General features: G+C 68.7%; 54 protein-coding genes. 25 read left to right on the forward strand and 29 right to left on the reverse strand.

Going from position 1 to position 55,943, the window contains the following annotated elements:
- Positions 1 to 17 precede the first annotated feature (17 nt).
- The 7 genes from SREC43747_RS0108460 to SREC43747_RS0108485 all read right to left on the reverse strand — a co-directional run bounded on the left by SREC43747_RS0108460 (position 18) and on the right by SREC43747_RS0108485 (position 5,009).
- Positions 18 to 629: a DUF3558 domain-containing protein gene (locus SREC43747_RS0108460; RefSeq protein WP_081722487.1), complete on the reverse strand. Its 612-nt coding sequence runs from the start codon at positions 627 to 629 to the stop codon at positions 18 to 20.
- A gap of 60 nt (positions 630 to 689) precedes the next feature.
- Complete coding sequence (locus tag SREC43747_RS20545; RefSeq protein WP_081722488.1) at positions 690 to 1,292, reverse strand: DUF3558 domain-containing protein; 603 nt, start codon at positions 1,290 to 1,292, stop codon at positions 690 to 692.
- An 84-nt stretch (positions 1,293 to 1,376) separates the two neighbouring features.
- Positions 1,377 to 2,615 (reverse strand): PPE domain-containing protein, encoded by a 1,239-nt coding sequence (locus SREC43747_RS20225; protein ID WP_152528360.1) that lies wholly within the window; start codon positions 2,613 to 2,615, stop codon positions 1,377 to 1,379.
- A 33-nt stretch (positions 2,616 to 2,648) separates the two neighbouring features.
- Positions 2,649 to 3,230 carry a DUF3558 domain-containing protein gene (locus SREC43747_RS20550; RefSeq protein WP_236623095.1) on the reverse strand — a complete coding sequence of 194 codons (582 nt, stop codon included), beginning with the start codon at positions 3,228 to 3,230 and terminating at the stop codon, positions 2,649 to 2,651.
- Between the two features lie 27 nt (positions 3,231 to 3,257).
- Positions 3,258 to 3,632, reverse strand: coding sequence for a hypothetical protein (locus tag SREC43747_RS0108475; protein ID WP_152528361.1), 375 nt, complete (start codon positions 3,630 to 3,632; stop codon positions 3,258 to 3,260).
- 204 nt (positions 3,633 to 3,836) lie between these two features.
- A complete protein-coding gene (locus tag SREC43747_RS0108480) occupies positions 3,837 to 4,640 on the reverse strand; it encodes an ESX secretion-associated protein EspG (protein ID WP_029720750.1) in 804 nt (267 codons plus the stop codon).
- Positions 4,641 to 4,721: 81 nt separating this feature from the next.
- The gene (locus tag SREC43747_RS0108485; RefSeq protein ID WP_029720751.1) at positions 4,722 to 5,009 is read right to left on the reverse strand and encodes a DUF2530 domain-containing protein; all 288 of its coding nucleotides are present in this window, start codon (positions 5,007 to 5,009) and stop codon (positions 4,722 to 4,724) included.
- A gap of 83 nt (positions 5,010 to 5,092) precedes the next feature.
- Between SREC43747_RS0108485 and SREC43747_RS0108490 the strand changes: the two genes are divergently transcribed.
- The 3 genes from SREC43747_RS0108490 (at position 5,093) to SREC43747_RS0108500 (ending at position 8,426) form a co-directional block, all read left to right on the forward strand.
- On the forward strand, positions 5,093 to 6,559 hold the full coding sequence (locus SREC43747_RS0108490; protein ID WP_029720752.1) for an NCS2 family permease: 1,467 nt from the start codon (positions 5,093 to 5,095) through the stop codon (positions 6,557 to 6,559).
- A gap of 127 nt (positions 6,560 to 6,686) precedes the next feature.
- Positions 6,687 to 7,112 carry a MarR family winged helix-turn-helix transcriptional regulator gene (locus SREC43747_RS0108495; RefSeq protein ID WP_029720753.1) on the forward strand — a complete coding sequence of 142 codons (426 nt, stop codon included), beginning with the start codon at positions 6,687 to 6,689 and terminating at the stop codon, positions 7,110 to 7,112.
- 21 nt (positions 7,113 to 7,133) lie between these two features.
- Entirely contained in the window at positions 7,134 to 8,426 is a 1,293-nt protein-coding gene (locus SREC43747_RS0108500; protein ID WP_029720754.1) for an MFS transporter, read from the forward strand.
- A gap of 122 nt (positions 8,427 to 8,548) precedes the next feature.
- On the opposite strand, the gene SREC43747_RS0108505 is transcribed toward SREC43747_RS0108500, so the two are convergent.
- Positions 8,549 to 9,163 (reverse strand): superoxide dismutase, encoded by a 615-nt coding sequence (locus SREC43747_RS0108505; RefSeq protein ID WP_029720755.1) that lies wholly within the window; start codon positions 9,161 to 9,163, stop codon positions 8,549 to 8,551.
- Positions 9,164 to 9,430: 267 nt separating this feature from the next.
- A complete protein-coding gene (locus SREC43747_RS0108510) occupies positions 9,431 to 10,930 on the reverse strand; it encodes a glutamate-cysteine ligase family protein (RefSeq protein WP_029720756.1) in 1,500 nt (499 codons plus the stop codon).
- 783 nt (positions 10,931 to 11,713) lie between these two features.
- On the opposite strand from SREC43747_RS0108510, the gene SREC43747_RS0108520 reads away from it, so the two are divergent.
- Together SREC43747_RS0108520 and SREC43747_RS0108525 are read left to right on the forward strand one after the other, a co-directional pair.
- Positions 11,714 to 12,517 carry a TrmH family RNA methyltransferase gene (locus tag SREC43747_RS0108520; RefSeq protein ID WP_029720758.1) on the forward strand — a complete coding sequence of 268 codons (804 nt, stop codon included), beginning with the start codon at positions 11,714 to 11,716 and terminating at the stop codon, positions 12,515 to 12,517.
- A gap of 3 nt (positions 12,518 to 12,520) precedes the next feature.
- Positions 12,521 to 13,102 (forward strand): DUF2537 domain-containing protein, encoded by a 582-nt coding sequence (locus SREC43747_RS0108525; RefSeq protein ID WP_029720759.1) that lies wholly within the window; start codon positions 12,521 to 12,523, stop codon positions 13,100 to 13,102.
- A gap of 7 nt (positions 13,103 to 13,109) precedes the next feature.
- Here SREC43747_RS0108525 and sepH read toward each other — a convergent pair whose 3' ends face one another.
- From sepH to SREC43747_RS0108540, 3 genes are all read right to left on the reverse strand, one after another.
- Positions 13,110 to 14,006: a septation protein SepH gene (gene sepH, locus SREC43747_RS0108530; RefSeq protein WP_029720760.1), complete on the reverse strand. Its 897-nt coding sequence runs from the start codon at positions 14,004 to 14,006 to the stop codon at positions 13,110 to 13,112.
- 231 nt (positions 14,007 to 14,237) lie between these two features.
- Positions 14,238 to 15,380 carry a phosphoserine transaminase gene (gene serC, locus SREC43747_RS0108535; protein WP_029720761.1) on the reverse strand — a complete coding sequence of 381 codons (1,143 nt, stop codon included), beginning with the start codon at positions 15,378 to 15,380 and terminating at the stop codon, positions 14,238 to 14,240.
- A gap of 351 nt (positions 15,381 to 15,731) precedes the next feature.
- Positions 15,732 to 16,844 (reverse strand): citrate synthase 2, encoded by a 1,113-nt coding sequence (locus SREC43747_RS0108540; protein WP_037331632.1) that lies wholly within the window; start codon positions 16,842 to 16,844, stop codon positions 15,732 to 15,734.
- Between the two features lie 487 nt (positions 16,845 to 17,331).
- On the opposite strand from SREC43747_RS0108540, the gene pdxH reads away from it, so the two are divergent.
- The 4 genes from pdxH to SREC43747_RS0108560 all read left to right on the forward strand — a co-directional run bounded on the left by pdxH (position 17,332) and on the right by SREC43747_RS0108560 (position 21,961).
- Positions 17,332 to 17,988, forward strand: coding sequence for a pyridoxamine 5'-phosphate oxidase (gene pdxH / locus SREC43747_RS0108545; RefSeq protein ID WP_029720763.1), 657 nt, complete (start codon positions 17,332 to 17,334; stop codon positions 17,986 to 17,988).
- A 173-nt stretch (positions 17,989 to 18,161) separates the two neighbouring features.
- Positions 18,162 to 19,445, forward strand: coding sequence for an MFS transporter (locus SREC43747_RS0108550; RefSeq protein ID WP_029720764.1), 1,284 nt, complete (start codon positions 18,162 to 18,164; stop codon positions 19,443 to 19,445).
- A 130-nt stretch (positions 19,446 to 19,575) separates the two neighbouring features.
- Positions 19,576 to 20,970, forward strand: coding sequence for an APC family permease (locus SREC43747_RS0108555; RefSeq protein ID WP_029720765.1), 1,395 nt, complete (start codon positions 19,576 to 19,578; stop codon positions 20,968 to 20,970).
- Between the two features lie 64 nt (positions 20,971 to 21,034).
- The gene (locus tag SREC43747_RS0108560) at positions 21,035 to 21,961 is read left to right on the forward strand and encodes an aldose 1-epimerase family protein (protein ID WP_029720767.1); all 927 of its coding nucleotides are present in this window, start codon (positions 21,035 to 21,037) and stop codon (positions 21,959 to 21,961) included.
- Between the two features lie 60 nt (positions 21,962 to 22,021).
- Here SREC43747_RS0108560 and SREC43747_RS0108565 read toward each other — a convergent pair whose 3' ends face one another.
- Positions 22,022 to 23,167, reverse strand: coding sequence for an acyl-CoA dehydrogenase family protein (locus SREC43747_RS0108565; RefSeq protein ID WP_029720769.1), 1,146 nt, complete (start codon positions 23,165 to 23,167; stop codon positions 22,022 to 22,024).
- A 138-nt stretch (positions 23,168 to 23,305) separates the two neighbouring features.
- Between SREC43747_RS0108565 and SREC43747_RS0108570 the strand changes: the two genes are divergently transcribed.
- The 3 genes from SREC43747_RS0108570 (at position 23,306) to SREC43747_RS0108580 (ending at position 26,592) form a co-directional block, all read left to right on the forward strand.
- Entirely contained in the window at positions 23,306 to 23,923 is a 618-nt protein-coding gene (locus SREC43747_RS0108570; protein WP_029720770.1) for a TetR/AcrR family transcriptional regulator, read from the forward strand.
- Positions 23,920 to 24,852 carry a carbohydrate kinase family protein gene (locus SREC43747_RS0108575; protein WP_029720771.1) on the forward strand — a complete coding sequence of 311 codons (933 nt, stop codon included), beginning with the start codon at positions 23,920 to 23,922 and terminating at the stop codon, positions 24,850 to 24,852. Before SREC43747_RS0108570 ends, SREC43747_RS0108575 begins: the two co-directional genes overlap by 4 nt.
- Before the next feature lie 435 nt (positions 24,853 to 25,287).
- The gene (locus tag SREC43747_RS0108580) at positions 25,288 to 26,592 is read left to right on the forward strand and encodes a citrate synthase (RefSeq protein WP_029720772.1); all 1,305 of its coding nucleotides are present in this window, start codon (positions 25,288 to 25,290) and stop codon (positions 26,590 to 26,592) included.
- A gap of 72 nt (positions 26,593 to 26,664) precedes the next feature.
- Here SREC43747_RS0108580 and SREC43747_RS0108585 read toward each other — a convergent pair whose 3' ends face one another.
- Both SREC43747_RS0108585 and SREC43747_RS0108590 read right to left on the reverse strand, forming a co-directional pair.
- The gene (locus SREC43747_RS0108585) at positions 26,665 to 28,239 is read right to left on the reverse strand and encodes a glycerol-3-phosphate dehydrogenase/oxidase (protein ID WP_029720773.1); all 1,575 of its coding nucleotides are present in this window, start codon (positions 28,237 to 28,239) and stop codon (positions 26,665 to 26,667) included.
- 67 nt (positions 28,240 to 28,306) lie between these two features.
- Positions 28,307 to 28,924: a TetR/AcrR family transcriptional regulator gene (locus SREC43747_RS0108590; RefSeq protein ID WP_037331633.1), complete on the reverse strand. Its 618-nt coding sequence runs from the start codon at positions 28,922 to 28,924 to the stop codon at positions 28,307 to 28,309.
- Positions 28,925 to 28,940: 16 nt separating this feature from the next.
- On the opposite strand from SREC43747_RS0108590, the gene SREC43747_RS0108595 reads away from it, so the two are divergent.
- Positions 28,941 to 30,584 carry an FAD-binding oxidoreductase gene (locus tag SREC43747_RS0108595; protein ID WP_029720775.1) on the forward strand — a complete coding sequence of 548 codons (1,644 nt, stop codon included), beginning with the start codon at positions 28,941 to 28,943 and terminating at the stop codon, positions 30,582 to 30,584.
- On the opposite strand, the gene SREC43747_RS0108600 is transcribed toward SREC43747_RS0108595, so the two are convergent.
- The 9 genes from SREC43747_RS0108600 to SREC43747_RS21920 all read right to left on the reverse strand — a co-directional run bounded on the left by SREC43747_RS0108600 (position 30,565) and on the right by SREC43747_RS21920 (position 38,318).
- The gene (locus SREC43747_RS0108600) at positions 30,565 to 31,299 is read right to left on the reverse strand and encodes a GNAT family N-acetyltransferase (protein ID WP_029720776.1); all 735 of its coding nucleotides are present in this window, start codon (positions 31,297 to 31,299) and stop codon (positions 30,565 to 30,567) included. The genes SREC43747_RS0108595 and SREC43747_RS0108600 overlap by 20 nt on opposite strands.
- Positions 31,300 to 31,431: 132 nt before the next feature.
- Complete coding sequence (locus tag SREC43747_RS0108605) at positions 31,432 to 31,830, reverse strand: hypothetical protein (protein ID WP_029720777.1); 399 nt, start codon at positions 31,828 to 31,830, stop codon at positions 31,432 to 31,434.
- A complete protein-coding gene (locus SREC43747_RS0108610) occupies positions 31,827 to 34,631 on the reverse strand; it encodes an FtsK/SpoIIIE domain-containing protein (protein ID WP_029720778.1) in 2,805 nt (934 codons plus the stop codon). Before SREC43747_RS0108610 ends, SREC43747_RS0108605 begins: the two co-directional genes overlap by 4 nt.
- A gap of 80 nt (positions 34,632 to 34,711) precedes the next feature.
- On the reverse strand, positions 34,712 to 34,963 hold the full coding sequence (locus SREC43747_RS0108615; protein WP_029720780.1) for a hypothetical protein: 252 nt from the start codon (positions 34,961 to 34,963) through the stop codon (positions 34,712 to 34,714).
- A 3-nt stretch (positions 34,964 to 34,966) separates the two neighbouring features.
- Positions 34,967 to 35,227: a hypothetical protein gene (locus tag SREC43747_RS0108620; RefSeq protein ID WP_029720781.1), complete on the reverse strand. Its 261-nt coding sequence runs from the start codon at positions 35,225 to 35,227 to the stop codon at positions 34,967 to 34,969.
- Between the two features lie 122 nt (positions 35,228 to 35,349).
- The gene (locus tag SREC43747_RS0108625; protein ID WP_152528362.1) at positions 35,350 to 36,150 is read right to left on the reverse strand and encodes a hypothetical protein; all 801 of its coding nucleotides are present in this window, start codon (positions 36,148 to 36,150) and stop codon (positions 35,350 to 35,352) included.
- Positions 36,151 to 36,238: 88 nt separating this feature from the next.
- Complete coding sequence (locus SREC43747_RS0108630; RefSeq protein WP_029720783.1) at positions 36,239 to 36,574, reverse strand: PRC-barrel domain-containing protein; 336 nt, start codon at positions 36,572 to 36,574, stop codon at positions 36,239 to 36,241.
- Between the two features lie 112 nt (positions 36,575 to 36,686).
- Positions 36,687 to 37,490, reverse strand: coding sequence for an alpha/beta hydrolase (locus SREC43747_RS0108635; protein ID WP_029720784.1), 804 nt, complete (start codon positions 37,488 to 37,490; stop codon positions 36,687 to 36,689).
- Positions 37,491 to 37,628: 138 nt separating this feature from the next.
- Positions 37,629 to 38,318, reverse strand: coding sequence for a DUF4232 domain-containing protein (locus tag SREC43747_RS21920; protein WP_236623093.1), 690 nt, complete (start codon positions 38,316 to 38,318; stop codon positions 37,629 to 37,631).
- A gap of 315 nt (positions 38,319 to 38,633) precedes the next feature.
- Here SREC43747_RS21920 and SREC43747_RS0108650 point away from each other — a divergent pair, with 315 nt between their 5' ends.
- The 6 genes from SREC43747_RS0108650 (at position 38,634) to SREC43747_RS0108670 (ending at position 44,428) form a co-directional block, all read left to right on the forward strand.
- A complete protein-coding gene (locus tag SREC43747_RS0108650; protein ID WP_029720788.1) occupies positions 38,634 to 39,425 on the forward strand; it encodes a GH25 family lysozyme in 792 nt (263 codons plus the stop codon).
- On the forward strand, positions 39,422 to 39,661 hold the full coding sequence (locus tag SREC43747_RS21005; RefSeq protein ID WP_152528363.1) for a hypothetical protein: 240 nt from the start codon (positions 39,422 to 39,424) through the stop codon (positions 39,659 to 39,661). Before SREC43747_RS0108650 ends, SREC43747_RS21005 begins: the two co-directional genes overlap by 4 nt.
- A 598-nt stretch (positions 39,662 to 40,259) precedes the next feature.
- Positions 40,260 to 41,192, forward strand: a complete 933-nt coding sequence (locus tag SREC43747_RS0108655; protein WP_236623094.1) for a hypothetical protein — start codon at positions 40,260 to 40,262, stop codon at positions 41,190 to 41,192.
- Complete coding sequence (locus SREC43747_RS0108660; protein WP_029720790.1) at positions 41,189 to 42,424, forward strand: glycosyltransferase; 1,236 nt, start codon at positions 41,189 to 41,191, stop codon at positions 42,422 to 42,424. The genes SREC43747_RS0108655 and SREC43747_RS0108660 overlap by 4 nt, the downstream gene beginning before the upstream one ends.
- 2 nt (positions 42,425 to 42,426) lie before the next feature.
- Positions 42,427 to 43,302, forward strand: a complete 876-nt coding sequence (locus SREC43747_RS0108665) for an alpha/beta fold hydrolase (protein ID WP_051387886.1) — start codon at positions 42,427 to 42,429, stop codon at positions 43,300 to 43,302.
- 25 nt (positions 43,303 to 43,327) lie between these two features.
- Complete coding sequence (locus SREC43747_RS0108670) at positions 43,328 to 44,428, forward strand: glycosyltransferase family 4 protein (RefSeq protein ID WP_029720792.1); 1,101 nt, start codon at positions 43,328 to 43,330, stop codon at positions 44,426 to 44,428.
- Here SREC43747_RS0108670 and SREC43747_RS0108675 read toward each other — a convergent pair.
- Positions 44,409 to 44,816: a peptidase inhibitor family I36 protein gene (locus tag SREC43747_RS0108675; RefSeq protein WP_051387887.1), complete on the reverse strand. Its 408-nt coding sequence runs from the start codon at positions 44,814 to 44,816 to the stop codon at positions 44,409 to 44,411. The genes SREC43747_RS0108670 and SREC43747_RS0108675 overlap by 20 nt on opposite strands.
- Positions 44,817 to 45,062: 246 nt before the next feature.
- On the opposite strand from SREC43747_RS0108675, the gene SREC43747_RS0108680 reads away from it, so the two are divergent.
- Entirely contained in the window at positions 45,063 to 46,715 is a 1,653-nt protein-coding gene (locus SREC43747_RS0108680) for an FAD-binding dehydrogenase (protein ID WP_029720794.1), read from the forward strand.
- Positions 46,716 to 46,762: 47 nt separating this feature from the next.
- Positions 46,763 to 47,053: a YrhK family protein gene (locus SREC43747_RS0108685; RefSeq protein ID WP_029720795.1), complete on the forward strand. Its 291-nt coding sequence runs from the start codon at positions 46,763 to 46,765 to the stop codon at positions 47,051 to 47,053.
- Here the strand turns inward: SREC43747_RS0108685 and SREC43747_RS21925 are convergent.
- Genes SREC43747_RS21925 through SREC43747_RS0108700 form a run of 3 tightly spaced genes read right to left on the reverse strand, consistent with a single transcriptional unit; the run spans position 47,047 to position 49,732 of the window.
- Entirely contained in the window at positions 47,047 to 47,688 is a 642-nt protein-coding gene (locus tag SREC43747_RS21925) for an SH3 domain-containing protein (RefSeq protein ID WP_152528364.1), read from the reverse strand. The genes SREC43747_RS0108685 and SREC43747_RS21925 overlap by 7 nt on opposite strands.
- A 14-nt stretch (positions 47,689 to 47,702) precedes the next feature.
- Positions 47,703 to 49,313: a monocarboxylic acid transporter gene (locus SREC43747_RS0108695; RefSeq protein ID WP_029720797.1), complete on the reverse strand. Its 1,611-nt coding sequence runs from the start codon at positions 49,311 to 49,313 to the stop codon at positions 47,703 to 47,705.
- Positions 49,313 to 49,732, reverse strand: coding sequence for a DUF485 domain-containing protein (locus SREC43747_RS0108700; RefSeq protein WP_029720798.1), 420 nt, complete (start codon positions 49,730 to 49,732; stop codon positions 49,313 to 49,315). The genes SREC43747_RS0108695 and SREC43747_RS0108700 overlap by 1 nt, the downstream gene beginning before the upstream one ends.
- Positions 49,733 to 50,429: 697 nt before the next feature.
- Between SREC43747_RS0108700 and SREC43747_RS0108705 the strand changes: the two genes are divergently transcribed.
- The 4 genes from SREC43747_RS0108705 (at position 50,430) to SREC43747_RS0108720 (ending at position 55,078) form a co-directional block, all read left to right on the forward strand.
- Positions 50,430 to 53,393 (forward strand): sensor histidine kinase, encoded by a 2,964-nt coding sequence (locus SREC43747_RS0108705; RefSeq protein WP_029720799.1) that lies wholly within the window; start codon positions 50,430 to 50,432, stop codon positions 53,391 to 53,393.
- A 105-nt stretch (positions 53,394 to 53,498) separates the two neighbouring features.
- Positions 53,499 to 53,939 carry a roadblock/LC7 domain-containing protein gene (locus tag SREC43747_RS0108710; RefSeq protein ID WP_029720800.1) on the forward strand — a complete coding sequence of 147 codons (441 nt, stop codon included), beginning with the start codon at positions 53,499 to 53,501 and terminating at the stop codon, positions 53,937 to 53,939.
- Between the two features lie 7 nt (positions 53,940 to 53,946).
- Entirely contained in the window at positions 53,947 to 54,474 is a 528-nt protein-coding gene (locus SREC43747_RS0108715; RefSeq protein WP_051387888.1) for a DUF742 domain-containing protein, read from the forward strand.
- Positions 54,455 to 55,078, forward strand: a complete 624-nt coding sequence (locus SREC43747_RS0108720; protein ID WP_029720802.1) for a GTP-binding protein — start codon at positions 54,455 to 54,457, stop codon at positions 55,076 to 55,078. The genes SREC43747_RS0108715 and SREC43747_RS0108720 overlap by 20 nt, the downstream gene beginning before the upstream one ends.
- Before the next feature lie 66 nt (positions 55,079 to 55,144).
- Here the strand turns inward: SREC43747_RS0108720 and SREC43747_RS0108725 are convergent, their stop codons facing one another.
- Complete coding sequence (locus tag SREC43747_RS0108725) at positions 55,145 to 55,942, reverse strand: SAM-dependent methyltransferase (RefSeq protein ID WP_051387889.1); 798 nt, start codon at positions 55,940 to 55,942, stop codon at positions 55,145 to 55,147.
- Between the last annotated feature and the right edge of the window lies 1 nt (position 55,943).

Genomic DNA, 55,943 nt, shown 5'->3' on the forward strand with positions numbered 1-55,943 from the left:
CCTTGCTGGTGGATCGTTCAGTCCTGCGGTGGGATGTTCTTGACGACTTCGGGGAAGATCTTCTCCGCTAGCTCGCACGGTTGCGGCAGGTCGTCGTAGGCGTCGTACTTGCCGACCTGGACGCCCAGCGTGGAATCATCGGACACAGCTACCCAGAGGGAGCAGCTGATGTCCGTGGCGTCGGTTCGGGCGGCTTGATAACCGGCCACTTCGACTTCTTGGTAGTTGTCGAAGGACTTTTGGTTCTGTCGGATAGTGGCAAAACCGCCGCTGATGGTGTTAGGGGAGAGCTCCAATCCGTATTGCTCGCCGTACCAGGAGCAGCCTTTTTCTCCCCACTCCAGCTCTGTGGGCTCAGCTTCGGTCGGGTTTTCCAGTTGAGCGAGTTGTTCCGGAGTCAGCAGTTGGCAGGGATCGCTGACTGCCTTCAGGTCGAGCGGGTTTTCCACGACGATGCTCGGGGACTCGGACGTTGTGGGTGCAGGGGTGTCGGGGACGTCGGGCGACTCCGCTGTGCTGTTGGAAGAACAGGAGGTGAGTCCCAGGACTGCAGCAGCGCTGAGCACGGTCAGGGTCGTTCGGATCGACAAGGTCTCTTTCCTCGGGTTCGTTGATCGGTCTTCTTCCATTGCAGGAGACTGCTCCTCGGAGCACCACTCCAATGCGAGGACCTGTTCCCCTCGGGGTGCTCAGCTCTCCGGCGGGATGTTCTTGACGACTTCGGTGAAGACCCTGTCCGCGAACGCGCAGGGATCCTGGTGCTGTGGCTCCACCTTGTTGTAGATGGCCACGCCGACACCGATGACGTGCTCTTCTGAAACCGCGGCGGAGAGAGTGCAGGTCATGTCCGTGGCGTCGATGTGGATGGCGGGGTAGCCGGCGACATTGACTACTTCGTCGTATTCCCCGGCGAAATTGTTCTTGATTCTTTCGATGCCGCCACCATTCGTTGAGTCCGGCGACAACTCGATACCCAGGTTGTCCCCCTCCCAGGAGCAGGCCATTTCAGGCCACGGCTGCTCAGCAGGTTCGGGCTCTCCGCCTCCGCCGAGCTGTTCGAGCTGTTCCGGAGTGAGAAGCTGACACGTATCGGTGACAGCCTTGAGGTTCAGCGGGGAATCTATCTTCTCCTGTGGAGACTGCGCCTGGTCCTCTTGAGGTGCCTGTGCCTCAGTGGCGGCTGGGGTCGCATTCCCCGAGTCGGCGGGCGTGCTTTGCGAGCAGGCGGACAGGCCGAGTACGGCAGCAGACGATACGGCGATCAACAGACGGCGTGGCACGGCGTTCTCCATTTCGTGCAACAGGTTTGGGCTGATGGGCTGGACATGAAACGGGCCGCGCGTGTCCGCGCGGCCCGGAGCAGAGCTCTCAGCGGTTCACTCGCCGAGGACCGGCGGGGCGACCTTGGGCAGGCCGAGGTCTTCCCACGCCTCGTCGGTGTCCACCATGTACTTGTTCTCGTGCTCGAGGTCGTCCTCGCCTTTGCCGCCTTGCCCGCGGGCACCTGCGGCGCCGCCCATCGCGGTGGCGGAAGCGCCGCGACCACCGGCTGCGTTGCCAGCAGCACCAGCTGCACCACCGGCACCAGCACCAGCACCGACGCCGGCCCTCCCGCCGGCCCCGAGGCCACCGCCCGCGCCGGCTCGGCCGCCCGCGCCGGCTCCACCACCGAAACCGGCCCGGCCACCGGCACCAGCACCCGCACCGAGGCCACCGGCCAGCATCGCGCCACCACCACCGAAACCGGTGCCCGCACCGCCGGCACCAGCACCAGCGCCCGGCAGACCACCGGTGCTCGGCGGGGTAGTGGGCGAAGACCACTGCGAACTGCTCTGGGCCGGGCTCGTGTACCCGCCGCCCAGGTTGTCCGGGCCGGTGCCCGCGCCCTGGCCGACCCCGCCGATGCCGGACACCCCGCCGCCGACCGGCTGCGGGCTGCCGCCGCGGCCGGTGCCCATCGGCGAATTCACCGTCGGGTTCGGGCCACCACCGCCCGGGCCCGGGTCGAAGGTGGTTTGCGGAGCCTTCGGGTAGTACGGGATGCCGCGGTTGGTGTCGTCGACGCTATGGCTGTAGGAGTCGTAGACCTGCTTGGCCTGCTGGGCCTTTTCCGTCGCCTCCCGCTCCTGCTTCTGCAGGTCGGTTTCGGTGCCGAACAGCCAGGCAGCTCCCTTCTCCAGGAGGTTGTCGGTCGCGGTCACCTCGACCGGCTCCGGCATGTTGTTCTTGACCCGGCCGAAATTGTCGACCTGGTGGGATGCTGCTTTGCTGATGGCCTCCGAGACGTCCTTCGAGTCTCGGATGAACTGGGTCAGCGGGCCCAGCGAATTGCCGTGCTGCTCAGCTGCCTCACCGGTCCAGGCGAGCCCGGCCTTCCTGTTGGCTTCGTCGAGCAGTTGGGCTACTTCGTCGAAGTCCTTCGCGATATCGCGCTGCCAGCCGTCGACGGCCTCATTGAGCCCCCCAGGACCTCTTCCCTCGTGGATCTGCTTGTACTTCTCCTGGTGGTTGAAACCGACGCGCTGGATGATCTCGTCCATGTTCCCGCGGTCGCTGGGGCTGATGAGTATTGAGCCGCCAACCACCACAGCCCCCACAACTGCTGGAGCTACCATGTTGCCCCCTCTCAGATACGGCGAAAAGCGAAGTCAGTTTGCCGATGGAATGTTTTTGACGACTTCGGTGAAAACCCTGTCCGCGAAGGCGCAAGGATCTTGATGCTGTGGCTCCACCTTGTTGTAAATGGCTACGCCGACACCGATGACGTGCTCTTCTGAAACCGCAGCGGAGAGAGTGCAAGTCATGTCCGTTACGTCAATGTGAATGGCAGGGTATCCATTGACGTTGACGACTTCGTCGTACTCCCCGGCGAAGTTGCTCTTGATCCTTTCGATGCCACCGCCGTTAGTCGCGTCCGGTGACAGCTCTATACCCAGGTTGTCCCCTTCCCAGGAACATCCCTTTTCAGGCCACGGCTGTTCGATAGGCTCTGGCTCCCCACCACCGCCAAGCTGTTCTAGTTGTTCCTGTGTGAGGAGCTGACACGTATCGGTGACAGCTTTGAGGTCCAACGGGGAATCTATCTTCTCCTGCGGTGACTGAGCCTGGTCTTCCTGAGGTGCCTGCGTCTCGGTAGTAGCTGGGGCCGCGCTCCCCGGAGTATCAGTGGGTGTGCTCTGGGAGCAAGCGGAGAAAGCTAGGACAGCTGCCAAGGAGGCTGTTGTAACCATGAAGCGGCGAAGCACGATTCCTCTTCCTTAAATTTGCCGGGCGGTGGCGGCTTCGTCAGTACTGCGGTAATCCCTAAGCGCAGCCTCTAGTTGATTGATCTGATCAGTGAGGCGCTTGATGCCATCTCTGACTGCTTCGGCCAGGCAGCCAGGCTCGTCCGTCGCCATCTTGCTCAACGAGTTGGCCATCTGTTGGCTGATTTCGTCTTCGCCGGGTGGAGTGATTGAGCGAAGACGGTACGACTTCTGGAGGATCTTGCGCAGCTTCTCCCGCGCGTCCTTGTACTTCTCGATCAGCCCTGGGATCTGCTCGATGTCGACCGTGAAGGACGCCTTCTGGACCCCGCCAGCGGTGTTGATGTAGGTGTTGACCACTGCCATCGTGGCGGCGGCAGCCTTCACCGGCCCAGGAACTATTGGGGAGGCCGCTAAGGCGGCGGCCTGCTCTGGCTGCATTCCCACTTCCTGCCCCCTTCTCCGCATCCGATCAGGTGTGGGTGTGATCTACTTTGCCAGGTTTGCCTGCACCCGTGCACCGTTGTGACGGGACTGGCATGCAAACCGTTTCCGGAAATCCCCTGATTGATCCGTTCGGCGCAACACCGGTTAGTACTGGTACTCCCAGGCGGCTTGGCGCTGCGTCTGCTTGGTGAGCTCGCTGAGCACCCGGTTGAAGGTGCCCAGGTCGGCTCCGGCGAACATGCGCTGCGTTCCGCTGTTGTAGACCGCGGTGCGGCCCGCCGGCAGGTCGATGATCCGGATGGTCTGTTCGCCGCGGTGCTCCTTGCCCCGCTCGTCCCAGATCGTGACCCCCAGCTCGCCCAACCCGAGCCGCGGCCCGCTCAGCAGCTGGTTGACGCGGCGGAAAGCGCTCACGTTCACCCCGCGGGCCCGCACGGCCTCCTCGATGGCCCGGTCGTCCTCGACGCCGCGGCGGCGCACGTCCGCCATCGCGGCCCGCATCTCGGCCAGGTCGACGTTGATCGGCGGGCGGATCTTGGCCGGCGGGTGCTGGGGGAGCACGCCGACGATCGCCGGGATCAGATCGGAAGGGCGCACCGGGTCGAGCAGCACCCGGTCGCCGTCCACGACGGTGCGCACCGCCGAATCACCGGACCGGCACACCGCGGCCCGCAGCTCGGTGCCCTTCTTCGCCGAGAACCGCAGGTCGTACTCGACCGAGGTGCGCGAGTAGATGCTGAGCAGTTCCTGCAGCTCGTCGACGACCTTCCCGCCGAACCGGATCAACCCGCGGTCGCGGCAGCGCTGCTCGGCGGCCTCGAGCTCGCGAGGGATGTCCTGGAACGGAGTGCCGTAATTGCTGTAGGACGCGACCATGGGGATCCGCGTCAGCCCGGCGCGTTCAACGAGTATGACGAACTCGAGTCGATCGACGTCGAACCTAGGCACTGAAGGAACTCCCGGCTGGTAGGGGTATCGCGAATGCAGGTTAACCCTTGATCGCCGGGTTCGGGTCAGTTTTGCCGGAATCTAACTGTCCAGGCCGGTCAGCCCCTGCCACGCGCCGCGGGAGCCCCGGCGGGCGGCCGAGAGCTGCCAGCGGAACAGGCCATACCCAACGGCGCCCAGCGCGCAGCCGGTGACGCAGGTCCAGAACCGGACGCTGCCCGGTTCGGTGATCCCGAACACCACCGCGCCGGTCAGCCACGCCAGGGTGCCGACGAGCACCACCGGCTTCGGGTCGGTGAGCTTGGCGGGAAGCGGCGGGACCGGGCGGTGGCCATCAGGGGAAGAGGTAGTGTCACTGCTCGATGCCACACCAGGAAGGTTACTCCTGGTAGCGAACTACTGCGCGACGGTGCGCTCGTTGCTGTTCTCCGGTTCGTGATGAGGATGCCCTGATGAACGATTCGGCGGGAACCAGAAAATCAGTGCTGGACCGCTACTTCAAGATTACAGAACGTGGCTCCAGCGTCGCTCGCGAGGTTCGCGGCGGTGTGGTCACGTTCGTCACCCTGGCCTACATCATCGTGCTGAACCCGTTGATCCTGGGCAGCTACTCGGCTGATGAGGCCGGTGCCAAACGAGATGTGCTGGGCAACATCCTTCCGGTGCCGCAGGTCGCCGCGGTCACCGCGCTGGTCGCCGGAGTCATGACCATCCTCTTCGGACTGGTCGCCAACTACCCGTTCGCGATCGCCGCCGGGCTCGGGATCAACACGCTGCTGGCGGTGTCGATCGCCCCGCAGGTGACCTGGCCGGAAGCCATGGGGCTGGTGGTGGTGGACGGGATCATCATCCTGATCCTGGTGGCCACCGGTTTCCGCACCGCCGTGTTCAACGCGGTGCCCCCGCCGTTGAAGGCCGCGATCGCGGTCGGGATCGGACTGTTCATCACCCTGGTCGGTCTGGTGGACGCCGGGTTCGTGCGGCGGATCCCCGACGAGGCCAACACCACCGTGCCGGTGGGGCTCGGCATCGACGGTTCGATCGCCTCCTGGCCCACCGCGGTGTTCGTGTTCGGGCTGCTGCTCACCTCGGTGATGGTGGCCCGCGGTGTGCGCGGCGGGATCCTGATCAGCGTCATCACCACCACGGTGGTGGCCATCGTCGTCGAGTCGGTGTTCAAGGCCGGCCCGTCCGGCGGGTCCAACCCCTACGGCTGGAACCTCGGCTACCCGGCGCTGCCGGACGACATCATCGGCTTGCCGGACCTGTCCCTGGTCGGTGACATCTCCTTCGGCGCCTGGACCCGGCTGCCCGCGCTGGCCTGCGCCATGCTGGTGTTCACCCTGGTGCTGGCGAACTTCTTCGACGCCATGGGGACCATGACCGGGCTCGGCAAGGAAGCCGGTCTGGCCGACAAGGACGGCAACCTGCCCGGCATCGGCAAGGCGCTGGCGGTGGAAGGCATGGGCGCGGTCGCCGGTGGTCTCGGTTCCGCCAGCTCCAACACCGTGTTCGTGGAATCCGCCTCGGGCATCGGTGAGGGCGCCCGCACCGGGTTGGCGAACGTGGTCACCGGCCTGCTGTTCCTGGCGGCCATGTTCTTCACCCCGCTCTACCAGGTCATTCCGGTGGAGGCGGCGGCCCCGGCGCTGGTGGTGGTCGGGGCGATGATGCTGAGCCAGATCCGGCAGATCGACCTGAGCGACTTCACCGTCGCCCTGCCGGCGTTCTTGACCATCACCGTCATGCCGTTCACCTACTCCATCGCCAACGGCATCGGCGCCGGCTTCATCAGCTACGTGGTGCTCAAGACCGCCACCGGGAAGGTGCGGGAGGTGCACCCGCTGATGTGGGTGGTGTCGGTGGCCTTCCTGGTCTACTTCGGAGCCGGGCCGATCAACGAGCTCATCGGCGGTTGATGCGCCGTACGGGTTGTGGGGGAGGACTGCGGCCCGGAGGCCGATTAGGGTATTCGGACACACCAGCCGGTGTGGTTGGTTTGTCCGAATACCCGAGATAGTTTGGTAGACTAACGACGTGTCCGATATGGCGGAACGCGAGCGCACCCTGGCCAGCAGGCTGCGGTTAGCCGTGGTGCGCTTGAACCGGCGACTGCGCGCCCAGCGCACCGACTCGCAGATCACCCTCTCCCAGCTGTCGGCGCTGTCCTGCCTGTACAAGTCGGGGCCGATCACGCCGGGGGAGCTGGCCTTCCGAGAAGGCGTGCAACCGCCGTCGATGACGAGGGTGATCGCTGCGCTGGAGAGCAACGGCTTGATCACCCGTCGGGCACACCCCACCGATGGCCGGCAGGCGATCGTGGAAGTGACCGAAGACGGCCGCAAGCTCATCGAGCAAGAAGTCATGGCCCGGGAACGCTGGCTGGACAGCCAGCTGTCCGACATCAGCGAGGAAGAGCGGGCCATCTTGTGCCGGGCGACGGAAATAATCGACCGAATAGCCAGTCGATGACCAGCAGGGGGGAGTGAGAGCGTGGTCAGGCACTCCCAGCCCCGACCAGGCGACGGTCAGGCCGGGGGTGTCGCACCCGATCGCCGACCCGGGACGTTCCGCTCCCTGCGGGTCCGCAACTACCGCTACTACTCCGCCGGGCAGGTCATCTCCCTCACCGGAACGTGGATGCAGCGGGCCGCCCAGGACTGGCTCGTGCTGGAGCTGTCCGGGGGGAGCGCGTTCGCCCTCGGCGTGGCGGTCGCCCTGCAATTCCTCCCCACCCTGCTGCTGACCCTGTGGGCCGGGGTGCTGGCCGACCAGTTCGACAAGCGTCGACTGCTGGTGATCACCCAGGCCGCGATGGGCGTGTGCGGGCTGGTGCTCGGCCTGCTGGACCTCACCGACATCGCCCAGCTCTGGCACGTCTACCTGCTGTGCTTCGTGCTCGGCGTGTTCGCGGCCGTGGACTCGCCGGTCCGCCAGTCCTTCGTGGTGGAAATGGTCGGGCAGGCGTACCTCACCAACGCGGTCGCACTCAACTCGATGATCTTCAACCTGGCGCGCATCGCCGGCCCCGCCGCAGCCGGTCTGCTCATCACCGTGATCGGCACCGGGTGGATCTTCCTGCTCAACGGGATCAGCTCGGCGGCCGTGGTCGGTGGCCTGCTGATGATGAACCCGGCCGAGCTGCACCGCTCCACGCCCCCCGAGAAGAAGAGCGGGCAGCTGCGCGACGGCCTCCGCTACGTGCGGGGACGGCCCGACCTGGTGGTCGTCATGACGCTGGTCTTCTGCGTCGGCACCTTCGGCATGAACTTCGAGAACTCCTTCGCCGTGATCGCCCGCAACCAGTTCGGGCGGGAAGCCGACGGCTACGGGTTCCTGATCACCATGCTCGCCGTCGGCACCCTCACCGGTGCGCTGCTGGCCGCGCGCCGCAGCGGGCGGGGGCGGCCCCGGATGCGCACGGTGCTGCTCGGCGCGGCCGCCTTCGGGGTGCTGGAATCGGTGGCCTCGCTGATGCCGTCCTACGAGCTGTTCGCGCTCGCCCTGATCCCCGTCGGGGTCGCCGTCATGACCTTCACCACCAGCGCGAACTCGACGGTGCAGCTCGCGGTGGCCCCGTCGATGCGCGGCCGGGTGATGGGGCTCTACATGCTGCTGTTCATGGGCGGCAAACCGCTCGGCGGACTGGCCTCGGGGTGGTTGGCGGACGTCTTCGGGCCACCGTCACCGCTGCTGTTCGGCGGACTGCTCTCGCTGGGCACGGCCTTGATCGGAAGTGCGGTGCTGATCCGGCGGCGCCAGCCCTTGCCTGAGGATAAAGGTTAGGCTAACCTAAAACTCGTCTGCTTCGTGGTGGGAGCGACAGTCAGTTCGGGAACTGTTCAGGCCCGGCCCCAACCAGGGGACCGGGCCTGAATACTACTCGGTCGAGCCGCAGAACAGCAGTCTCACGGCTGGCGGCCAGCCCGGGCCTCCTCGAAGCGCCGGGAGACCTCAGCCCAGTTGACCACGTTCCACAGGTTCTTCACGTAGTCAGCCTTGACGTTCTTGTACTGCAGGTAGTACGCGTGCTCCCAGATGTCGAACACCAGCAGCGGAACGGTGGTCAACGACATGTTGTTGTGGTGGTCGCGCAGCTGCTGGGTGATCAGGCGCTGACCCACCGGGTCCCACGCCAGCACGCCCCAGCCGTTGCCCTGGATGGTGGTGGAAACCGCCTCCATCTGGGCGCGGAACTTGTCGAACGAGCCGAAGTCCTCGTCGATGGCCGCCGCAAGCTCCCCGGTCGGCTTGTCGCCGCCGTCCGGCGACAGGATCTTCCACCACACCAGGTGCATCGAGTGACCGGCCAGGTTGAAGGCCAGGGTGGTCTCCAGGCCCACGATCGAAGCGAAGTCGCCCTTCTCGCGGGCTTCCGCCAGCTTCTCGATCGTGTCGTTAGCACCCTTGACGTAAGTCGCGTGGTGCTTGCTGTGGTGCAGCTCGTTGATCTCACCCGAGATCGCCGGCTCAAGAGCCGAGTAGTCGTAGTCGAGCTCTGGCAACACGTACTGCTGCGCCATCGACGCCTCCTTCCGTTGACATTCTGATCCTATTGGAGGATCGAGGCCACTAAATCACACGGTGATCCGCTGCGCCGTCCACCAGGCACCCGCCGAAACCCGCCCGCCAGCGCGTTTCAGCAGGACAACCGGGTGATCACCAGCAGTCGAAAACCCACTCCCGCGCCACGCCCAACACGAATGTCCACAGTGCGGGAAGAATTTCACTACCGGCTTAACCGGCCTCCCTGCAGATGCCCCGGACCGGGAAAGGTCAAACCCGGTGGTTCACTCCACCGGCCACAGGTGCACCGGCTCACCGCTCTCGGTCAACTCGATGTAGCGACGCAGCATGCCGGCCAGAGCCGAGCGCCGATCCGCACCCCGCTCCTCTAACATGGCCACCACGTCCCGCTGCCACGAAGCACCGGTCTGCCGCACCAAGCAGCGCTGCTCGATGATCCCCAGGTAGCGCTCCCGAGCCCGATCGGAAACCCCGCAAGACCGAAGACCCTCGTGCGCCATCGGCAACAGGATCCGCAACACCAGCTCGTCCGGGGTCACCCAACCGATCCCCGGCCAGTACAGGTGCGCGTCCATGCCGTGCCGAGCGCCGGCGTAGAAGTTCTCCTCCGCGGCCGCGAACGTCATCTGCGACCAGAGCGGACGATCCTGCTCGGTCAACGCCCGCTGCACCCCGTAGAAGAAACAAGCGTTCGCCACCGTGTCCACCACCGACGGGCCGGCCGGCAACACCCGGTTCTCCACCCGGAGGTGCGGCACGCCGTCCACCAAGTCGTACACCGGGCGGTTCCAACGCCAAATCGTGCCGTTGTGCAACCGCAGCTCGGCCAACGTGGGAGCCCGCCCCGCCTCCAGCGCCGCCAGCGGATCCTCCTCCTCCGGCTCCGGCAACAGCGCCGGGAAGTAGCGGACGTTCTCCTCGAACAAGTCGAAGATCGACGTGATCCAGCGCTCCCCGAACCACACCCGCGGCCGCACCCCCTGGTTGCGCAGCTCCTGCGGACGGGTGTCGGTGGCCTGGATGAACAACGGGATCCGCGTCTCGTGCCACAGGGCTTTGCCCAGCAAGAACGGCGAGTTCGCCCCCACCGCCACCTGCACGCCCGCCAAGCACTGGGCGGCGTTCCAGTGCGACGCGAAGTCCTCCGGCGCCACCTGCAAGTGGAGCTGCACCGAGGTGCACGCCGACTCCGGGAGGATCGAATCCGCGTAGGAGCGCAACCTCTCCGGAGCACGATCCCCCAGCGGCACCCCCTCCATGTCCAGCAGCATCTCCTCACCCCGGGCGAGGAAGATCTGCTCGTTGAGGATCGAGTAGCGCGGATTGCGCGACAACCACTGCGGATCGAAATGGGCATCCCGCAACGTCGGCAACGTGCCGATCATGACCACCTTCGCCCCGGCGTCATGGGCACCGCTCGCCGCCCGGCTCATGCTCGCGTGCAGCCGCTGCTCCAACTCCACGGCGCTGTCCCCGGCCAGCACCTGCGGCTCCACGTTCAACTCGATGTTCTGCTGCCCCAGCTCCGTGGTGAACGAAGAATCGTTGATCTTCTCCAACACCACGTGGTTCGACATGGACGGCTCCATGTGCTCGTCCACCAGGCACAGCTCCATCTCCAGCCCCATTTGCTGGCGGGGGAAGGAGAAATTGCCATCGGCGAGCATCCTGGCCAGCGCATCCAACCCGCGTTGCATCTTGTCGCGGTAACGCTGCCGGTCCAACGGTTTGAAAGACCGATTAGGTGTCACGTGCCGTCCCATGCCGTCTCCCCGCTCCATCGGCAGCACGACAGCGCGCAGCGCTGGGGAAACCACCGTGACATATCGGTACCCGGTGGGCCAGCGGCCAAACCGGTGCACTCGAGCCTGCTGTTCGGAATTTCGCTGTCCTCCATCTGGACTGGTCGGGCAAGGGAAAAACGGGACAGGGAGGCCGTGGGCGGAAAAGGGGAACCAACAGCGAAGACGGCCGGTGGGCCAACCCTCGGCCCACGGACTCCGGCCCGCGAGAACACAGCTATTCAGGGCTGCGCTGCGGTGAACCGCAGCAAGATCAGCTCGTTGGCGGCGCCACCCGCCGCATGTCCTCGCACAGGATGCCTGAACACCGCACCCGCGGACACCCGGTGAGGCGAACACCACTCCAAGCACACCCGGCAGTCCGACACCAGCTTCAACACGGCTAGCCGGAACGGGCGCCAGCCCTCCCCGAAAAGCAGCATTCCGCCTGACAACGGCAAAATCCCGATCCACAGCGGCAGCCGGCGCAGCCAACCGACCCCCGGGCCGGCGCCGCCGCGGACGCGAAGACCGACCGAACCCGCGAGCGGCACCCGCGCCGCAGCAAGGGAACCTTTCTGCCGGAAACGCCAGGGAAGTTCCCTTCCTGGTGCAGCGCCCGAACGCCCGCCAGCACCACCGATTCGACCAAAGTGGAAATTCCGCGGGCGCGGTGCACCGGCCGAACCTGAATCACCCGCACGTAATCCGAGTCAGATGGCTACGCGCCACAGTCGGGTGAAGCAGGATGGGAGAATGCCCGCCGTGGCGCACGTAATCGAGATTACCGATGCCAACGATCCCCGGGTCGACGACTTCCGCGACCTGTCGAGAGCCGACCGCCGCCCGGACCGGCCCGGCGGCCGCGGACTGGTCATAGCCGAAGGAGTCGTGGTCGTCGAACGACTCCTCGCCTCCGCCTACCCGGTGCGAGCCCTGCTCGGAGTGCGCCGCCGCATCGACGAACTGGCAGACGCGCTCGCCCCCTTCGACGTGCCCGCCTACACGACCACCGCCGAAATCATGGCCGAAGTCGTCGGCTTCCACCTCAACCGCGGAGTGCTGGCCGTGGCCGACCGCGCCCCGACCATCGAGCCCGCCGACCTGATCGCCAACTCGCGCCGCCTCGCAGTGCTGGAAGGAATCGGCGACCACGAGAACCTCGGCTCCATCTTCCGCAACGCCGCCGCCCTCGGCATCGACGGCATCCTGCTCGGCGCCGGCTGCGCCGACCCGCTGTACCGGCGCAGCATCCGGGTCTCCATGGGCCACGTGCTCCGCGTGCCCTTCACCCGCCTGCACAGCTGGCCCGAAGACCTCAAACTGCTCAAAGACCACGACTTCCGGATCCTGGCCCTCACCCCGCGCGCCGACTCCGTCCCGCTGCGGGAAACCAACCCCCAGCAGGGTCGGGTAGCGGTGCTGCTCGGGTCCGAAGGCCCCGGACTGACCGAACAAGCCATCACCGCCGCCGACCAAGCGGTGCGGATCCCCATGGCCAGCGGGGTGGATTCGCTCAACGTCGCCACGGCCGGCGCGATCGCCTTCCACACCATGAACGGGGGCTGATCGATGCGCGCCGCGGACCCCAAGATCGAACTGCGCGCCCGCTCCGGACGCCCGGTGCTGCTGCGCGAACCCGGTGGTGAACTCGACCCGGCCCGGCTGAACCTGCCCGACCCGCTGCTGGCCGCCCTCCGCGAATGGGCCACCGTCGTGGAAACCGTCCAACACGAGGACAGCACGCGAACCGCCGAACTGGTCAGCAGGCGAGGACGCCACCTCGCGCTGCGGCTGGCCGCCGCGACCGGCGCCGAAGTCAGCTACCTGGACCCGCTCAACGGCCGCCGCGACCAGTTCGGCAGCCGCGCCGACCGCGACCTGCCACCCCCGGAAGAAACCCCCTGGGGCACCGGGCTGGCCGTGACCGGCATCGTCGGCGCCCTCGTGGCCACCATCCTGATGCTGGTCACCCTCGGCATGGCCGACATCAACATCGTCCTGGCAGTCGTGATCAACCTCGGCATCGCAGCCGGATTCGCCCCGTCCGTGTGGTTCGGGCGCAGCATCCCCACCTGGCGCTGGGTGGTGTTCGGAATCGGAGCGGGCGTGGTCGCCGCGTGGCTCGGACTGGTCCTCAGCCTGCTCGGCTGATCCCGGGTCAGCGGTGCGACCGCACCCCGAGCAGCACGTCCTCCCAGGACGGCACGATCGGGTGGCTCTTGCGCCCGCGGCGCTGCCCGGCCTTGCGGCCCTCCTCGTCCTGCTCGGCGCTCGCCGCGGGCTCCGGCTCGGCCATCGGCTCGGGAACCGCCAACTCGTCCGAGTCAGAAGCCTGCTCCGGAACCGCGGGCTCCCCCGGCTGCTCCACCGGCGCCTCGGCCCGCCCCGCCGCAACGCCGTGCTGCGGCGCGCCCTCCAACTGGAGCGCCTCCCGGGCCAGCTCGGTCACCGGGCGCACCGTGCGCAACGGGCGGTTCGGGGAAGGATCGATCAAGTCGGCGGCGTGCTCGTCCAAAGCCGTCACGGTCCCGCCGTTGGCCCCCTGGTGGAAGATCCAGTGCGCCCGGTTCTCCGAACGCCCCGCCTGCCAGAGCAGCTGAACCACCCACTTGCCGTCTTCTCCGCGCCACGCGTCCCAGGCAGCCTGGGCGTAGTCATGACCGCGAACACCGAACGTGTGAGCAACGACCTCACCCAGCGTCTGCACATCCGGACCGTCGTCCCGCACCGGATGCGCCTTCTGGGCCATCTCCGCCACCCGGGCGCGCTCCAACAGCACCGGGTAGGCGTACCGCTCCACCCGCTGCTCCGGGACACCCGCGGCCTCCGCGACCTCCTCCACCGAAGCACCAGCACGGATGCGGGCCTGGATCTCGCGCGGCCGCATCTTGGCCTCCAGCTCGATCTGCGCCTGCCCGAGACGGGTCATGTCACCGCGGGCAGCAGCGCGCAGCCGCTCGTCGGCCGGCACGGTGAAGCGCTCGCCGTTCTCCGGGTCCTCGCAGACAACGGATTCACCGTCCTCGTCGAGCCCGACCACTCGCAGCGCTCGCATATGCCAGCCTCCCGCCGACTCTTGTCACCAAGCTGTGACAGCCACCCGGTGCACCCGCGCGAAGCGGACGCACCGGGCCCCGTCGATTGATGGTCGTCCGTCCGTTGAGTCGATCTTGCCTGATAATCGCGCTCACTGCGAGCGGGTAAAACCACTTAATTTCGTAGCAAGATCACCTAGGAAGACCATTTTCGCTCGGCAACGCGGTACTTCAGTGGCGAAAAAGGGTGGTCACGAGAGCTTCGATACCACCCAATCGATGGATTGGGTGAGCGCTGTGACGTCGTCCGGCTCAATCGCCGGGAACATGCCGATGCGCAGCTGGTTGCGGCCCAACTTCCGGTACGGCTCGGTGTCGACGATACCGTTCGCCCGCAGCGCCTTGGCCACCGCGGCCGCGTCCACCGAGTCCACGAAATCGATCGTGCCGACCACCTGCGAACGCTTCGCCGGGTCCTTGACGAACGGGGTGGCGAACTCCGAAGCCTCAGCCCACTCGTACAGCCGGCGGGACGACTCCCGGGTGCGCTGCACGCACCAGTCCAACCCGCCCTGGCCGTTCATCCACTCGATCTGGTCGGCCAGCAGGAACAGCGTGGCCACCGCGGGGGTGTTGTAGGTCTGGTCCTTGCGGGAGTTGTCCAACGCGGTGCTCAGCGACAAGAACTCCGGCACCCAGCGACCGGACTCCTTGATCTCGCCGATGCGCTCCACCGCCGCCGGGCTCATCGCGGCCACCCACAGGCCACCGTCGGAAGCGAAGCACTTCTGCGGCGCGAAGTAGTAGACGTCCACGTCAGCCGGGTTCACCGGCAGGCCACCAGCACCCGACGTGGCGTCGATGGCGATCAGCGCGTTCTCCGACCCGGCCGGGCGCACCGGGTTGAGCATCACACCGGTCGAGGTCTCGTTGTGCGCCCAAGCGATCAAGTCGACGCTCGGGTCCGACACCGGCTCCGGGGCGTCCCCCGGGTCCGCCGACACGACCACCGGGTCCTGCAGGAACGGGGCCGACTTGGCGGCCTTGGCGAACTTGCTCGAGAACTCGCCGTAGGTCAGGTGCAGCGAACGCTCCCGGATCAGCCCGAACGTCGCGGCGTCCCAGAAAGCGGTCGTGCCGCCGACCCCGAGCACCACCTCGTAGCCCTCCGGCAGCGAGAACAGTTCCCGCAGGCCTTCCCGCACCCGACCGACCAAAGACTTCACCGGCCGCTGGCGGTGCGAGGTGCCCATCACCGAAGCACCCTCGTCGACCAGCCGGGACAGCTGCTCAGGGCGCACCTTGGACGGGCCGCAACCAAACCGGCCGTCACTGGGCTTGAGCTCCTCGGGCAGCTTCAACGTCGTCGGATCGATAGTTTCGGCCTGCGTCATGCCGGCGCCTCCGGGCATCTGGTTGTGATGACTTGCCTGCGCGAGGGCAGCACCCGCGCTCCTTGCTCAATCCGGCGCCGTTGCCGGTTACACGCCGCCGGACAGCCGCGCTGCTGCACCGGCCCCTCGCAACTTACTGCGCAGCCCGCCCTCGACCAAAGTCCCTCGTCCGGGGAAGCCGGTGGGCGGGGCGAGGCGGAAGCAGTCGCCGTCCGGCAGGTGACACCCTCGTTTCTCGCAGGTAACCAGCCTAATCCGGAATTCCCGGCACCGGCCGGGCAGCCGGCGCGCCGACCCGGAAGTGACCTCGGCCACCCTGGCGGTCCTCCGGGTGACCGAGGCCCGAACCGGTCACGCGCCAGCCGGCACCCGTGACCAGCCCGCCACCTGCTGCGGCTCCCGCGGCCCGGGCCCCACGTACTGGGCCGCCGGCCGAACCAGCCGGCCGGTGCGCTTCTGCTCCAAGACGTGCGCCGACCAGCCCGCCAAACGAGCGCAGGTGAACATGGCCGGCATCATCTCCGGCGGCACCCCCGCGAAGTCCAGCACCACAGCCGCCCAGAACTCCACGTTCGTCTCGATCTGCCGATCCGGGCGACGCTCCCGCAGCACGCCCAACGCCGCCTGCTCCAACTCCCGGGCGACCTCGTAGCGCGGCGCCCCCAACTGCCGGCACACCCGGCGCAACACCCTCGCCCGCGGATCCTCGGCCCGGTACACCCGGTGCCCGAAACCCATCACCCGCTGCCCGCGGTCGAGCACCGACTCCACCACGCGGCGAGCATCACCGGTGCGCTCCGCCTCGGCGATCATCGGCAACACCCGGGCCGGGGCGCCGCCGTGCAGCGGCCCGGACATGGCGCCCACCGCCCCGGACAGGCACGCCGCCACATCCGCCCCCGTGGAAGCGATCACCCGGGCGGTGAAGGTGGAGGCGTTCATCCCGTGCTCAGCTGCGGAAACCCAATACGCGTCCAACGCCTGCACCTGCTCAGCAGCGGCCTCCCCGCGCCAGCGGAGCAAGAACTGCTCGGAAGCCGGGGCGTCCTCCGGGACCTCGCTGTCCGGCACCGCCGGCAACTGCCCCCGCGCCGACTGCGCCGCGTACGACAACGCGGCCGCCGAAGCCAGCGCGAGCTGCTGGCGGGCCTCCTCCTCGGAGACGTCCAGCAACGGCTGGAACCCCCGCGCCGGCCCGAGCATCGCCAGCGCGGCCTGCACGTCGGCCCGCACATCACCGGTGCGGACCGGGAGCCCCGCATCGACCGCGGTGGGCAACCGCTGGCCGAACTCCCCGTCGACCAGCAAGGACCACACGTCCTCGAAAGGAACCTTCCCGGCCAAGTCCTCGATGTCGACCCCGCGGTAGCGCAGCGCGCCACCGTCGCGGTCCGGTTCGGCGATCTCGGTCTGGAAAGCGACGACCCCTTCCAGGCCCGGCCGGAATTCGCTCGCGTTGCTCACGCCTCGTCTCCTCACTGCACTGTTCGGGCACGCGCGCACGAGCGCGCAGGGGCGTGGCGGGGTGCGAGCGGTGTCAGCGCTGCAGCAACAGTGCCCCCGGGAGCGGGAACTCGCAATTTCCCGTCGCCCGGAAAAAACCACCGGATGCCCGGAATCGGAACAAACCGGGAACATCCCGAACCCGGGGAACGACGCGGTCCTTGCCGCCCCACCGGCAACCGCGGTCACCACCGCGCCCGAGCCGCAGCACCACCCGAAAGTGACGAGGTCGCTGGGGGCGCGACGCGCAGCACCCCGGAGCAGCCGGGAGCTGTGGGAAAGATCTCTGCATCGTTAACGAAATCGATCGGGAAGTTTTCCGCGTTTCGGCCGCGCAGCTGCGGACGTCTAACGTCGTAGGCGCGCCGCTGGTCCGATGACAGACCCGCGGGGGCCCGGTCGGGTCTTAGGAACTCATGTGCTGAAGTCGGGTGGGAGAGGAGTGCGGATGTCAGAGACCCACGTGGCGCTGTCGAACATGCGGGTGTCCTACGAAGCCGGGGAGCTTGACGAGACCTCCCTGGCCGGGACTTGGCACGAGCAGCTGCGGATCTGGTTCGACCAAGCAGTGGAAGCCGGCCTCACCGAACCGAACGCGATGGTGCTCGCCACCGCCGACAGCGAAGGCGTGCCCTCCTCGCGCACCGTGCTGTGCAAAGGCTTCGACGAACGCGGACTGGTGTTCTTCACCAACTACACCTCGGCGAAGAGCCACGACCTCACCGCCACCCGAGTAGCGGCCGTCACCTTCCCGTGGCTCGGCCTGCAGCGCCAGGTCAACATCCGGGGCTCGGTGGAGAAGGTCTCGCAGCACGAAACCGCCGAGTACTGGCAGCTGCGCCCCCGCGGATCCCAGCTCGGGGCCTGGGCCTCCCCGCAATCGCGCGTGGTGGCCAACCGGGAAGCCCTGGAAACGTCCCTGCAGCGCATCGAACGCCGCTTCGGCGACGCCGAGAAGATCCCGGTCCCGCCGCACTGGGGCGGCTGGCGGTTGCTCCCCGAATCGGTCGAATTCTGGCAAGGGCGCCCCAGCCGGTTGCACGACCGGCTGCGCTTCCGCCGCACCGAGGACAACGGCTGGATCGTCGAACGGCTCGCCCCCTGACACCGCGCGAGCACACCCGGCGACGAAGCACGAAGGAAGGGAACTTTTCTCCCGTTCTGGGGAGAAAAGTTCCCTTCCTCAATTTCCGCACCGGGCGCCGGCGCTGCCCGGTGACGAGACGCTGCTGATATTCGGTTGGTGGCGGGATCGAGCCTGGCTAGGCTGCACCACTTGTGCAGCGCAGTGGTTCCCAGCAGAAATCAGCTGGCAAGGTCAGGTCCCTGCTCAACAAGGTCGTCATCGACACCCGCCCGCTCCGCTACCCGGCCTACCGGCGGTTGTGGCTGTCCAACGTCGTCGTTGCGCTCGGCGGCCAGTTCACCGTGGTGGCGGTGCCCAAGCAGCTCTACGACCTGACCGGGTCCTCCAGCTACGTGGGCCTGGCCGGCCTCGCCGGCCTGCTGCCACTGCTGGTGTTCGGCCTGTGGGGCGGGGCGGTGGCTGACGCGGTGGACCGGCGTCGCCTGATGGTGATCACCACCGCGGGACTCGCCGGCAGCGCCGCTCTGCTGTGGTTGACCACCGCGACCGGTCTCGCCTCGGTCGGCTCGGTGCTGCTGCTCTACGCGCTGCAGCAAGTCTTCTTCGCGATCAACATGCCGACCCGCAACGCCGCGATCGCCAGGCTGATCCCCACCGAACTGCTGTCCTCGGCGCAGGCGCTCAACACCACGGTGTTCCAGCTCGGCGCGATCATCGGTCCCCTGCTGGCGGGCATGCTGCTGCCGTTCATCGGCCTGTCCGCGCTCTACCTGCTGGACGCGCTCGCCCTGGGTGCCGTGCTGTGGGCGGCCTGGCGCCTGCCCCCGCTCCCGCCCCAGGACGGGGCGCCGACGCGGGCCGGTCTGCGCGCGGTGCTCGACGGCTTCCGGTACCTGTCGGTGCACACCGTGCTGCTGGCCTCCTACCTGGTGGACATCATCGCGATGGTGTTCGGCCTGCCCCGCGCCCTGTTCCCGGCGATGGCCGAGCAGACCTTCGGGAGCGCCAACGGGAACGGCGCGGCCCTCGGCTGGCTCTACGCGGCCATCCCGCTGGGCTCGTTCGCCGCGGGCCTGTTCTCCGGGTGGCTGCACCGGTTCGTCCGCCACGGGGTCGGTGTGGTGCTGGCGGTCATCGCCTGGGGGCTGGCGGTGATCGGCTTCGGCCTGGCGGACTCCCTGTGGCTGGGCGTGCTCTTCCTGGCCCTGGGCGGCGGTGCGGACCTGGTGAGCATGGTCTACCGCGGCGCCATCCTGCAGGAAGCCGCGACCGACGAGATGCGCGGCCGGCTCCAGGGCGTGTTCACGGTGGTGGTGACCGGCGGCCCCAGGTTGGCAGACGTGCTGCACGGCCTGGCCGGGGACTGGTTGGGAACGCGGCTCGCAGTCGTCGGCGGCGGTGTCCTGGTCGTGGTGTGCACGCTGCTCGCTGCGGTGGCGCTGCCCGCCTTCTGGCAATACCGTGCGCCTCGGTGACCAGGCGCTGTCGGCCGGTTGCGCTTCGCTGTTTCGGCGAACGGCCCAGCTGCCTGATGCACAAGTCTTACCGAATTGCAACCCAGGGTGGGCAGCCAAGGTCAACAGCGACCCTGCACACTTTTCAGCTATGGCCAACGAAACGACCGTGGACGACGACGTGGCAGAGCGGGCAGAGGCACCCGGCCTCAAAAGGGTCATGGGGCCGAAGTTGTTGCTGTTCTTCGTGGTCGGAGACATCCTCGGAACCACCATCTACTCGCTGACCGGCAAGGTCGCTGGCAAGGTGGGCGGCGCGCTGTGGATTCCATTCCTCGTCGCGTTCGTGGTCGCGTTCCTGACCGCGGTCAGCTACCTGGAACTTGTCGGCAAGTACCCCAAGGCCGGTGGTGCCCCGCTGTACGTGCACCGGGCGTTCGGCGTGCACTTCGTGACGTTCCTGATCGCCTTCACCGTGATGTGCTCGGGCCTGACCTCCGCTGCTTCCGCGGCCCAGGCGTTCAGCGGTGACTACCTGGCCGCCATCGTCGGGGACATCCCGTCGTGGCCGGTGGCCATCGCGTTCGTGCTGCTGCTGGCCGCGGTGAACCTCCGGGGCGTGGCCGAGTCGGTCAAGATGAACGTGGTGCTCACCTGCATCGAGCTGCTCGGCCTGGTCATCGTGATCGTGCTCGGGGTGTGGGCGATCTTCGGCGGCAACACCGACCCCGAGCTGGCACCCGACCCGAGCCGGTTGACCGAGTTCAACACCGACACCACGCCGCTGCTGGCGGTGACGTCGGCGACCGCGCTGGCCTTCTTCGCCATGGTCGGTTTCGAGGACTCGGTGAACATGGCCGAGGAGACCAAGAACCCGGCGAAGAACTTCCCGCGCGCGTTGCTGCTGGGGCTGACCATCACCGCGACGATCTACCTGGTGATCGCGCTGATCACCTCGACCCTGGTGCCGACCGGCAAGCTGGCCGAGTCGGACGGGCCGCTGCTGCTGGTCGTGCAGGCGGCCGCGCCGTGGTTCCCGCCGGTCCTGTTCTCGGCCATCGCGCTGTTCGCGGTCACCAACACCGCGCTGATCAACATGCTGATGGCCAGCCGACTGGTCTACGGCATGGGCCAGGAGAAGATCATCCCGGGCCTGTTCGCCAAGGTGCACCCGAAGCGGCAGACCCCGTGGGTGTCGGTGCTGTTCACCGCCGCCATCGGCGTGGTCCTGGTCGCCACCCTCGACATCTCCGCCCTGGGCAGCACCACGTCGCTGCTGCTGTTGCTGGTGTTCGCGGTCGTCAACATCTCGGTGCTGGCGCTGCGTCGGGAGAAGGTCGAGCACGAGCACTTCAAGGCCCCCACCTGGGTTCCCGTGCTCGGCGCGCTCAGCTGCCTCTTCTTCGCCAGCCCGCTGTCCGGGCGCCCGCTGGAGGAGTACCTCATCGCCGCCGTGCTGCTGGGCATCGGCGTGCTGTTCTGGGTGATCAACCGGGTGTTCCTGGGCGGTCGTCAGGAGTTCGACGTCGAGAAGCTGACCAAGTGAAGCGGCTGATCCCCACCCGCTGTTGAGCGCGTGGCGGGTGGGGATCGCGCCCTACAGTTGTCACGTGACTGACCGAATTCCTGCCACTGGCCGCCAATTCGAGATCTCCCGGGGTGCTGCCCGGGCTGTCATCACCGAGGTCGGTGCGGCGCTCCGGCTCTTCGAAGTGGACGGCGTGCCGTACACCGAGACGTTCGACCCGGACCAGGAGGCTCCCGCGGCGGCGGGGGCGGTGCTGGTTCCTTGGCCCAACCGGGTGGCTGATGGGAAGTGGGAGCTGGCGGGGCAGCCGCAGCAGCTCGCGCTGACCGAACCCGCCCGCAACAACGCGATCCACGGCCTGCTCCGCCACACCGCGTGGGAGGTCGTCGAGCACGACCAGGACCGGATCGTGCTGCGGTCGTTCATCCCCGCTCAACCGGGCTGGCCGGTCCCGCTGCTGGCCTCGGTGGCCTATGCGGTGGACGAGTCGGGGCTGTCGGTGACGCACGAGGTCACCAACACCGGTGCCCAGGCCACCCCGTTCGGGGTGGGGGTGCACCCGTACCCGCGGGCGGGCAACGCCGAAACCGACGAGTGCACGCTGCAGCTGGCGGCGTCCAGCGTTCTCCCGGTGGACCCGGAGCGGCTGCTCCCGACCGGCCCGGCGCGGCCGCTGGCCGGGGAGGAGACCGAGCTGCGCAGCGGGCGGAAACTGGCCGGGCTGCGGTTGGACACGTGCTTCGGCGGTGCCGAGCCGGCCGCTGACGATCCCCAGGGGCTGGTGCGGCACCACTTGACCGGCCCGTCCGGGCACGGCGTGCAGGTGTGGGCCGACCCGGTGTTCAAGTGGGTGCAGGTGTACACGGCGGCGGACTTCCCGGGCCGGGGTCGGGCGGTGGCCGTGGAACCGATGACGTGCCCGCCGGACGCGTTGAACTCCGGCACTGATCTGCTGGTGCTGCAGCCCGGGGAGACGTGGAGCGGCAGCTGGGGGCTCGCCCCGTTCTGATGGAGCAAGGGAACTTTTCCGCCGCTCGTGGTGGAAAAGTTCCCTTGCTGGATGCGCGTCTCAGCGGCGGGTGAGGTGGCGGCCGATGATCATGCGCTGGATCTGGTTGGTTCCTTCGAAGATCTGCAGCACTTTGGCTTCGCGCATGTAGCGCTCGACGGGGAAGTCGCGGGTGTAGCCGGCGCCGCCGAGCACCTGCACCGCGTCGGTGGTCACCTTCATCGCCGCGTCGGTGGCGACGAGTTTGGCGATGGACGCTTGCTGGCCGTACGGCTTCCCGGCGTCGCGCCGGCGCGCGGCGTCCAGGTAGGTGGCTCGGGCGGTCTGCACGGCCGCGGCCATGTCGGCGAGCATGAACTGCAGGCCTTGGAAGTCGATGATGTTCCGGCCGAACTGCTTGCGCTGGTTGGCGTACTCGACCGCCGCGTCGAGGGCGGCTTGGGCGAGCCCGGTGGCGCAGGCGGCGATGCCGAGCCGGCCGGAGTCGAGCGCGGACAGGGCGATCTTGAGGCCTTCGCCTTCTTCGCCGATGCGGCGGTCGACGGGGACGCGGGCGTTCTCCAGGAGCAGTTGGGTGGTGGGGGACCCGGTGAGCCCCATCTTCCGCTCCGGTGGCGCGGCCGACAGCCCGGGGGTGTTCGAGTCGAGCAGCAGGCAGCTGATGCCGCGGCCACCGTCGTCGGAGGTGCGCACCATCGTGGTGTAGAAGTCGGCGACCCCGCCGTGGGTGGTCCAGGCCTTGGTGCCGTTGACGACGTACTCGTCTCCGCTGCGTTCGGCGCGGGTGCGCAGGGCGGCGGCGTCGGATCCGGCGTGGGGTTCCGACAGCGAGTAGGCGCCGAGCAGTTGGCCGCCGAGCATGTCCGGCAGCCACTGCTGCCGCTGCTGCTCGGTGCCGAAGTGGGCGAGCGGGTAGCAGGACATGGTGTGCACCGACAGCCCGACGCCGACGGTCATCCAGGCGCTGCTGAGTTCTTCGAGCACCTGCAGGTACACCTCGTAGGGCTGGTCGCCCCCGCCGTACTCCTCGGGGTAGGGGAGGCCGAGGAATCCGGATTCGCCGAGCAGTCGGAAGACGTCGCGGGGGAACTTCTCCGCTGCTTCGTCCTCGGCGACCCGGGGAGCGAGTTCGTCGCGGGCGATTTCCCTGGTGAGCTGCAGCAAGTCGGTTGCTTCGGAGGTGGGTAGCAGGCGTTCGACCGGCATGGTTGATGCGCTCCCTGGTGGTGTGACCCGAGGTCTTGAGTACCAACACCAGTACTTTAGGTCGTATTTGAGTACTGCAACAGTCTTGGAAGTGGAACCCCCCGCGGGTTCGGGGAGCGATGTGGCAGGCTTCCACCGATGAGCAGCTCCGGAGGCAGAGTGACCCGGCGGTCGGTGCAGCAGCGGCGGGCTGAACTGCTGGACCGCCTGCGCGACCTTTTCCTCGCTGAAGGGTTCTCCCACTTCACCCTGGACGAGCTGGCGGCTCGGCTGCACTGCTCGAAGTCGACGCTGTACACCTTGGCCAGCAGCAAGGAGCAGCTGGCGGTGCGGGTGGTGGCGCACTACTTCAAGGAGGCCACCAGCGACATCGAGGCGGCGGTGGCCGAGGTGGAGGACGTGCGGGAGAAGGTGCGGGTGTACCTGTCCGCGGCCGCGGCCGCTCTGCGCCCGGCTTCTCGCCAGTTCATCAACGACATCGCCGCCAATTTCGCCACCCGGGCCATCTACGAGACCAATGCGCACGCGGCCGCGGACCGGATCCGCGGCCTCATCGGTGAAGGGGTGCGCCAGGGGGTCTTCCGCGAGGTGCACGCCGCGCTGGTGGCGGAGATGGTCGGCGGCACCATAGTCAGCATCCAGCGCGGGGAGATCGCCGAGCGGACCGGCCTGTCGGATGCTGAAGCTTTTTCGGCGCTGTCCCAGTTCCTGCTGGGAGGCCTGACCGTGGACGCTGGACGAACGGAGGAGAAGTGATCGTCGTCGGCGGCGAGGCGCTCGTTGATCTCGTTCCCGCACCGGGCACTGTGGACGAGGAGATCAGTCCGCTGTACCCGAGGCTGGGCGGCGGGCCGTACAACGTGGCGATTGCCTTGGGAAGGCTCGGAATTCCAGTAGCTTTCTACGCTCGTCTGTCCACGGACGATTTCGGGGACAAGCTGCTCCAGCGCCTCCTCGACTCCAATGTGGATACCAGTTTGGTGGAGCGGGGGGAGCAGCCGACGACGCTGGCGGTGGTCGCGCTCCAGGAGGACGGCTCGGCCCGCTACAGCTTCCACGTGGAGGGCAGCGCTGCCCGGTTCGTCAGCGAGCGCGAGCTGCCGGAGGGGACCAGCGCTGTGTCGCTGGGCACGCTCGGCATGGTGCTCGAGCCCGGTGCCACGGTCTACGAGAAGGTGCTGTTCGAACAGGCCTCCCGGGGCAAGTTCGTCGCGCTGGACCCGAACGTCCGGCCGGACCTGATCGAGGACCCGGCGGCGTACCGCGAGCGGTTCCGCTCCTGGCTGCCCTCGGTGGACCTGCTGAAGCTCTCCGTCGAGGACGCCGAGTGGCTCGCCGCGGGCGGTGACGTGCTCCGGGCGGTCCGCGAGTGGCAGCGCAGCGGTCCCGCGGCGGTGGTGCTCACCCGCGGCTCGGAGGGGTTGGCGGTGCTCGCCGGGGATGCGGACGCGGTGGAAGTCCCGACGGTGCGGGTCGACGTCGCCGACACCATCGGAGCTGGTGACACCGTGCAAGCGGCGCTGCTGGCCTGGCTGCACCGCAACGGCGCGCTCTCGCCGGACGCGGTGCGCGGGTTGAGCGGCGAGCAGTGGGCCAGCGCGTTGCGGTTCGCCGCTTCGGCGGCCGCGGTGACCGTGTCCCGGCCGGGTGCGGAGCCGCCGTGGGCGGGCGAGCTGGACTGGTGAGCGCCCGGCGGAGGAGCACTGCTGTCCCGGAAAAGTGTCAAATGGGACGAAAGCGGAAGGAGTTGCTCGTTGCGGTGGGCGAAAACACCCTGTGAGTTTCACCGCCCGCGCGCCACGGCAGCGCCAATTTGGTTTACTCCATATGGGTGAGTCAGGTGGGCGAACGGCCGGTACTTCCAGTTGCGCGGCGTCCGCGAGGGGCCTCCAAGTGTGATGTGATCGTGGTCCCACCTGGCCAAAAGCCGTAACACGGTAGCTGCGCGAGAGGCCCTTCGCGGACTAGCGTGACACTGACAGGACCCCAACGGGGTGGTGCTGCGAATCGGGTCGGACATCCCCGACCGGTGCACGATCGATACATGCGAACCAGCCGTCCGGCTCGGCCGCTAGGTCGTCGGTGACAGTGCCACCTCGACGAGCGCGAGAGGTTCCCGAATGCCCGACGACGTGACCGCCAAACGAACCGTCGCGTTGCGTTATGACGGCGGCGAGCACGAAATGCAGGTGAAGCAGCCCACTGAGGGCGCTCCCGGTGTGGACCTCGGAAAGCTGCTGGCTCAAACCGGTTTGGTGACGTTGGATCCGGGCTTCGTCAATACGGCAGCCTGTACATCCGACATTACCTACATCGACGGGGCGGCCGGCATCCTTCGCTACCGCGGCTACCCCATCGAGGAGCTCGCTGCCAAGTCCAACTTCATCGAGGTCAGCTACCTGCTGATCTACGGCGAGCTGCCCACTCAGCAGCAGTACGACGAGTTCGCCGAACGCATCCGTCGGCACACGCTGCTGCACGAAGACCTCAAGCAGTTCTTCGACGGGTTCCCGCGGGACGCGCACCCGATGCCGGTGCTGTCCTCGGCCGTCTCCGCGCTGTCCACCTTCTACCAGGACAGCCTCAACCCGTTCGACAAGGAACAGGTCGAACTGTCGACGGTGCGGCTGCTGGCCAAGCTGCCCACCATCGCCGCCTACGCCTACAAGAAGTCGGTTGGTCAGCCGTTCCTCTACCCGGACAACTCGCTCGGTCTGGTGGAGAACTTCCTGCGGATGACCTTCGGCTTCCCGGCGGAGCCCTACGAGGTCGACCCGACCATGGCGCGGGCGCTCGACCTGCTGTTCATCCTGCACGCCGACCACGAGCAGAACTGCTCCACCTCCACGGTGCGGATGGTCGGCTCGTCCGAAGCCAACCTGTTCGCCAGCATCTCGGCCGGCATCAACGCCCTGTTCGGCCCGCTGCACGGCGGCGCCAACAGCGCGGTGCTGGAGATGCTGGAGGGCATCCACCGCAACGGTGGCGACGTCGACTCGTTCGTCAAGCGGGTCAAGAACAAGGAGCCGGGTGTCAAGCTGATGGGCTTCGGGCACCGGGTCTACAAGAACTACGACCCGCGCGCGGCGATCATCAAGAAGACCGCCGACGAGGTGCTCAGCAAGCTCAACGTCAACGACCCGCTGCTGGACATCGCCCAGCGGCTGGAGGAGCGGGCGCTCGCCGATGACTACTTCATCGAGCGCAAGCTGTACCCGAACGTTGACTTCTACACCGGCCTGATCTACAAGGCCATGGGCTTCCCGACGAAGTTCTTCACCGTCCTGTTCGCGCTCGGCCGGCTGCCCGGCTGGATCGCGCACTGGCGGGAGATGATCGAGGACCCGGCCCGCAAGATCAGCCGGCCGCGCCAGGTCTACACCGGCTCGCCGGAGCGTTCCTACGTTCCGATCAACGAGCGCTGAATCGATCGCTGAATCCTTCGCAGCCGTGCCAGGGGGTTGGATCCCCTGGCACGGCTGTTCGTTTTCGCGCGGCTACTCCAGCACGCCCCGCAGCGCCCGTTCGACCAGGTTCTCCACCGCTTCCCGGGCGGTGCGGCGCTGCTGCGGGTCCAGGCCGATGCGGCTGCGCCGGTCGAGCACGTCCTCGGCGCTGAGCGCCCCTTCGTGCCGCACCGCCCACAGCACTTCGGCGGCGGTCAGCTGGGTTCCCGGGGCCACCGGGTCGGCCAAGCCGGGGTCGAACTCGCTGAGCGCGGCGACCCGGGTGGCTTCGGTGCCGTACCTGGTGACCAGTCGCGGGTCGGCTTCGATGCTGCCCAGCTGCTTCCGCGGGGCGGCACCGACCAGGGCCACGGCGTCGGTGCGGGAGGGGCCGGCGGCCAGGCCCCGGTCCTGGATGGCGGCGTCCACCGCGTCGGCGGCCATCTTGCGGTAGGTGGTGAGCTTCCCGCCGACCACGGTGATCACGTTGTTCGCGGACCTGATCACCGAGTGCCGGCGGGACAGGTCGGCGGAGCGCTTGCGGCCCGGCTGGTCCAGCAGCGGTCGGAGACCGGCGAAGGAGCCGCGCACGTGCTGGCGCCCCAGCGCGACGCCCAGCAGGTGCTGGCTGGCCTCCAGCAGGAAATCCACGTCGGACTGCGGCACGTCCGGAACCGGTGGCACGGGGCCGTCCTGCGGGACGTCGGTCAACCCCAGCAGGGCTCGTCCGTCGGCGTGGGGCAGCAGCAGCAAGAACCGGCCGGTGTGCCCGGGCAGCGGGGCGATCACCGCGGTCCCGGCCAGGCCGGCGGCTTCGGCGTCGACGACCAGGTGCGTGCCGCGGGACGGCCGCAACCGCACCTCCGGGGCGAGGTCCCCGGCCCACACCCCGGTCGCGTTGATCACCGAGCGGGCCCGGAGGCGCAGCGATTCGCCGGTGCGTTCGTCCACCGCGTCCGCGCCGGTGCCGTCGAGGGAGCGCACCCGCACCCGGGTGAGTACCCGGGCGCCGAACCCGGCGGCGGTGCGGGCGAGCGCCACCACCAGGCGGGCGTCGTCGGTGAGCTGGCCGTCGAAGCTGAGCAGCCCGCCGCGCAGGCCTGCGAACCGCAGCCCCGGCACCAGGGCTTGGGCTTCGGCGGCCGGGACCCGGCGGGGCGGGGGCAGCACGTCCGAGGGGGTGCGCACGCTGCGGCGCAGCGCGTCCCCGGTGCGCAGCCCGGCGAGCAGCAGCAGTTCGTGCTGCCGGCTCAGGTCCTCGTGCAGCGGGATCAGCTGGGGGAGGGTGCGCACCAGGTGCGGGGCGGTGCGCGTCATGAGGACGTGCCGCTCCTGCGCGCTCTCCCGGGCGAGTCCGAGGTCGCCGCGGGCCAGGTAGCGCAGGCCGCCGTGCACCAGCTTGCTGGACCAGCGCGAGGTTCCCCAGGCGAGGTCCTCGGCCTCGACCAGGACGACGGACAGGCCGCGGGCGGCGGCGTCGAGAGCGATCCCCGTGCCGGTGACTCCCCCGCCGACCACCAGCAGATCCACCACTTCATCTGCCACTGTGGACAGTTCGGCGGCGCGGCGGGCGGCGTTGAGGGAGGTGGCGCGCAACGATCCTGCGGGCAGCGGAGTGGTGATCATGGCGGCTCCGAAAGTCGGGTTGCGGCGCTTCTACGAATACCTGAGCGAGGTGGAGAACACCCGTGTTTCACCGGCTGTTGGCCGGTTCCGGTCGTAATGCGGCGTCGAGCACCCGCCTGAGCTCGTCGAGCAGGTCTGCGGTGGGCAGTCCTTGCGCGGCGGGGCGTTGGGAGATCACGAACGATTGCAGCACCAGCAGCAGGGTGCGGGCCTGGACGGCGGGCTCGGCCGGGCGGATCGAGCCGTCGGCGTGGCCGGCGGAGAGGTATTCGAGCACGAACTCCTCGGCGGCCCGCTGGGTGCTGCCCAGGCGGGACACCAGGTAGGGCAGCAGCAGTTCGGCCTCGGTGCGCAGCACGCGCTGCAGCAGCGGCGAGGAGTGCAGCAGGCGGACGGCGTGCACCGCGGCGGTGACCAGCTGTTCGCGGGCGGTTCCGGTGCCCGCCGCGCTCCGGGCCTGCTGCAGGATCGCGGTGAACTCGGTGTTCAGCAGGGCGATGACCACGCTGCGCACGTCCGAGTAGCGCCGGTAGAGCGTCATCCGGCTCACCCCGGCGCGCCGGGCGATCTCGCTCAGCGTGGTGCGTCGAATGCCGTTTTCCAGCACGCAGTCCTGGGCGGCCTGGAGCAATCTGGTGTCACGGACCCGGAGCGTCTGTCGAAGGGTGTGACACTGCGACGTCATGTGTAACACTGTACTGGTGAGCGGCCAGATTGAGCACACGTTGCGCGGCAGTTGGACGCCGGCCGGTGCCGCCGCGGCCGGGCTGTCCAGGCACGCGGTCCGCTGGTTGGCCAACCGCATCGGCCTGCCCGACACGGTCACCCCCACCGTTCCGGTTTCGCTGCTCAACGCGCCCAGCAGCGCGCTGCCGGCCACCGCGCACACCGACCTCGTCGACGCGGTCGGGGAGGAGTTCGTGCTCACCAGCGCCGCGGAACGGCTCGGCCGCTCCGGCGGAATGGCCTACCTGGACCTGCTGCGCCGCCGCACCGGGGAGGACGTCGCGGTGCCGGACGCGGTGGTGCTCCCGGGCAGCCCCGAGCAGGTGCAGCGGGTGCTCGACCTCTGCGTCCGCCACGACATCGCGGTGGTGCCCTTCGGCGGCGGCACGTCCGTGGTCGGCGGGGTGGAGGCGCTGCGCGGGGACAAGACCGCGGTGATCGCCCTGGACCTGTGCCGACTGGACCGCGTGGTCTCGCTGGACCCGGTGTCGCGGATCGCGGTGCTGCAGGCCGGGATGCGGGCGGTCGACGCGGAAAGGCTGCTCGCCGGGCACGGCTTCACCCTCGGTCACTTCCCGCAGTCCTTCGAACGGGCCACCATCGGCGGTTTCGCCGCGACCCGTTCGTCCGGCCAGGCCTCCAGCGGCTACGGCCGCTTCGACGACATGGTGCAGGCCGTGCGGGTGGCCACCCCGGCCGGCGAGTGGCGGCTCGGCGCCGCCCCGGCCTCGGCGGCCGGCCCGGACCTGCGCCAGCTGGCCATCGGGAGCGAAGGCGCGCTCGGGGTGATCACCGAAGTCGCGGTGCGGGTGCGGCCGGCCCCACGGCACACCCGCTACGAGGCGGTGGTGATCGACGGCTGGCAGGCCGGTGTGGAAGCGGTGCGCGCCCTGGCCCAGCAGCGGGCCCTGGCCGACGTCACCCGACTGTCCGATGTGGAGGAAACGGCGGCGCAGCTGGCGCTGAGCGGGCACATCCCCCACCGCCTGGTGCGAGCACTGCTGCGCTCGAAGGGGATCCAGCACCCCTGCCTGCTGGTGCTGGGCTGGGAGACCGAAACCCGGCGGGAACTCACCCAGCGCCGCGCCGCGGCCCTGCGGGCGCTGCGCGGCCGCCGCTGGCTGCGGCTGGGGCAGCGCCCCGGGAAGGCCTGGCGGGAGAGCCGGTTCGCCGCTCCCCGGCAGCGCGACGCCCTCATGGACTTCGGGGTGTGCGTGGAGACCCTGGAAACCGCCACCAACTGGAGCGGGCTGCTGGAACTGCGGTCAGCGGTGCGCACCGCCCTGATCCGCTCGCTGCAGACCGGGGTGCAGCCCCCGCTGATCATGTGCCACCTGTCGCACGCCTACGAGACCGGCGCTTCCCTGTACTTCACCGTGCTCGCCGCCCGGGACGAAAAAGACCCGGTGGGGCAGTGGCAGAAGGCGAAAGCCGCTGCTTGCGAGGCGATCACCGGGCGCGGCACCATCACCCACCACCACGCGGTGGGCACCGACCACCTGCCCTGGCTGGACCGGGAGATCGGCCAGGTCGGCACAGCGGTGCTCGCCGCGGTGAAGCGAGCGGTCGACCCCACCGGGATCCTCAACCCCGGCAAGCTCATCCGGCCAGCGCAGTGATCGTGTGGTAGGAGAACCCCAGCTTGCGGTACACCCGCAGGGCGGCCACGTTGTCGGCGTCCACCATCAGCGTGACAGCGCCTTCCCGCGCCAACTCCTGGGAGAGGAAAGCGCACAACCGGGTGGCCAAGCCCTCGCCCCGGAAGTCCGGGTGGGTGGCCACCCCGGAGATGAACCGCACCCCGGGAGCCGGCCAGGAGTCCGCCCCGACCGCGGCGAGCACCCCGTCCTCGCTGCGGATCCCCGCCCAGCGGTGCGCCCCGGGATCACCGGGGAAGAGGTAGGAGCTCGGGTTCGCCTTCCGCAGCAGCTGCGCCACCTCCGCCTCGTCGGAGGGCGACAACCACTCCACTCCGGAAACCGGGGACGTCGGCACGGTCTGCAACTCCATCCACCCGAAGGTCGCCCGCACCTCGAGCCCCAGCCGGTTGGCCACCTGGTGGGCCAGGGCGGTGGCCGCCACCGGCCGCATCTTCGGGGCCTGCACCTGCTCCAACGCGCGGGACACCAGCTCGGCGGCGTCGTCGGCGGTGCCGGTGAAGGCCAACCGGTCCGCCCGGCTCAGCCCGGGCGCGAACACCGCCACCGCGTCGCCGTGCACCCACGCCCGCCCGCCCTGGTGCGGGTAGCCGGGAGCGAGCGCCTGCGCCGCCCAGCGGATCAGCAGGTCGCCGGTAGCTCGCGCGACTTCCTCCGAGGTGCGTAATTCCTCCATGCCGGCATCATCCCCCGCAAATGCGACTCCGTTCAGCCGAATTCCCGGACACCGGGCAAACCAGACGAGCTGACTGTTCGAGCTTTGCCGCCCGCCCCCGCGGCGTCAATGCCGCTGTGCTCGACGCATCCCTCAACCGGCCCGTTTGCGGCGGCGCGGCAGCAGCGCGGTCGGGGTGAAGCGCTGCTTGTCCAGCGAGTGGTGGAACTGCTGGCTGGCCTCGTGCAACGCCTTGCGGCACTCCTGCGGCGTCAGCGGCGGCGCCGACGGGTCCGGCTCGGGCATCCCCGGGATCTCCAGCCACCGCTCGTCCCACAGCGCGTGCAGCGCGGCGTTCCAGCGGTTGCGCACGTCGGCGCGGATGTCGTCGCGCTGCGCCTCGGCCTGCTCCAAGCGCTCGGCCTCGGCGTCCACCAGCTCCGCCAGCTCGGCGGCCTTCGCGGTCTCGTGCTGGCGCAACTTCTCGGCCGCATCGGCGGCCAACGCGGTCAGCTCCTTGTAGCGCACCGATGCCGGGACCTGCTTGCTCACCAGCTGCCTCCTGTTGCGGTGTCGGACAGGCGGGGGTGCGGAACCACCGGCCCACCGGTCACGTCGAGCTCCAGCGGCAGCACGACCTCCGGCCGCGCGTGCACCGAGCGGTCGAAGAACAGCCCGCGGTGCGGTCGGGGCGACCACTTGACCGGCTGGCCCGCGGCGAACTGGGTCAGCTCGTGGCCCTGCACGTCGAAAGCCAGCCACGCCCCGATGTCGTCCACCGGCGTCATCCCCAGCGCGGCCTTCAACCGCTGCACGCTGCGCCACCAGCCGATGACGTGCACCCCGTGCTCCGGGCCCTGCCGCAGCAGCCGGCGGAACTCGTCCAACCCGCTGACCCTGGTCTGCGGGTCCTTCTGCTCCAGGCTGCTGTGCACCGCGTCCACTCCGTACAGGAACAGGAAATGCGGTGCACCGGAGCGGTCTTCCAAACTCCGCACCACATTGGACAGCAGGGCGGGGAATTCCGCGGCGGTGGCGGTGCCGACCTGGTGCCCCTGGCGGCGCAGCACATCGGTCACCTGCTGCGCGTCCTCGGCGCTCTCCGGCAGCAGCGCGGCGACCGTCAGCTCCGCGTCCCCCGGGGCGTGCTGGCGGGCCAAGGACAGCAGCGCCGCCCCGAGCACGCTGGCGGCTTCCCGGCGCACCGAGCCGAGCACCGCGATGTTGCGCCCGGGAGCCCGGGACAGCTGCACCGCGGCCGCCGCGCCGTCCACGTCGATGGTCTGCCCGAGAACCGCCCGCGGCGCCGGGCTCGGCGCCCGCAAGCGGTCGAAGTCCTCCAGCGCGGACAGCTTCGGCAGCAGGGCGCCGTCGAACAAGCGGGGCGGCGGCTGCTGCTCGTCCCGCTGCAGCCACATCCTGCGCTGCAGCACCTCGAAGGTGTCCTTGCCGGTGGCGTCCGGAATCCGGGCCACCTGGTTGCCGTGCTTGACCCCGGACTCGTGGTTGACCACCGCGTGCCAGCGGGGCAGGTCCAGGGAAGCCTGGTTGTGCTCGTTGAGCACCCGCCGGGCCTTCGGCAGCGCCACCCGGACGATGAACTGCTCGAAGATCGCCGGCTTCCCCCAGAACGCTTCGATGCCGGACACGTCCTGGCTGGCCAGCACCAGGTGGATGCCCTGGGAGCGGCCGCGCCGGGCGACGTCCTCCAACAGCGCGGTGGCCTGCGCGGTCACCGGGTCGCGCTCGGCGAACAAGTACTGGAACTCGTCGATCACCGCGACGATCCGCGGCCACCGGCCCTGCGGGTCCTCGGCCCGCAGCTCCTCGAGCTTGGTGACCTCGTGCTCCTTGGCGGCGGCCGCGCGCCGGCGCATCTCCCGGGCCAAGAACTGCAGCAGCGCCAACCCGAACTCGCGGTCGGTGTTGACGTTCACCCCCACCAGCCGGGCGTGCGGCAGCCAACTCGGATCCCGCCGACCCGGGGTGAACTGGGCGAACGACACGCCCTCCTTGAAGTCCAGCAGGTACAGCTCGAGCTCGTCCGGCGAGTACCGGGCGGTCAGCCCGCCCAGCATGCTGTAGATGAAGTTGGTCTTCCCGGAGCCGCTGGGGCCGCCGATGAGCATGTGCGGGCTGGCGTCGCCGAGGCTGATCCACACCGGGTCGCCCTCGCTGAACCCCACCGGCGCCTGCAGCCCGCTCGTCGAGCGGTGCTGCCACAGCTGCTGCGGCAGCAGGTCCTGGAACGTCCGCACCCGGGAGCTGTGCGCCAAGAACCCCTCGGCGATCTCCGAGCAGGCCTGCAGCACCTCACCGCGCGGCAGCGCCTCGTCCAGGCGCACCAGCGCGTGCGGGCCGGTCATGCTGGTGCGGGCGGTGCCGGAGGAGTCCAGCTCCACCGTCTCCACCGGGCTGTTGGCGCTCAGCGAGACGTCGACGACGATCAACTGGATCCCGCAGGCCAGGCCGCTGCGGGCGATCCGCTGCAACTGCTGCTGCTGTTCCTCCTTGAGCGCCTCCCGGTTGCCGAACAGCACCGCGATCCGCCACGGCTCGGAGCGGTGGCCGGTCTCCGCGGCCAGGGCGCGCAGCGAAGGATGCCCGTTGAGCAGGGCGTTGGTGTGGATCCGCCGGATGTGGTCGGACAGGACCTCCAGCAGCTCGTCCAGCCGCTCCGGGTCGTGCACGGTCAGCAGCCCCGCACGGGTCAGCGGGTAGAGGCCGGGCAGGCTCCCGGTGAGCTGCAGGGCGTCCCACACGTGCACCCGCACCAGGCCCGGCTGGAAGTAGCTGAGCACCCGCATCAGCAGGTTCTGCACCAGCGCCTCGGCCGCACCCGCGCTGTCCGGGTGGGTGGAGATCCGCAGGTGGGACTCGTCCAGCAGGGGCACCGCGGCCGGGAACGGCTGCTGCTCGGGGGCGTCGGGGACGGTGGCCTCGCCGATGCGCCACAACCCGGGCACGTTCCCGGTGGCCGGTTCCACGCCCGGTTTGCCCAGCCACTCCTGCCAGGGCGCGCTCGCGCAGCCCGGCGCGGCCGCCGCGACCAGCTGGTTCAGCTGCTGCGGCCCCTGCTCGGTCCACGTGCGGTAGACGGCGTCGCGCTCGGCGACCGCTTCCCGCAGCGCCGCCGAGAACCCGGGATCGGGTTCCGCGCACACGGACTCGGGGTCGCGCAGCACCGAGGTGACGCCTTCCTGGGCGATCCGCAGGGCGAACCGCTGCCGTTGGCTGTCGGCCAGCACCTGGGCGTACCGGTTGTCGGCCGCCCCGAGCACGGTGGCGAAGGTAGCGCGCAAGTGCTTGAAGGCAGCCTCGATGCGGTTCCGCCGCTCATCGCGTTTACGCACGCACCACCCCGGAAATCTGACAACGGCTAGTGATCAAACTACCACCCGCCGAGGTCGGGGACAGGCGCCGAACCGGTAGCTCACAGTCCCGCCGCGAATCCGCGCACCGCATCGGACACCTCGTCCAGCAGCCCTTGCACGCGCTCCACTTCGCCGCCCGCGCGCTGCAGTCCGGCGGGCACCGCGGTGGCGGGTGCGGCCAGCTCGAGCCCGTCCAGGGCCTGGCTGGCTTCGTCCAGTGCACTGCGGCCCGCAGCGAGCTCGCGCTGCGCCTGCTGCAGCAGTTCTTCGGCAGTGGCGAGCGCGGCGAGCACCTCGTCGAGCGCCGACACCGGTTACAGCCGGCCCGCGTAGTTCTCCGCGGCCGTGATGCAGGCGTTGACGGTGCCCTGGGCGCCGCTGATCGACTGGATCGCCTCGGCCAGCAGACCGTGCGCGTGCAGGATCTCTTCCTGGGAGGTGCCTTCGGTGGCCGCCACCAGGGCCTGCTGGGCTTCCTCCAGGGCGAGGGCCGCTTGCTGCAACGCGGCAACGCCTTCGGCGGCTTTCTGGGTGGCCAGGGCGATGCCCGCGCGGACCTCTTCAACACCTGCCATCTGTGTTCTTGCCCTCCGGGGTGACTGCGCAGTGATCTTGTGCCTGGCCACAAGTTAACGCCCTGGTCACGCGGCTGCGCAGTCAGGTCCGGTTCGCTGATCTTTTCCGCTCGAGCGGGTGATCACAGCGGCCGAGCGGTTTCCAAAGTGGATCCTTCGGTGGGGGTGACCGCCACCTCCACCGCGGCGACACCGGACGGCGGCAGCGGAGCCGCCAACCAGCGCGCCCACGCGCCCTCCGGCCCGGTCTGCACCCGCGACCACCCGCTGCCGCCCAGTGCGCGCACCGCGCGGGACACCGCCTCCTGCGGCTGTCCGCCGGGGGAAGCGCCCAGGTCCAGCAGCACCCGCACCACCGGTGGCTGCTCCTCCGCGGCGAGCACCGACACCGCGCTGGACAGCCGGCCCGCCAGGGCCCGGGCCGCGCGCTCGGCCGCCGCCCGCTGCCCGGTCACCACGTCCACCCGCAGCCGCAGCCGGGACACCCCAGCACCCGGTTCCAGACGTTCCGGTCCACCGTGCCCGCTCGAACCGCCGGAAGCCGGGGAAGACCGGTGGACGGACCACGACTCGACCAGGATGCGCTCCGCGCCCGCGACCAGCCGGCCCACCAGCTCCGGGTGCTCCAGCACCGTCCACGCCGTCGGCGGCTCGCAGCAGACGCGGTGACGGGCGTAGTCCGGTCCGAGCCCCCGCAGGAAGTCCTGCACCGACCGGGACAGCGACGCCACTCGATCACCGGCCGGGGGGCAGGGCTTGCGGATCATCACCGACCAGCACCCGGGGTCCTCGTCCGAGCAGTCCCCGCAGCCGACGACGCGACCGCCGATCCGGCGCACGAAGTCCTGGCAGGCCGATCGGGCGGACCGCTCGTCCGCGGCCTCGACCACGACCGTGATCAACAACTCGAGCTCGGGTTCCATGACAGCAGCATTCTTGCGCATGACCGGGCGCCGACGGCGCGTCCGGCTCCGGGCGGAACACCTGGTGCGCGAAGCCGCTCGTCACAGATCAGGCGCCGGTGGCCTCCGGCTCGCCCAAGCCGTAGTACCGGTAGAGGCTGCGCCCTTCCTCCTCGGACAGGTGCCCCTGCTCGGCTTCCACCAGCGGCGCGTTGCGCACCGCTTCCCGGGAGAACCGCACCGTCAGCCGGTTCTCCTCCAGGGCGGCTTCGTGGAGCGGAACGAAGGTCTCCCGGATGCCCAGCAGACCGATCCGCACTGTCACCCATTCCGGTTGATCGGTGACGTCGTCCACGTACACGTTGCCGACCAGGCCGATCCGCTCGCCGTTGCAGTCGAACACCGGTGTGCCGATCAAGTCCTGCGCACGAGCGACGTCTTTCATGGCAACCTTCCTCGCGGGCCGGCGGGAACCCGGTGTTCCCGTGCCAACAACGTGCCCAGCCCGCGGGAAAGCCGCAACTCGGCGGTGACGTGGGCGAGCGGACCCCGCGCGACTACTTGCGCAGCGCCCGGTGGATGAAGGTCAGCACCTCGTCGAGGACCTCGTCCCGGTTCGTCTCGTTGAGCAGCTCGTGCCGCGCGCCCGGGTAGATGTGCTCGTGGAAGCGCTCGCCCCGGATGCGGTCGATGCCGGTGCGGGTGTCGGCCTCCGGGACCAGCTCGTCCTCCTCCCCGTGGATCCACAGGGTCGGCTTGTCCAGTTGGGGACCGTCGTTGATGGCGGTCAGGCAGCGGTCGATCGCCTTCAACGTGGTCCGCCGGTACGGGCCGTGCCAGACCAGGGGATCGGTCTTGTACTCCTGCCCCACCTTCGGGTCCCGCGACAGGGTTTCCGGATCGATCGGGGTGTCCGGGATCTCGTCGTGCTCCAGCAGGTCCAGCACGTGCCAGGTGCCCAGCACCGGGGCGGACAGCACGATCGCCGACAGGTGCTCCTGGTGGAGCTGGGCGTAGCGGACCGCGAACATCCCGCCCAGGGAGTGGCCCATCAGCACCAGCGGCAGATCCGGGTACTCGTCGGCGATCTGCTTCCGCACCGCCTCCAGATCGGCCACGATCGTGTCGGCGTCTTTGATGTACACGCGCTTGCCGGGCGAACGGCCGTGGCCGGCGTGGTCCGGGGCGAAAACCACCGCGCCGTCGGCGACCAGCTGCTCGGCGATCCACTGGTAGCGCCCGGAGTGCTCGCCGTAGCCGTGCGCCAGCAGCGCAACCCAATTCGGCTCCGAAGCGGCCCACTTGCGGACCACCAGGTCACCGCTCAGGCACGGAACCTCACGATCAGTCGGCTCGATCATGTTGGCCACTCCAGCACATACCCGACACCCGGGCTAGTGCTGCCCCGGGAACTGCGGCTGACAGCACAGTCCCGGCACGCGGGGTGCCGGAACTGCGCCCCACTCCTCAGGTGTAGCAGGGTTCGGTGGACGAGGCGATTACTGGTGGTACGCCGAGCCCTCGATGGCCCCGTAGCCGCACACCGGCCCCATCGTCCACTCGACGCGCAGCGGGTCGGTCTCGTCCGGCGGGATCACTTCCGCGGCGGCCGGGGTCGGCTGGCACGGGCCGTCGACCGGTTCGTCGCCGTGCGGCACCGCGGTCCAGTGCAGGCTGGCGCTGACCGAGTCACCCGGCTCCAGGGTGATCAGGCTCGGCCCCGGGTTGGCCACCCGGTCCAGCTGGGTGGGCAGCGGATTGCCCTGCTCGTCCACCAGCTGCAGGCCCCCGTAGCCGTAGATCCGGCAGGGCTCCCCGCTGACGTTGCGCAGCACCAGCTCCGCGTACCGGTGGCCCGCGCCGGCTTCGGCGGGCTGCAGCGTTCCGGCGAGCATCGAGGTGTGGCAACGGGAAATCGCGTCCTGCACCTCGGTCCCGGTTGGTTCGCCGGGGTCCCCCGCTTCGGCCTCTTCGGCGGTGCCGGTCCCGGTCGGCGTCCCCGTCGGTGGCGCCGCCGGTTCGGGCTGGGTTTCCTGCCCCACTTCGATCGGCGGTGCAGGGGCCTCTCCAGCGGCGATCTCCGGCCCGGCCGGCTGAGCATTGCAACCGGTGGCGGCCGCCGCCAGTAACAGCGCTCCGGCAACCTGGAGCACGCGCAGCCCCCGACCGCCCAGTCGTCGAGAAGTCACCCAGACCACCTCCTGTGCAAGCCCCCGCAGGGGTCGGAATTCCTACCTGGTAGACGTCCATCGCCTCCAGGGGTTGCCTGCGGTGGAGAAGTTCTTCGATCTTTTTCGCGATCGCCCGCGCACCGGTCGGATGAACCCGGTCGATGGGTGCTCGGGGGCGGCGGAAGCCCTGGAAGAACAGTCCGTTCCCGCGGTCGAGTGGAGAGATCCGATTGATCGGCCGATCGGGGGGACGATCATGACCTGTTCGGCGGCATTCCTATTTGACCAGCTCCGATAGGTTGGCACGCGCAAGGCCGACACAGGGGGTTCAACATGGCCGTCCGGATTCCAGGCATCGACGTCGCCAGATACCAGGGGGAACCTGACTGGGCTGCGGTTCGCGGCGCCGGGTATGCATTCGCGTACATCAAAGCCACCGAGGGGGTCGGGTACGTGAGCCCCACCCTGGATGCCCAACTGGCCGGTGCCCGAAACGCGGGTATGGTCACCGGGCTCTACCACTTCGCCCGCCCGGACACCAACGCTCCGGAGCAGGACGCGGCGGACTTCGCCGGTCAACTCGCGAGGCTGAACGCCAGCGCGCCCGGAAACCTGCCCCCGTGCTTGGACATCGAGACCGATGCGCCGAACCTGAGCGCCTGGGTGAAGGGCTTCATCGCGGCGCTGCGCGGTCACACCGGCCGCAACGAGGTCGTCGTCTACGCCTCGACGTCCTGGTTCCAGAGCAAACTGGCCCCGGAGAACTGGCTCGACCCCGGCGTCTTCCTGTGGGTCGCGCACTACGGCCGAGAACCCGGCAAACCGGGCTACTTGACCGATCGCGTGGCCATCCACCAGTACACCTCGGAAGGACAGGTTCCGGGCATCAACGCCAAGACCGACCTGAACGTGTCCCTGGTGGATCTGGCCGTGCTGACCGGCGGCCAAGGAGCGCCGCCGCCACCACCGCCGCCGGCGGAGAAGACCTACGTGGTGCAGCCGGGGGACACGCTTTCCGAAATCGGCGCCCGGTTCGGGGTGGACTGGCGGGAAATCGCTCGCATCAACGGAATCACCAACCCGGATTTGATCTACGTCGGTCAGGTGCTGAAGATCCCGGCTTGATCATTTCCGGCGGGCGTTCGCTCGTTCAGGGAAACGAAGGCACTTTAGTTTTCCTAACGAGATTACTTTCGGTGATTCCGGTATTCCGGTACGTCGATTTCAGCTCGGTCCTGTCGCATTTCTCACCCGTGGCGGCGCGGATGGTCCCGCGCCGCAACTGCATGCGCGCTGAACTGCGGATTCACTTTCCCGAACCGGGCTGCGCCGGCTCGTGCCGCGCGTTGACCACCGACTGACGCGGCGTTGCGTTTTCCCCGAAAACCACTGCTCCGTTGTCTACAGTCGGGGTCGTGGATTCGGCCGACGGGGCGAAAACGCGCCCAGGAACGACAACCGCCGGGCCGCGCCGGCGCGCACCCTCACCGGGACCGGCGACGACCGGAGGCTTGACGGCCATTTCGGGTCCAAGGTGGTTGCCGTTCACCGCGCCGGTGCCCGCGGTTACCCGGTCGCCGGCAGACTGGCGGCGCCTCCGGTCCGCCGCAGCCGCGCTGACCAGCGAAATCCCAGGTCGGCGGCGCCGGTGCGGCGCGACCGTTGGTCGCCGGCAGCTCGACCGGCTCAGGGATGGAAGCTGAAGGGCTAGGGGAAATTGGGGGTACGTCCCGGATGTCGAGGGCACCCGGGAAGCGGGAAGTTGGATGGCGTGAACACGGCTTACGCTCCCGCAGCGCCAGCACGGTCCGCACCCGGCGGATCAACGAGGTCAGGGCTATCCGCACGCAGTCCGAAGCGCGCACTAGGGTGTCCGCTTGTCGAACGTTTGCGCCGATTAGTTGCGAGGACTGACCGGAAAGTGCACCTGCAGACCGCCGATCCCGTTGGGTGTGGTCGATGATGACCGCGCTAGCGGTAGCGCTGGCCGCCCTGGGGGCGCTCGGATACGCGCTGGGAGCTCGCCTGCAGCACGCCGCGGTCCAGCACACCATGGACGACAACGGGCTGGGCCTGCGCAACCAGGCGCAGCTCGTCCGCAACGGACGCTGGCTGTTCGGCTTGATCGCGCTGGGCGCCGGAACCCTGCTGCACGTCTGCGCGCTCGGCCTGGCGCCGTTGAGCGTGGTGCAGCCGGTCGGGGCGATCGCCCTGCCGATCACCGTGCTGCTGAGCCTGCGCGACCGCGGCGTCACCCTGGCCGGGCTCGGGCGCAACGTGCTGCTCGCGGTCGTCGCCGCCACCGGTGGGGTGGCGGCTTTCGTGCTGCTGGCCGCCCGCAGCGCGCAAGCCACCCCGGTGGGCGCCGAAGAACAACTGGTGGCCACCCAGATCGTCGCCGTGGCGGTGCTGGTGCTGGGCGGACTGGCAGCGCTGTCCCGGTCGAACCTGCGGTGCGTGCTGTTCGCCGCCGCCTGCGCGGTCTGCTACGGCTACGTGTCGCTGCTGATGCGCGCCGTCACCCTCCAGGTGGGCACCGTTCCGCTGCTGGAGATCAACCCGCTTCCCCTGCTCGGCGTGGTGGTGGCGGTGGTGGTCGGCGCGTGGCTGCTGCAGCACGGGTACGCCAGCGGTCCACCGGACCTGGTGGTGGCCTGCATGACCGTGATCGACCCGCTGGTCGCGGTGGGCCTCGGCATCGGACTGCTCGGCGAAGCCGACAACGTCACCGCGGCCACCGCCGCAGGAGAAGCGCTGTGCGCCCTCGTCGCCTGCGCCGGTGTCTTCGCGCTCGCCCGCTACCGGACCAGCACGGAGCAGCAGCTGACCGCCGTCGCCAGCGGTCTTGCCGGAAAGAGTTCGACGGATAGTTCCGACAGGAGTTGCACTTGACTTCGCAACCGCTCAACAGACGGCCGCTGCGGATCGCAGTCGGCGCCGTCACCTACCCGCCGGATGTCAACGGGGCCGCGAACTTCGGGCACCGGTTGGCCACTGGTCTGGCCGCCCGGGGGCACGACGTGCACGTCATCTGCCACTCCCCGGACCGCGCGCCGCGCACCGAAGTCATCGACGGTCTCACGGTGCACCGCGTCCCCTCCTACGGGTCGCCGTTCCACCCCACCATCCGAGGCATGCTGCCCTGGCAGGAATCCGGCCCGGCCGCGGAACTGCTGGACGGCATCCAGCCCGACGTCGTCCACGTGCAGTCGCACTTCTTCATCTGCCGCGGCCTGATCGACCAGGCCCGCAAGCGCGGCATCGCCCTGGTCGCCACCAACCACTTCATGCCGGAGAACATCTTCGGCTACTTCAAGGTGCCCAGCCGCCTGCAGCGGACGGTCGGCCGGGTGCTGTGGCGCAACCTGGTCAAGCACTACACCAAGGCGCAGGTGGTCACCGCGCCCACGCCCCGCGCGGTGCAGCTGCTCACCGACAACGGGTTCCGCGCACCGGCGATCCCGGTCTCCTGCGGCATCGACGTGGAGCGGTACCGCCGCCGCGCCCAGCAGTTCCGGCGCGAGAACCCCGACCCCGAGACCCGCACCGTGCTGTTCGTCGGCCGGCTCGACGAGGAGAAGCACATCGAAGACCTGCTGCGGGCCATGTCGCTGCTGCACTGCTCGGCCCCCACCAGGCTGGAAATCGTCGGCGACGGCAGCCGGCGGGCCGACTACGAGCGGCTGGCGGGCGAGCTCGGCATCGCCGACCGGGTGCACTTCGCCGGATTCGTCAGCGACGAGGAACTGCTCGACGCCTACGCGCGGGCCGACCTGTTCTGCATGCCCAGCATCGCCGAACTGCAGAGCCTGGCCACCATGGAGGCGATGTCGGCAGGCACCCCGGTCGTGCTCGCCGACGCCATGGCCCTGCCGCACCTGGTGCGGCACGGCGAGAACGGTTTCCTGTACCCGCCGCGGGACGTGCACGCCCTGGCCAACGCGATCGACAAGGTCCTCGTCGACCGGGAGACCATCCGGCGGATGGGCGCCGTCAGCGAGGAAATCGTGGCGCAGCACGACATCAACGCGGTGCTGGCCCAGTTCGAATCGATCTACCACTACGCCATGGACCCGAGCGGCTCCATCGGCCCCGAAGCGCTGTCCACCCCGCTGGCGAGCTGACGATGAGCACCACCACAACGGACACCACCGGGCACCGCACCCGGATCCTCGGTTCGCAGCTGCACTACTGGACCTACCGGGACGAGCTGGCCGGCACCGCTCCCACGGTGTTCATGGTGCACGGGCTGCGCGGCACCCACCACGGGCTGGAACTGCTCGCGGCCGAACTGCCCGAGCACCGGGTCGTCATCCCGGACCTGCCCGGGTTCGGCGACTCCAGCCCGATGACCGGAGCGGGCCACGACGTCGCCGGCTACGCGGCGGCGATGACCGAACTGGTCGAGCACACCGCCCGCGGGGAACCGGTGGTCCTGCTCGGCCACTCCTTCGGCTCGATCGTCGCCGCGCGCCTCGCCGCCGAATCCCCCGGGCTGGTGCACCGGTTGGTGCTGGTCAACCCGATCGCCACCCCGGCGCTGCAGGGGCCGCGGGCGCTGCTGTCCGCGCTCACCAACGCCTACTACCAGGTGGGCAGCAAACTCCCGCCGCGGGCCGCCACCGCCCTGCTGAGCAACCGCTGGATCGTGCTGGCCGCCAGCCGGGCGATGACCTGCACCGACGACGCGCAGCTGCGCCGGTTCATCGACCGCAGCCACCTGCAGCACTTCAGCCGCTTCCACAGCCCCCAGGTGCTCAGCGAAACGTTCCGGGCCTCGGTGTCGCACACCGTCACCGACCACGCCGACCAGCTCGGCATGCCGACGCTGCTGGTGGCGGGGGAGAAGGACGACATCGCACCGCTGCCCGGGCAGCGCGCCCTGGCGGCCCGGCTCGCCGACGCGCAGCTCGTGGTGCTGCCGGACGTCGGCCACCTGGTGCACTACGAGACGCCCGCCGAAGCCGGCTACGAGATGAGACGGTTCTTGGCCGTCCGATGACCCGCTGCGAACCGGGAGAACGCCGATGAAGGTGTTTGTCGACGCCCGCTGGACCAGGACCGACCACCACGACGGGATCAGCCGGTTCGGGGCCAGCCTGATCGAAGCCCTGCACCAGCTGCATCCGGTGACCATGCTCATCCACGACGAGATGCAGCTGGCGCTGCTGCCGAAGAACGTGCCGTGGGTGAAGGTCAACAGCCCGTTCTCACCCCGAGAACTGTGGATCTCCCGCACCCTCAACCGGCTCGGCGCCGACGTGGTGTTCAGCCCGCTGCAGATCATCGGCGGTTTCCGACGCGACTACCGGCTGGTGCTCACCCTGCACGACCTGATCTACTACCGGCACCCGCAGCCGCCGTCCTTCCTCCCGTGGCCGGTTCGCGTCGCCTGGCGGCTCTACCACAAGGCCTACTGGCCGCAGCGCGTCATGCTCAACCGGGCCGACGCGGTGGTCACGGTCAGCGAAACCACCAAGAAGCTCATCGACCAGCACCGGTTGACCAAGCGCCCCGTCACCGTTGTCCACAATGCACCCAGTGGGCCGCTGAACGCCCCGCGGCAACACCCGGAAACCGCGCAACCGTCGCGGGAACTGGTGTACATGGGTTCGTTCATGCCGTACAAGAACGTCGAAACCCTGATCGCGGGCATGGCGCACCTGCCGGACTACCGACTGCACCTGGTGAGCCGGATCGAGCCGCAGCGCGAGGCCGAACTGCGCGCTCTGCTGCCGGCCGGGGCGGACGTGGTCTTCTGGCGGGGAATCAGCGAAACCGACTACCAGCACCTGCTGGCCAGATCGACCGCGCTGGTCACCGCTTCCCGGGACGAAGGGTTCGGGCTTCCGGTCATCGAAGCCATGCACGCCGGCACCCCGGTGGTGTGCAGCGATCTCGAGATCTTCCACGAGGTCACCGGCGGGCACGCGCTGTTCTTCTCCCCGGATTCACCGGAGGAGTTCGCCGCTTCGGTGCGGAAACTGCAGGACCCCCAGCAGCGCCAAGACCTGGTGGCCGCCGCGAAGCAGCAGGCCCGGAAGTTCAGCTGGGCCACGTCCGCCGAACGCCTGCTGGAGCTGATGCGCAGGCTGGTGTCCGACGAGGTCAGTGGCTCCACACCTTGATCGCACGAGCCACATAGGACGAATGCGGCACGTACGACCCGGACGGATAGGTGTGGAATTCGGCCTGGGTGTCGCACACCGGGTCCTGGTAGACCGTCACCGGGTGCCCGGTGTTGTTGACGAAGGACTGCGCTTCCAAGTCGGCCGGCAGCGCGATGCACTGCTCCGAAGCGGACACGTCCAGCGCCGCGGAATGACTGCGGCCGCCGAACTGCGTCTCCGACCAAGCGCAGAACTGCCCCGGCTGGCACAGCTGCGCCCCCGCCGCCTCCGAGCTGGGCGCCAGCACCGCTCCGGCCAGCGCGGCGGCGAGCACCAGCAGCGCGGCAACGGCCGAGCGGCGCAGCGGTTTCACCCCGCTGTTCGGCCAGAAGGCAGCAGCGGACATCTGGAACTCCTTTCCTGAGGGGAACGTTCGAACCAACCGGGCAGGCCCGGCGGTACCGCCAAGATCCGCCAACCACTGATCACCACGCCACTGATTCGGGTGGATACACCCCAACCGTGTGGTTTTCGGACAGCGCTGGAGTTGACGACCGGTGATGGCCACACCCCGCCGAAGGGGTGTTCTCCCGTGGTCGGGTGCGGTATACAAGCAGTCTGGTTACCCAGCGGTAAGCGCGGAGGATCGCCGATGACCTTTGACGCCGACGTCATCGTGGTAGGAGCCGGGCTGGCCGGGCTGGTGGCGACCGCTGAACTCGCCGCCCGCGGCCGCCGGGTGATCCTGCTGGACCAGGAACCGGAAACCTCGCTGGGCGGTCAGGCCTGGTGGTCCTTCGGCGGCCTCTTCCTCGTCAACTCCCCGGAACAACGCAGGCTGGGCATCCGCGACTCCCACGAACTGGCGTTGGCCGACTGGCTGGGCTCGGCCGGTTTCGACCGCCCCGAAGACCACTGGCCGAGGCAGTGGGCGCACGCCTACGTCGACTTCGCCTCCGGTGAGAAACGCGCCTGGCTGAGCCAACTCGGGGTGCGCTTCTTCCCGCTGGTGCAGTGGGCCGAGCGCGGCGGCCACCTGGCCACCGGCCACGGCAACTCGGTGCCCCGCTTCCACATCACCTGGGGCACCGGCCCCGGCATCCTGGAGCCCTTCATCCGGCAGGTCCGGCAAGCCGAAGAGCAGGGCCTGGTGCAGCTGCGCTTCCGGCACCGGGTCAGCGAACTGCTCACCAGCAACGGCGCGGTCACCGGGGTGAGCGGGGAGGTCCTCGCCCCCACCAGCGCCCAGCGCGGCCAACCGAGCTCCCGCGAACCCGTCGGCGACTTCACCCTGCACGCCGGCGCGGTCATCGTCTCCTCCGGCGGCATCGGCGGGAACCCGGACCTGGTGCGGCGCAACTGGCCCGAGCGGCTCGGCCCACCGCCGAAGAACCTCATCCACGGGGTGCCGGACCACGTCGACGGCCGCATGCTGGAAATCGCCGCCCGCGCCGGCGCCAACATCATCAACCCCGACCGCATGTGGCACTACACCGAAGGGATCCGCAACTACGCGCCGGTGTGGACCAACCACGGCATCCGCATCCTGCCCGGCCCCTCGTCGGTGTGGCTGGACGCGCTGGGGCGCCGCCTGCCGTCCCCCCTGTTCCCCGGCTTCGACACCCTGGGCACGCTCGAACACATCGGCAAAACCGGCTACGACCACACCTGGTTCGTGCTCAACCGGCGCATCATCAGCCGGGAGTTCGCGCTGTCCGGTTCGGAGCAGAACCCCGACCTGACCGGCCGCAGCATCCGCGGTCTGCTGCAGCGAGGTGGCGGTGGCACCCCGGGGCCGGTGGCCGAGTTCGTGCGGCGCGGGGAGGACTTCGTGGTCCGCCGCACCCTGCCGGACCTGGTCCGCGGCATGAACGAGCTGGTCGGCGAACCGCTGCTGGACCCCGCCGAAGTGGAACGGCAGATCGTGGCCCGCGACCGCCAGATCACCTCCGGCCTGGGCAAGGACGAGCAGGTCAACGCCATCCGGGAAGCCCGCCGCTACTCGGTGGACCGGCTGATCCGGGTGGCCGCCCCGCACCGCCTGCTGGACCCCGCCGCCGGCCCGCTGATCGCGGTGCGGCTGAACCTGTTGACCCGCAAAACCCTGGGCGGGCTGGAAACCGACCTGTCGGCGCGGGTGCTGTCGGCCACCGGCGAACCGGTTCCCGGGTTGTACGCCGCGGGCGAGGCCGCCGGATTCGGCGGGGGAGGAGTGCACGGCTACCGGGCCCTGGAAGGAACTTTCCTGGGCGGGTGCCTCTTCTCCGGCCGCCAGGCGGGCCGAGCGGCCGCCGAAGCCGGCTGAGCCCGCGTCGAACGGCGAACTGCCCGCCCCTGACCGACACTGGCAGCATGAGCGACCCGGCAGAATCCGGCCCGCTCGTCCTGCGCCTGGGGCGGGACGAGCTGCTGATCCGACGCCGCTACGAAGTGCTGAGCATCGTCAACGACTTCCTGATCGCGCTGTGGTTCATCGTCGGCAGCATCCTGTTCTTCAGCCCGGCCACCGCCACCGCCGGGACCTGGATGTTCCTGCTCGGCAGCCTGGAGCTGGGCATCCGCCCGGCCATCCGGCTGTCCCGGCACGTCCAGCTGCGCCGCTGGCAACCAGCCGGCACCCGCGGGTCCGACCAGGACTACTGAAACAACTCGAATTCGCCCAGCGGGCTGTCCGACAAGTAGCACGCACTGGCGAAGCCGGTGATCGAAGTGCGGTGGTTCGTCACTTCCACCCATTCGCTCGAGACCGATCCGTCCGGGCAGACCACGCTTTCCCCGGGAACCGCGCGGTGCACGCGGGCCCGGTCGCCGGGGTTGCCGGTGCCGCGGATTTCCGCGGTGGTGTCCGGGGCGCTGCGCAACCGCACGCCGGTGTCCTGGAAATCCCGCGCCGCGATCGCGTCGGAGAACTCCCTGAAAACCGATTTCAGTTTCGCAACGGCTGGGTCGACTCCGCCGAAGTACGGGATGGCGGCCGCGATGGCCACGATCCCAATGGCCTTCCGGATCATCTCGCCCCCAGTCAGCACTGCGTCGGCTCGTCCGACATGCCTCCCCGGGCATACCCGGTTCCCGGCCGGGAGAAACGCCGCGCGAAGCGCACCCGGGAACCCCCCGGCGCGGATTTCCCAGACGGGCCAGCGCAATCGGTGGAACGCGACCGTCCGGTCCGGAACAAGCAGGGGGAGGCGTTCCCCGGCCGTGGTAGCCCACGCGAGTTGCTGCGGGGCGGTCGACCGGGGAAAGGAAAATGGCCCCGGAGCGAGCTCCAGGGCCATTCCCCGCGTTCGAGTCAGCCTCGACGGGTGCCGATCCCCGTCAACGCGCGGACCTCCATCTCGGCCCGGCGCTGCTCGTTGGACGGGTCCTTGCCGATGAAAGTCCCGATGACCGCGAAGATGAAGGACACCGGGATGGACACGATGCCCGGGTTCTTCAACGGGAAGAACGCGAAGTCCACGCTCGGGAAGATGGAATCCGGAGAACCCGACACCACCGGGGAGAAGATCGTCAACAGCAGGCACGAAGCCAGACCGCTGTAGATGCCCCACAGGGTGCCGGTGGTGTTGAACCGCTTCCAGAACAGCGAGAACAGCAGGGTGGACAGGTTCGCCGACGCGGCGAACGCGAACGCCAGACCCACCAGGAACGCGATGTTCTGGCCGTTCACCAGGATGCCGCCGAGGATGGAAACCGCGCCGATCACCAACGCGGTGGTTCGGGCGACCTTGACCACCGACTCCGAATCGGCCTCACCGCGGCGCAGCACGTTGGCGAAGATGTCGTGCGCGAAGGAAGTGGAAGCGGTCAGCGTCAACCCGGCCACCACGGCCAGGATGGTCGCGAACGCCACCGCGGCGATGATGCCCAGCAGCACCGAGCCACCGATCTCGTAGGCCAGCAGAGGCGCCGCCGAGTTCTCGCCACCCGGGGCCTGCAGGATCGCGTCCGAGCCCACCAGCGCACCGGCCCCGTAACCGATGACCAGGGTGCAGATGTAGAACAGCGCCATCGTCCACGTCGCCCACACCACCGAGCGGCGGGCCTCCCGGGCGTTGGGCACCGTGTAGAACCGCATCAGCACGTGCGGCAGACCGCCCACGCCGAGCACCAGGGCAAGCGACAGCGAGATGAAGTCCAGTTTGGTCGTGTTGTCCTTGCCGTACTCCACACCCGGGCCGAGGATGCTGTGGCCGTTCGGGTTGTTCTCGGCCGCGTCGACCAGCAGGTCGCTGAAGTTGTACCCGTACTTGCCCAGCAGGAACACGGTGATCACCGCGGCGCTGACGAACAGCAGCACCGCCTTGATGATCTGGACCCACGTGGTCCCCTTCATGCCCCCGATGAGCACGTAGATCATCATCACCACGCCGACCGCGGCGATGACCAGCGCCTGACCCAGTCCGGAGTGGATGTCCAGCAGCAGCGCCACCAGACCACCGGCGCCGGCCATCTGGGCGATCATGTACACCAGCGTGATGGCCAGTGTGGACACCGCTGCGGCGGCGCGCACCGGGCGCTGCTGCATCCGGAAGCTCAACACGTCGCCCAGCGTGAACCGGCCGGTGTTGCGCATTCGTTCCGCGATCAGCAGCAGGTTGACCAGCCAGGCCACCAGGAAGCCGACCGAGTACAGGAATCCGTCGTAGCCGTGCACCGCGATCGCCCCGGCGATGCCCAGGAACGAGGCGGCGGACAGGAAGTCACCGGACAGCGCGATGCCGTTCTGCAACCCGGTGAAGGTGCTGCCGGCGACGAAGTAGTCGCTGGAGCTGGCCATGCTGCCAACCCGGTACACGACCACCAGGGTGATCAGCACGAACACCGCGAAGATCGTGGTGTTGGTGATCGCGTGGTCGGACGGCAACACCTGATTCGTCTCGGCGAGCAGGTACTCAGTCATCACCGCTCACCGTCCACTTTGTCGCGAAGCTCATTGACGATGGGATCCAGCTTCCGGTGTGCGAACCGCGCGTACAGCCACGTCAACGCCACGGTGGTCACGAACTGCCCCAGTCCCATCACCATGCCGACGTTGATCTCCCCCACCAGCGGTTCGGACATGAAGTCGGGGGCGTAGGCGGCGGTGATGACGTAACTGAGATACCAGGCCAGGAAAAAAGCGGTGGCCGGGAAGATGAACAATTTGGTCTTCCGCCGCAGCTCCCGGAATTCCGGCAGCTGCTCGATCTCGGAGTACTCCGGCCGTTCAGTCGCGGTCCGGCGAACCGCGCTCTTGTCGATACCACCGAAGGCAGTCCGCGCTTTTCCGGGCTGGTTGCGGGGGCTGCCGCGCAGCGCGGATTGCGTTGCGTTGCTCATAGGTCACTTCCTGGAAGGGTTGCACACGTGTGCCAGCCTGCGGCGGCGGCAAATTCTAACTGCTGCCGCATCAGCGGCAACAGTGTGGTGATCACCACGGGGCGGTTGTTTTTGGCGTTATGTCGAGCTTTTCTAGCTGGGCTCGGCGCAGGCGGCACCGATGATTACTGAGCGGATTTTTCCAGGTTGTGACATTGCTGTGAAAAACGATCGTCATTCGAGGCATTTCTGCAGGTAGACGACGATCAAGAGAAGAAGCGAATGGTGTCCGGGAGAAAAATAATCATCAAACCGAGCTGGCGTTGAGCACTGAACGTGACAAAAGGGTGTCGGTGGCGGGCGCAAAAACGAAAAGCCCATAGTTGTCACGGTGGCGGCGAGCCTTATAGTGCTGAGGCATTGAAAGACAGCTCGACCGGAAGGGCCCGAGGTTTCGGCAACTGGTGCTCATGATGTGGGCGGCAAGTACGGGTGTGGTCATGCAGGGTGCCAGTGAACACCGCGCCGCAGCGGTGCGCCGCCGCGCGGCATTCCGGTCTCCGGGTGGTGCCCGACCAGCTGGATTTCGGACCAAACAAACCCAGACGACGATTGCGGGATCAGCACGCATGCGCCGTTCACCAAGGCTTTGTTCGCAGGAAAGGGTCCACACCGTGACTCAGCAGCACGGCACCGCGGGCTCGCAAGGAGGGCGCTGGTGAGCGCGGGCAAGTTCGGGCGTATCCGGGAAACACTGTTCCAGTGGCGCAACTGGTCACTGCCCACCAAGCTGGCCACAGTCCTGTTGGTACCGGCCCTGTTCGCCGTCACCCTCGGTGTTGTGCAGGTCCGCACCCAGATCGACGAGGCGAACGAGTACCAGCGGGTCAGCCAAGTTCTGGACGCCGTGGACCTGGTGGAGCCGTTGCTGGCCCAGGTCCAGCGGGAACGCACGACCGCCGTGGAGTACATCGTCGGTGACGTCGGCCCGGACGCGCTTCCGGCCACCACCGAGGCGGTCGACGAGGCCGTGCAAGACGTCCACGGGGTCTTCCAGCGCAACGACAACTACGGCCCCATCGTTGGCGAGCGGTACCGCGAGCTGCAGGAAGCCCTGGACGCGCTTCCCCAGCTGCGCCAGCAAGTCCGCGACCGGCAAATCCCGCCGGCCAAGGCGATCGAGGACTACACCGCCCTGGCCACCTCGGTGATGTCCCTGGACCGCGCGCTGACCAGTACGGTCGCCGACCGCCGGCTGTCCAGCAACGCCAACGCCCTGCTGGACCTGGTGGGCATGATGGAGGAGGTCCGCCTCCAGCAGGCGTGGGTGCTCACCGGGCTCACCGAAGGCGCCATCGACCAGGTGGCGCTGCAGAACCTCTCCGGTTCCAGGGCCCGACTGCTGCAGCGAATCGAAGACGCCCGCGCCACCGTCGCCAAGCACTGGCAGGACCGCCTGGAACGCACCCTGGAAGGCCAAGGCATCCTCGAGCGGAACCAGATGCTGATGGCCATCATCGCGGAAACCACCGACGACGTGCACAGCGGCAGCTACTCGGTGGACCGCAACCTGTGGAACCAGCGTTCCGACGACTCCGTCGCCCTGATCAACGACGGTCACAGCGACCTCTCCGACGAAACCCGGCGCATCGCCTCCGAGCTGGAGGACGACGCCAGCGACACCGCGGGCTGGAGCTCCGTCGGCCTCCTGCTGGCGCTCGCCCTGTGCGCGGCGGTCATCGTCACCATCACCCGCCAGCTGCTCAACTCGATGAGCCAGCTGCGGTCGAGCGCCCTGGACGCGGCGAACAACCAGCTGCCCGCCGCGGTGGCCAGCATCCGCGCCGGCGCCCGCGCCGAAGAGGTCAGCATCGAACCGGTGCCGGTCACCACGAAGGAAGAGGTCGGTCAGCTGGCCCGCGCGTTCGACCGCGTGAACCAAGCGGCCCTGCGGCTGGCCGCGGAGCAGGCCGACCTGCGGCGCGGCGTCAGCGACGTGTTCGTCAGCGTCTCCCGGCGGAGCCAGGCGCTGCTGGAACGGCAGCTGCGCCTGTTCGAGGAGCTCGAGCAGGACGAGGAAGACCCGGACCAGCTGGCGCGTCTGTTCCAGCTGGACCACCTGGCCACCCGGATGCGCCGCAACAACGAGAACCTGATGGTGCTCTCCGGGCACTCCCTGGTGCGGCGCTTCACCAAGCCCACCGACCTGGCGGACGTGCTGCGGGCCGCGGTCTCCGAGATCGAGCAGTACCCGCGCGTCACCGTGCAGCCCCTGCCGTCGGTGAAGCTGCGCGGCAACACCGCCAGTGACATGGTGCGGTTGATGGCGGAGCTGATGGACAACGCCGCCAACTTCTCCGCCCCCGACACCACGGTCACCGTCTCCGGGTACCAGTCCGGCGAGGGCAACATCGTCATCGACATCCTCGACCAGGGCATCGGGATGAGCGAGGAACAGCTCGCCCGGGCCAACCGGGTGCTGGCCAGCGCCGACGAGGAGGAGATGGCCACCTCCCGGCGCATGGGCCTGTTCGTCGCCGGTCGACTGGCCGCCCGGCACGACGTCACCATCGAACTGCACGGCGGCAAGGACGTCGAAGGCCTGCGGGCCACCGTGGTCATCCCCGCGGACCACGTCGTCGGCGGTGAGCAGCGCGGCCCCGACGTGGTCGCCCCCGCTGCCGAGCCGGGGCGCCGCAACGGCCACTCGCACCCGCAGATGCCGACCTCCGGCACCTTCGGCACCGCGCTCGGCGGCCCCACCGAAAGCCCGGCCGCCCCGAGCACGCCCGCCGCGGAGCTGTCCTCGGGGGCGAGCCTCTTCCAGTCGAACTCCAGCGTCTCCGAGGCGCCCACCGAGCACCTGTTCGACAACGCGCCGAGCGGCCCGCAGCCCTCGGCCGAACCCGCGGAGCTGAACTGGCCCAGCACGGAGGAGGTCGAGCAGCGGCCGGAACCACCGCGCACCAGCCCCCAGGAGGGCACCACCCACCAGGAGGCCACCAGCCAGTGGTTCCAGCCCGCCAGCGAGAACCCGTACTTCAAGGAGCAGCTCGAATCCGGCGGGTTCAGCTGGCCCAGCGACGAGGAGGCCCAGCAGTCCGGTGCGGACCAGGACCCCGGCTTCCCCGCCGAAGAACCGGGTGGTAGCGGCTCCCAGCCCACCGCCGGGACCGCTCCCGCAACTGGTCAGGAAGGCCCGCAGCAGCCCGCGGAAACCCCCGTGACCGCTTCGGGACTGCCGCGACGAGTGCGGCGTCGGAAGCCGGAAGCTGAACAGCCAGCTGCCAGCAAGACGACCAGGAGCGCAGAAGAGATCAGCCGGCAACTCGCCGACAGGCACAATGGAATCCACTTCGGACAAATGAATCGCTCGGAGAACTCCGGGGTGAGCCCGGAAGCGCCAGCGGAAGGAACGGCCAGCTCCACGTGGAACTCCGGGCTGGACGAAGCCCGGAAAGCAGCGGAAGCCGCGGCCAACCCGGAGCCGACCTCGTTCACTTCCGCCGGCCTGCCCCGCCGCACCCCGAAGGCGCACCTGGTACCGGGCAGCTTCTCCGGTGCGTTCGAAGACTCGGCGAGTGCGGCGCCTCCGCGGGATGCGAAGAACATCCGCGGTCGGCTGGCCGATTTCCAGAGCGGCGTGCGTCGTGGCCGCCACCGGGCCAATGACGAGGAGTGAGGGTCGTGCGCATGGCACTACGAGCAGAGCCCACCCGAACACAGTGACGAGCCCAGGAAAGTCCGCCGCGGACCGTGGTCATCTCGGCTACGAACAGGAGGTTGCATGACTGCTCAGGAGACGATTTCCCGCAGGTTCGGCTGGCTGATCACGGACTTCACCGAGCGGGTCGCCGGTGTAGCCCACGCGATCGTGGTGTCGGCTGACGGACTGCTGCTGACCGCCTCGGCAACCCTGCCGCGTGACCGGGCTGACCAGCTCGCCGCGGTTGCATCCGGTCTGTTGAGCCTCACCCAGGGCTCGGCGAAGTGCTTCGAAGCTGGGCGGGTGATCCAAACGATCGTCGAGATGGAACGCGGCACCCTGCTGCAGATGGGGATCAGCGACGGGTCGTGCCTCACCGTGCTCGCTTCCCCGCAGTGCGACATGGGGCTCGTCGCGTACGAGATGACCATGCTCGTCGAGCGGGTCGGCCAGATGCTGACGCCGGAAATCCGGTCGCAGCTGCAGTCTTCATCAAACTCGTACACGGGCCAGCTGGTGTGAGGGCGCTATGAGCAGAGGGGACTGGGACCGAAGATCCGACTCCGGTGACAACACCTTCGTAGAGGTCGTCAACAGCTTCAGCCTGGCCAGCGGCCGCCGGCGCAAGCGGCAGAAGCAGGAGGAAGAACAGCTGGCAGCGCAACGCGAGCCCAGCATGGACGACCGCACGGAGTCGGAGCCCGACGAGATCGAGGTGCCAGCGGCCTCGAGCATCCGGTCTTACACCTGGACCGGTGGGCGAACCAAGTCGAACTACAAACTCGAGCTGGAAACCCTGGTTTCTACCAGTGAAGCCTACCGGCCAGGGATGGCCGTGAGGCTTGAGCACCAGTCGATCGCTGAACTGTGTGTCCATCCGAGATCGGTAGCGGAAGTGGGGGCACTGTTGTCCGTGCCGATCGGCGTGGCTCGCGTACTGTTGGCCGACATGGCCGAACTGGGGTTGATCACCATTCACCAGACGGTTAGCGAAAGCGGCAGTGCACCACATTTGGTGCTGATGGAAAGGGTATTGAGTGGACTCCGTCGGCTCTAGGGTCCCGCACGCCGGCCCCACCCCGCCACAGGCAACGCAACGCGGCGGCACCACCTCGGCGAAAATCGTTGTCGCCGGCGGCTTCGGGGTCGGCAAGACAACGTTTGTCGGGTCGGTATCGGAAATCATGCCGCTCACCACCGAAGCGGTCATGACCGAGGCCAGTCGCGGAGTGGACGATCTCGGCGCAACCCCGAACAAGACCACGACAACCGTGGCCATGGACTTCGGCCGGATCTCCCTGGACTCCGACCTGATCCTCTACTTGTTCGGCACCCCCGGCCAGCAGCGCTTCTGGTTCATGTGGGACGACCTGGTGCGCGGCGCCATCGGCGCGGTCGTGCTGGTCGACACCCGCCGACTCGCCGACTCCTTCTCCGCGGTGGACTTCTTCGAAGACCGCGGTCTCCCGTACCTGGTCGCGGTGAACTGCTTCGACGGCAAGATGCTGCACACCATCGAGCAGGTCCGGGAAGCAATGGCGATCGGGCCGGAAGTGCCGATCGGGCCGTGCGACGCGCGCGACCGGGAATCCACGAAGCAGACTCTCATCGCCCTGGTCGAACACGCGATGCGGTGGTGGACCAGTCGGCAGTCGAGCTGAGAACAGCGAGCCCGCTGCGGATCCCCGCGGAACCGCAGCGGGCTCGCCAGTTCTCGAAGTGGGGAGTCAGGGCTTGCGAGCCACCCCGCCGAGCAGCAGGTGCTGCTCGGGCGTGAGCGGCTTGAGCCGCGGACCGTCCGGCCACCACTCGAACAGGTAGGTGAGCCCCGGCTCGACGAGCTCGAGACCGCAGAACATGTCGAGGATCTCCTGCCGGCCGCGGTAGAAGCAGCTGCCCATCAGGGTGTTGAACCGGGTCTGCGACTCCTCGGCCAGCTTCGCCAGGTCGCTGCCGTCCCCCGGGTTGTACAGGTGGGAGATCGCCACGAACGAACCGGACGGCAGCGCGTCGACGTAGCGCTGCATGATCTCCCGCGGCCCGTCCGAGTCCGTCACGTGGTGCAGCGTGTTGGCCTGGATCAGCGCGATCGGCCGGGTGAAGTCGAGGTTCCTGGTGACCACCGGGTGCTGCAGCACTTCCTCGGGTTTGCGGAGGTCGGCGACCGCGAAGTGGGTGCACTCGTTCTCCTCCAGCAGGGCCCGACCGTGGGCGGCGACCGACGGGTCGTTGTCGACGTAGACCACGTGCGCGTCCGGCAGCACCCGCTGCGCCGCCTGGTGGGTGTTCTCGGCGGTCGGCAGCCCGGATCCCAGGTCGAGGAACTGGTCGATGCCGGCCTCGGAGGCCAGGAAGCGGATCACCCGGATCAGCCACGCCCGGCACTGGCGACCGACCTCCACCGCCTCCGGGGCGATTTCCAGCAGCTTGCGAAGCACCTGCCGGTCGACCTCGAAGTTGTCCTTGCCCCCGACGAAGGCGTCGTAGACCCGCGCGATGCTCGGTTTCGTCGTGTCGATGTTCAGG

Origin of the sequence: Saccharopolyspora rectivirgula DSM 43747 (assembly GCF_000497205.1) — a bacterium.
Classification (GTDB): Bacteria; Actinomycetota; Actinomycetes; order Mycobacteriales; family Pseudonocardiaceae; genus Saccharopolyspora; species Saccharopolyspora rectivirgula.

Coding starts and splice junctions, on each gene's coding strand:
- SREC43747_RS0108460 (WP_081722487.1), bottom strand. CDS start 629: ATGGAAGAAGACCGATCAACGAACCCGAGGAAAGAGACCTTGTCGATC.
- SREC43747_RS20545 (WP_081722488.1), bottom strand. CDS start 1,292: ATGGAGAACGCCGTGCCACGCCGTCTGTTGATCGCCGTATCGTCTGCT.
- SREC43747_RS20225 (WP_152528360.1), bottom strand. CDS start 2,615: ATGGTAGCTCCAGCAGTTGTGGGGGCTGTGGTGGTTGGCGGCTCAATA.
- SREC43747_RS20550 (WP_236623095.1), bottom strand. CDS start 3,230: ATGGTTACAACAGCCTCCTTGGCAGCTGTCCTAGCTTTCTCCGCTTGC.
- SREC43747_RS0108490 (WP_029720752.1), top strand. CDS start 5,093: ATGAACGATTCGGCGGGAACCAGAAAATCAGTGCTGGACCGCTACTTC.
- SREC43747_RS0108495 (WP_029720753.1), top strand. CDS start 6,687: ATGGCGGAACGCGAGCGCACCCTGGCCAGCAGGCTGCGGTTAGCCGTG.
- SREC43747_RS0108505 (WP_029720755.1), bottom strand. CDS start 9,163: ATGGCGCAGCAGTACGTGTTGCCAGAGCTCGACTACGACTACTCGGCT.
- SREC43747_RS0108510 (WP_029720756.1), bottom strand. CDS start 10,930: ATGGGACGGCACGTGACACCTAATCGGTCTTTCAAACCGTTGGACCGG.
- SREC43747_RS0108525 (WP_029720759.1), top strand. CDS start 12,521: ATGCGCGCCGCGGACCCCAAGATCGAACTGCGCGCCCGCTCCGGACGC.
- sepH (WP_029720760.1), bottom strand. CDS start 14,006: ATGCGAGCGCTGCGAGTGGTCGGGCTCGACGAGGACGGTGAATCCGTT.
- serC (WP_029720761.1), bottom strand. CDS start 15,380: ATGACGCAGGCCGAAACTATCGATCCGACGACGTTGAAGCTGCCCGAG.
- pdxH (WP_029720763.1), top strand. CDS start 17,332: ATGTCAGAGACCCACGTGGCGCTGTCGAACATGCGGGTGTCCTACGAA.
- SREC43747_RS0108555 (WP_029720765.1), top strand. CDS start 19,576: ATGGCCAACGAAACGACCGTGGACGACGACGTGGCAGAGCGGGCAGAG.
- SREC43747_RS0108565 (WP_029720769.1), bottom strand. CDS start 23,167: ATGCCGGTCGAACGCCTGCTACCCACCTCCGAAGCAACCGACTTGCTG.
- SREC43747_RS0108570 (WP_029720770.1), top strand. CDS start 23,306: ATGAGCAGCTCCGGAGGCAGAGTGACCCGGCGGTCGGTGCAGCAGCGG.
- SREC43747_RS0108580 (WP_029720772.1), top strand. CDS start 25,288: ATGCCCGACGACGTGACCGCCAAACGAACCGTCGCGTTGCGTTATGAC.
- SREC43747_RS0108585 (WP_029720773.1), bottom strand. CDS start 28,239: ATGATCACCACTCCGCTGCCCGCAGGATCGTTGCGCGCCACCTCCCTC.
- SREC43747_RS0108590 (WP_037331633.1), bottom strand. CDS start 28,924: ATGACGTCGCAGTGTCACACCCTTCGACAGACGCTCCGGGTCCGTGAC.
- SREC43747_RS0108600 (WP_029720776.1), bottom strand. CDS start 31,299: ATGGAGGAATTACGCACCTCGGAGGAAGTCGCGCGAGCTACCGGCGAC.
- SREC43747_RS0108620 (WP_029720781.1), bottom strand. CDS start 35,227: ATGGCAGGTGTTGAAGAGGTCCGCGCGGGCATCGCCCTGGCCACCCAG.
- SREC43747_RS0108625 (WP_152528362.1), bottom strand. CDS start 36,150: ATGGAACCCGAGCTCGAGTTGTTGATCACGGTCGTGGTCGAGGCCGCG.
- SREC43747_RS0108630 (WP_029720783.1), bottom strand. CDS start 36,574: ATGAAAGACGTCGCTCGTGCGCAGGACTTGATCGGCACACCGGTGTTC.
- SREC43747_RS0108635 (WP_029720784.1), bottom strand. CDS start 37,490: ATGATCGAGCCGACTGATCGTGAGGTTCCGTGCCTGAGCGGTGACCTG.
- SREC43747_RS0108650 (WP_029720788.1), top strand. CDS start 38,634: ATGGCCGTCCGGATTCCAGGCATCGACGTCGCCAGATACCAGGGGGAA.
- SREC43747_RS0108655 (WP_236623094.1), top strand. CDS start 40,260: ATGATGACCGCGCTAGCGGTAGCGCTGGCCGCCCTGGGGGCGCTCGGA.
- SREC43747_RS0108665 (WP_051387886.1), top strand. CDS start 42,427: ATGAGCACCACCACAACGGACACCACCGGGCACCGCACCCGGATCCTC.
- SREC43747_RS0108670 (WP_029720792.1), top strand. CDS start 43,328: ATGAAGGTGTTTGTCGACGCCCGCTGGACCAGGACCGACCACCACGAC.
- SREC43747_RS0108675 (WP_051387887.1), bottom strand. CDS start 44,816: ATGTCCGCTGCTGCCTTCTGGCCGAACAGCGGGGTGAAACCGCTGCGC.
- SREC43747_RS0108680 (WP_029720794.1), top strand. CDS start 45,063: ATGACCTTTGACGCCGACGTCATCGTGGTAGGAGCCGGGCTGGCCGGG.
- SREC43747_RS0108685 (WP_029720795.1), top strand. CDS start 46,763: ATGAGCGACCCGGCAGAATCCGGCCCGCTCGTCCTGCGCCTGGGGCGG.
- SREC43747_RS21925 (WP_152528364.1), bottom strand. CDS start 47,688: ATGGCCCTGGAGCTCGCTCCGGGGCCATTTTCCTTTCCCCGGTCGACC.
- SREC43747_RS0108695 (WP_029720797.1), bottom strand. CDS start 49,313: ATGACTGAGTACCTGCTCGCCGAGACGAATCAGGTGTTGCCGTCCGAC.
- SREC43747_RS0108700 (WP_029720798.1), bottom strand. CDS start 49,732: ATGAGCAACGCAACGCAATCCGCGCTGCGCGGCAGCCCCCGCAACCAG.
- SREC43747_RS0108710 (WP_029720800.1), top strand. CDS start 53,499: ATGACTGCTCAGGAGACGATTTCCCGCAGGTTCGGCTGGCTGATCACG.
- SREC43747_RS0108715 (WP_051387888.1), top strand. CDS start 53,947: ATGAGCAGAGGGGACTGGGACCGAAGATCCGACTCCGGTGACAACACC.